The 57,671-nt window shown below is 40.7% G+C and carries 59 protein-coding genes, 1 tRNA gene and 2 pseudogenes (2 of these 62 only partly in view); 32 read left to right on the top strand and 30 right to left on the bottom strand.

The window, feature by feature from the left end; translation table 11 throughout:
* Positions 1–89 carry the beginning of an NGK_0946 family protein gene (locus ACERCG_RS00845; RefSeq protein WP_373610202.1) on the bottom strand. Its footprint begins 181 nt before the window's first position, so only the first 89 of its 270 coding nucleotides appear in the window; its start codon is at positions 87–89; its stop codon lies off the left edge, out of view.
* Positions 90–106: 17 nt separating this feature from the next.
* Positions 107–364: a hypothetical protein gene (locus ACERCG_RS00850; RefSeq protein ID WP_373610204.1), complete on the bottom strand. Its 258-nt coding sequence runs from the start codon at positions 362–364 to the stop codon at positions 107–109.
* A 216-nt stretch (positions 365–580) separates the two neighbouring features.
* On the opposite strand from ACERCG_RS00850, the gene ACERCG_RS00855 reads away from it, so the two are divergent.
* The 8 genes from ACERCG_RS00855 (at position 581) to hslU (ending at position 5,899) form a co-directional block, all read left to right on the top strand.
* Positions 581–985, top strand: a complete 405-nt coding sequence (locus tag ACERCG_RS00855; protein WP_373610205.1) for a VOC family protein — start codon at positions 581–583, stop codon at positions 983–985.
* On the top strand, positions 986–1,867 hold the full coding sequence (locus ACERCG_RS00860; protein WP_373610206.1) for a DMT family transporter: 882 nt from the start codon (positions 986–988) through the stop codon (positions 1,865–1,867).
* 35 nt (positions 1,868–1,902) lie between these two features.
* Positions 1,903–2,142, top strand: a complete 240-nt coding sequence (locus tag ACERCG_RS00865; protein ID WP_373610207.1) for an AbrB/MazE/SpoVT family DNA-binding domain-containing protein — start codon at positions 1,903–1,905, stop codon at positions 2,140–2,142.
* On the top strand, positions 2,130–2,453 hold the full coding sequence (locus tag ACERCG_RS00870; protein WP_373610208.1) for a type II toxin-antitoxin system PemK/MazF family toxin: 324 nt from the start codon (positions 2,130–2,132) through the stop codon (positions 2,451–2,453). The genes ACERCG_RS00865 and ACERCG_RS00870 overlap by 13 nt, the downstream gene beginning before the upstream one ends.
* A 38-nt stretch (positions 2,454–2,491) precedes the next feature.
* Positions 2,492–3,199 carry a DNA/RNA nuclease SfsA gene (gene sfsA, locus ACERCG_RS00875; protein WP_373610209.1) on the top strand — a complete coding sequence of 236 codons (708 nt, stop codon included), beginning with the start codon at positions 2,492–2,494 and terminating at the stop codon, positions 3,197–3,199.
* A gap of 73 nt (positions 3,200–3,272) precedes the next feature.
* Positions 3,273–3,776, top strand: coding sequence for a cytochrome b (locus ACERCG_RS00880; protein ID WP_373610210.1), 504 nt, complete (start codon positions 3,273–3,275; stop codon positions 3,774–3,776).
* Between the two features lie 132 nt (positions 3,777–3,908).
* Positions 3,909–4,430: an ATP-dependent protease subunit HslV gene (gene hslV, locus ACERCG_RS00885; RefSeq protein WP_373610211.1), complete on the top strand. Its 522-nt coding sequence runs from the start codon at positions 3,909–3,911 to the stop codon at positions 4,428–4,430.
* A gap of 146 nt (positions 4,431–4,576) precedes the next feature.
* Positions 4,577–5,899, top strand: a complete 1,323-nt coding sequence (gene hslU, locus ACERCG_RS00890) for an HslU--HslV peptidase ATPase subunit (protein WP_373610212.1) — start codon at positions 4,577–4,579, stop codon at positions 5,897–5,899.
* A 54-nt stretch (positions 5,900–5,953) separates the two neighbouring features.
* Here hslU and ACERCG_RS00895 read toward each other — a convergent pair whose 3' ends face one another.
* Positions 5,954–6,670 carry an arginine ABC transporter substrate-binding protein gene (locus ACERCG_RS00895; protein WP_373610213.1) on the bottom strand — a complete coding sequence of 239 codons (717 nt, stop codon included), beginning with the start codon at positions 6,668–6,670 and terminating at the stop codon, positions 5,954–5,956.
* A gap of 373 nt (positions 6,671–7,043) precedes the next feature.
* Here ACERCG_RS00895 and ACERCG_RS00900 point away from each other — a divergent pair, with 373 nt between their 5' ends.
* Positions 7,044–7,409: a hypothetical protein gene (locus tag ACERCG_RS00900; RefSeq protein ID WP_373610214.1), complete on the top strand. Its 366-nt coding sequence runs from the start codon at positions 7,044–7,046 to the stop codon at positions 7,407–7,409.
* 88 nt (positions 7,410–7,497) lie between these two features.
* On the top strand, positions 7,498–8,148 hold the full coding sequence (locus ACERCG_RS00905; protein WP_373610215.1) for an ABC transporter permease: 651 nt from the start codon (positions 7,498–7,500) through the stop codon (positions 8,146–8,148).
* A 60-nt stretch (positions 8,149–8,208) separates the two neighbouring features.
* On the opposite strand, the gene ACERCG_RS00910 is transcribed toward ACERCG_RS00905, so the two are convergent.
* The 8 genes from ACERCG_RS00910 to ACERCG_RS00945 form a co-directional block, all read right to left on the bottom strand.
* The gene (locus tag ACERCG_RS00910) at positions 8,209–9,144 is read right to left on the bottom strand and encodes a KpsF/GutQ family sugar-phosphate isomerase (protein WP_373610216.1); all 936 of its coding nucleotides are present in this window, start codon (positions 9,142–9,144) and stop codon (positions 8,209–8,211) included.
* 118 nt (positions 9,145–9,262) lie between these two features.
* On the bottom strand, positions 9,263–9,568 hold the full coding sequence (locus ACERCG_RS00915; RefSeq protein WP_373610217.1) for a heavy-metal-associated domain-containing protein: 306 nt from the start codon (positions 9,566–9,568) through the stop codon (positions 9,263–9,265).
* A 1-nt stretch (position 9,569) separates the two neighbouring features.
* On the bottom strand, positions 9,570–9,938 hold the full coding sequence (locus ACERCG_RS00920) for a mercuric transporter MerT family protein (RefSeq protein WP_373610218.1): 369 nt from the start codon (positions 9,936–9,938) through the stop codon (positions 9,570–9,572).
* Positions 9,913–11,019 (bottom strand): transglutaminase-like domain-containing protein, encoded by a 1,107-nt coding sequence (locus ACERCG_RS00925; protein ID WP_373610219.1) that lies wholly within the window; start codon positions 11,017–11,019, stop codon positions 9,913–9,915. Before ACERCG_RS00925 ends, ACERCG_RS00920 begins: the two co-directional genes overlap by 26 nt.
* A gap of 240 nt (positions 11,020–11,259) precedes the next feature.
* A complete protein-coding gene (locus tag ACERCG_RS00930) occupies positions 11,260–12,303 on the bottom strand; it encodes a Gfo/Idh/MocA family oxidoreductase (protein ID WP_373610220.1) in 1,044 nt (347 codons plus the stop codon).
* 103 nt (positions 12,304–12,406) lie between these two features.
* On the bottom strand, positions 12,407–12,691 hold the full coding sequence (locus ACERCG_RS00935; protein ID WP_373610221.1) for a hypothetical protein: 285 nt from the start codon (positions 12,689–12,691) through the stop codon (positions 12,407–12,409).
* Between the two features lie 29 nt (positions 12,692–12,720).
* Entirely contained in the window at positions 12,721–12,906 is a 186-nt protein-coding gene (locus tag ACERCG_RS00940; protein WP_006249756.1) for a zf-HC2 domain-containing protein, read from the bottom strand.
* Positions 12,903–13,469 carry a sigma-70 family RNA polymerase sigma factor gene (locus ACERCG_RS00945; RefSeq protein WP_373610222.1) on the bottom strand — a complete coding sequence of 189 codons (567 nt, stop codon included), beginning with the start codon at positions 13,467–13,469 and terminating at the stop codon, positions 12,903–12,905. Before ACERCG_RS00945 ends, ACERCG_RS00940 begins: the two co-directional genes overlap by 4 nt.
* A 108-nt stretch (positions 13,470–13,577) precedes the next feature.
* Here ACERCG_RS00945 and msrP point away from each other — a divergent pair, with 108 nt between their 5' ends.
* Both msrP and msrQ read left to right on the top strand, forming a co-directional pair.
* Positions 13,578–14,531, top strand: a complete 954-nt coding sequence (gene msrP / locus ACERCG_RS00950) for a protein-methionine-sulfoxide reductase catalytic subunit MsrP (RefSeq protein WP_373610223.1) — start codon at positions 13,578–13,580, stop codon at positions 14,529–14,531.
* Positions 14,531–15,115, top strand: coding sequence for a protein-methionine-sulfoxide reductase heme-binding subunit MsrQ (gene msrQ, locus ACERCG_RS00955; RefSeq protein WP_159628853.1), 585 nt, complete (start codon positions 14,531–14,533; stop codon positions 15,113–15,115). Before msrP ends, msrQ begins: the two co-directional genes overlap by 1 nt.
* A 219-nt stretch (positions 15,116–15,334) precedes the next feature.
* Here msrQ and ACERCG_RS00960 read toward each other — a convergent pair.
* A pseudogene (locus tag ACERCG_RS00960) lies at positions 15,335–15,574 on the bottom strand (asparaginase domain-containing protein); the annotation flags it as partial.
* Positions 15,575–15,897: 323 nt separating this feature from the next.
* On the opposite strand from ACERCG_RS00960, the gene ACERCG_RS00965 reads away from it, so the two are divergent.
* Positions 15,898–16,674, top strand: a complete 777-nt coding sequence (locus ACERCG_RS00965; protein WP_373610224.1) for a hypothetical protein — start codon at positions 15,898–15,900, stop codon at positions 16,672–16,674.
* A gap of 313 nt (positions 16,675–16,987) precedes the next feature.
* Here ACERCG_RS00965 and ACERCG_RS00970 read toward each other — a convergent pair whose 3' ends face one another.
* Both ACERCG_RS00970 and purL read right to left on the bottom strand, forming a co-directional pair.
* Positions 16,988–17,446 (bottom strand): hypothetical protein, encoded by a 459-nt coding sequence (locus ACERCG_RS00970; RefSeq protein WP_373610225.1) that lies wholly within the window; start codon positions 17,444–17,446, stop codon positions 16,988–16,990.
* A 109-nt stretch (positions 17,447–17,555) separates the two neighbouring features.
* Entirely contained in the window at positions 17,556–21,452 is a 3,897-nt protein-coding gene (purL, locus tag ACERCG_RS00975) for a phosphoribosylformylglycinamidine synthase (protein ID WP_373610226.1), read from the bottom strand.
* 261 nt (positions 21,453–21,713) lie between these two features.
* On the opposite strand from purL, the gene ACERCG_RS00980 reads away from it, so the two are divergent.
* Positions 21,714–21,893 carry a hypothetical protein gene (locus ACERCG_RS00980; RefSeq protein ID WP_006249766.1) on the top strand — a complete coding sequence of 60 codons (180 nt, stop codon included), beginning with the start codon at positions 21,714–21,716 and terminating at the stop codon, positions 21,891–21,893.
* Positions 21,886–22,173, top strand: a complete 288-nt coding sequence (locus tag ACERCG_RS00985) for a type II toxin-antitoxin system RelE/ParE family toxin (protein WP_373610227.1) — start codon at positions 21,886–21,888, stop codon at positions 22,171–22,173. Before ACERCG_RS00980 ends, ACERCG_RS00985 begins: the two co-directional genes overlap by 8 nt.
* Before the next feature lie 121 nt (positions 22,174–22,294).
* Here ACERCG_RS00985 and ACERCG_RS00990 read toward each other — a convergent pair whose 3' ends face one another.
* Entirely contained in the window at positions 22,295–24,394 is a 2,100-nt protein-coding gene (locus ACERCG_RS00990; protein ID WP_373610228.1) for a TonB-dependent siderophore receptor, read from the bottom strand.
* Positions 24,395–24,676: 282 nt separating this feature from the next.
* Here ACERCG_RS00990 and ACERCG_RS00995 point away from each other — a divergent pair, with 282 nt between their 5' ends.
* The 8 genes and pseudogenes from ACERCG_RS00995 to aldA all read left to right on the top strand — a co-directional run bounded on the left by ACERCG_RS00995 (position 24,677) and on the right by aldA (position 34,520).
* Positions 24,677–25,423, top strand: a complete 747-nt coding sequence (locus tag ACERCG_RS00995; RefSeq protein ID WP_025234989.1) for a DeoR/GlpR family DNA-binding transcription regulator — start codon at positions 24,677–24,679, stop codon at positions 25,421–25,423.
* A 195-nt stretch (positions 25,424–25,618) separates the two neighbouring features.
* Positions 25,619–27,385: an L-fucose isomerase gene (fucI, locus tag ACERCG_RS01000; protein WP_373610229.1), complete on the top strand. Its 1,767-nt coding sequence runs from the start codon at positions 25,619–25,621 to the stop codon at positions 27,383–27,385.
* A 213-nt stretch (positions 27,386–27,598) separates the two neighbouring features.
* Positions 27,599–29,032, top strand: a complete 1,434-nt coding sequence (gene fucK, locus ACERCG_RS01005) for an L-fuculokinase (protein ID WP_373610230.1) — start codon at positions 27,599–27,601, stop codon at positions 29,030–29,032.
* Positions 29,033–29,108: 76 nt separating this feature from the next.
* The gene (gene fucU / locus ACERCG_RS01010) at positions 29,109–29,540 is read left to right on the top strand and encodes an L-fucose mutarotase (protein WP_373610231.1); all 432 of its coding nucleotides are present in this window, start codon (positions 29,109–29,111) and stop codon (positions 29,538–29,540) included.
* Positions 29,541–29,599: 59 nt separating this feature from the next.
* Positions 29,600–30,253, top strand: coding sequence for an L-fuculose-phosphate aldolase (locus tag ACERCG_RS01015; RefSeq protein WP_373610232.1), 654 nt, complete (start codon positions 29,600–29,602; stop codon positions 30,251–30,253).
* 29 nt (positions 30,254–30,282) lie between these two features.
* Positions 30,283–31,569, top strand: a complete 1,287-nt coding sequence (fucP, locus tag ACERCG_RS01020) for an L-fucose:H+ symporter permease (protein ID WP_373610233.1) — start codon at positions 30,283–30,285, stop codon at positions 31,567–31,569.
* A gap of 115 nt (positions 31,570–31,684) precedes the next feature.
* A complete protein-coding gene (gene fucO / locus ACERCG_RS01025) occupies positions 31,685–32,836 on the top strand; it encodes a lactaldehyde reductase (RefSeq protein ID WP_373610234.1) in 1,152 nt (383 codons plus the stop codon).
* A gap of 238 nt (positions 32,837–33,074) precedes the next feature.
* A pseudogene (gene aldA / locus ACERCG_RS01030) lies at positions 33,075–34,520 on the top strand (aldehyde dehydrogenase).
* Positions 34,521–34,629: 109 nt separating this feature from the next.
* Here aldA and trkA read toward each other — a convergent pair.
* From trkA to selA, 10 genes are all read right to left on the bottom strand, one after another.
* Positions 34,630–36,006 (bottom strand): Trk system potassium transporter TrkA, encoded by a 1,377-nt coding sequence (trkA, locus tag ACERCG_RS01035; protein WP_373610235.1) that lies wholly within the window; start codon positions 36,004–36,006, stop codon positions 34,630–34,632.
* A complete protein-coding gene (gene rsmB, locus ACERCG_RS01040; protein ID WP_373610236.1) occupies positions 36,007–37,326 on the bottom strand; it encodes a 16S rRNA (cytosine(967)-C(5))-methyltransferase RsmB in 1,320 nt (439 codons plus the stop codon).
* A 51-nt stretch (positions 37,327–37,377) separates the two neighbouring features.
* Entirely contained in the window at positions 37,378–37,803 is a 426-nt protein-coding gene (locus ACERCG_RS01045; protein WP_373610237.1) for a universal stress protein, read from the bottom strand.
* A gap of 146 nt (positions 37,804–37,949) precedes the next feature.
* The gene (locus tag ACERCG_RS01050; RefSeq protein ID WP_373610238.1) at positions 37,950–40,586 is read right to left on the bottom strand and encodes a TRAP transporter permease; all 2,637 of its coding nucleotides are present in this window, start codon (positions 40,584–40,586) and stop codon (positions 37,950–37,952) included.
* A 206-nt stretch (positions 40,587–40,792) separates the two neighbouring features.
* Positions 40,793–41,755 (bottom strand): TAXI family TRAP transporter solute-binding subunit, encoded by a 963-nt coding sequence (locus ACERCG_RS01055; RefSeq protein ID WP_373610239.1) that lies wholly within the window; start codon positions 41,753–41,755, stop codon positions 40,793–40,795.
* Positions 41,756–41,934: 179 nt separating this feature from the next.
* On the bottom strand, positions 41,935–43,791 hold the full coding sequence (gene selB, locus ACERCG_RS01060; RefSeq protein WP_373610240.1) for a selenocysteine-specific translation elongation factor: 1,857 nt from the start codon (positions 43,789–43,791) through the stop codon (positions 41,935–41,937).
* Positions 43,792–43,807: 16 nt separating this feature from the next.
* Entirely contained in the window at positions 43,808–44,095 is a 288-nt protein-coding gene (locus tag ACERCG_RS01065; protein ID WP_373610241.1) for a type II toxin-antitoxin system RelE/ParE family toxin, read from the bottom strand.
* Positions 44,092–44,262, bottom strand: coding sequence for a hypothetical protein (locus ACERCG_RS01070; protein WP_192919070.1), 171 nt, complete (start codon positions 44,260–44,262; stop codon positions 44,092–44,094). The genes ACERCG_RS01065 and ACERCG_RS01070 overlap by 4 nt, the downstream gene beginning before the upstream one ends.
* A gap of 68 nt (positions 44,263–44,330) precedes the next feature.
* The gene (pdxH, locus tag ACERCG_RS01075; protein WP_373610242.1) at positions 44,331–44,963 is read right to left on the bottom strand and encodes a pyridoxamine 5'-phosphate oxidase; all 633 of its coding nucleotides are present in this window, start codon (positions 44,961–44,963) and stop codon (positions 44,331–44,333) included.
* A gap of 68 nt (positions 44,964–45,031) precedes the next feature.
* A complete protein-coding gene (gene selA, locus ACERCG_RS01080) occupies positions 45,032–46,414 on the bottom strand; it encodes an L-seryl-tRNA(Sec) selenium transferase (protein WP_373610243.1) in 1,383 nt (460 codons plus the stop codon).
* 65 nt (positions 46,415–46,479) lie between these two features.
* Between selA and ACERCG_RS01085 the strand changes: the two genes are divergently transcribed.
* The 7 genes from ACERCG_RS01085 (at position 46,480) to ACERCG_RS01115 (ending at position 50,754) form a co-directional block, all read left to right on the top strand.
* Positions 46,480–46,574, top strand: a tRNA-Sec gene (locus tag ACERCG_RS01085).
* A 100-nt stretch (positions 46,575–46,674) separates the two neighbouring features.
* Positions 46,675–46,974, top strand: a complete 300-nt coding sequence (locus ACERCG_RS01090) for a type II toxin-antitoxin system HigB family toxin (protein WP_373610244.1) — start codon at positions 46,675–46,677, stop codon at positions 46,972–46,974.
* Between the two features lie 9 nt (positions 46,975–46,983).
* A complete protein-coding gene (locus ACERCG_RS01095; RefSeq protein ID WP_373610245.1) occupies positions 46,984–47,343 on the top strand; it encodes a type II toxin-antitoxin system HigA family antitoxin in 360 nt (119 codons plus the stop codon).
* 192 nt (positions 47,344–47,535) lie between these two features.
* Positions 47,536–48,222, top strand: coding sequence for an N-acetylmannosamine-6-phosphate 2-epimerase (locus ACERCG_RS01100; protein WP_373610246.1), 687 nt, complete (start codon positions 47,536–47,538; stop codon positions 48,220–48,222).
* A gap of 8 nt (positions 48,223–48,230) precedes the next feature.
* Positions 48,231–49,124: an N-acetylmannosamine kinase gene (locus ACERCG_RS01105; RefSeq protein WP_373610247.1), complete on the top strand. Its 894-nt coding sequence runs from the start codon at positions 48,231–48,233 to the stop codon at positions 49,122–49,124.
* Positions 49,125–49,150: 26 nt separating this feature from the next.
* Positions 49,151–50,026 carry an N-acetylneuraminate lyase gene (gene nanA, locus ACERCG_RS01110; protein WP_373610248.1) on the top strand — a complete coding sequence of 292 codons (876 nt, stop codon included), beginning with the start codon at positions 49,151–49,153 and terminating at the stop codon, positions 50,024–50,026.
* A gap of 164 nt (positions 50,027–50,190) precedes the next feature.
* A complete protein-coding gene (locus ACERCG_RS01115; RefSeq protein ID WP_373610249.1) occupies positions 50,191–50,754 on the top strand; it encodes a hypothetical protein in 564 nt (187 codons plus the stop codon).
* A 50-nt stretch (positions 50,755–50,804) separates the two neighbouring features.
* Here the strand turns inward: ACERCG_RS01115 and ACERCG_RS01120 are convergent, their stop codons facing one another.
* Positions 50,805–51,602 (bottom strand): hypothetical protein, encoded by a 798-nt coding sequence (locus tag ACERCG_RS01120; RefSeq protein WP_373610250.1) that lies wholly within the window; start codon positions 51,600–51,602, stop codon positions 50,805–50,807.
* Between the two features lie 105 nt (positions 51,603–51,707).
* Positions 51,708–53,303 (bottom strand): ABC transporter substrate-binding protein, encoded by a 1,596-nt coding sequence (locus tag ACERCG_RS01125; RefSeq protein ID WP_373610251.1) that lies wholly within the window; start codon positions 53,301–53,303, stop codon positions 51,708–51,710.
* Positions 53,304–53,455: 152 nt separating this feature from the next.
* On the opposite strand from ACERCG_RS01125, the gene mioC reads away from it, so the two are divergent.
* Together mioC and ACERCG_RS01135 are read left to right on the top strand one after the other, a co-directional pair.
* Entirely contained in the window at positions 53,456–53,899 is a 444-nt protein-coding gene (mioC, locus tag ACERCG_RS01130) for an FMN-binding protein MioC (RefSeq protein ID WP_373610291.1), read from the top strand.
* Between the two features lie 8 nt (positions 53,900–53,907).
* On the top strand, positions 53,908–54,087 hold the full coding sequence (locus ACERCG_RS01135) for a DUF1232 domain-containing protein (protein ID WP_373610252.1): 180 nt from the start codon (positions 53,908–53,910) through the stop codon (positions 54,085–54,087).
* Positions 54,088–54,160: 73 nt separating this feature from the next.
* Here ACERCG_RS01135 and araA read toward each other — a convergent pair whose 3' ends face one another.
* From araA to araC, 3 genes are all read right to left on the bottom strand, one after another.
* Complete coding sequence (gene araA / locus ACERCG_RS01140) at positions 54,161–55,657, bottom strand: L-arabinose isomerase (RefSeq protein ID WP_373610253.1); 1,497 nt, start codon at positions 55,655–55,657, stop codon at positions 54,161–54,163.
* A gap of 10 nt (positions 55,658–55,667) precedes the next feature.
* A complete protein-coding gene (locus ACERCG_RS01145; protein ID WP_373610254.1) occupies positions 55,668–57,266 on the bottom strand; it encodes a xylulokinase in 1,599 nt (532 codons plus the stop codon).
* A gap of 128 nt (positions 57,267–57,394) precedes the next feature.
* Positions 57,395–57,671, bottom strand: partial view of an arabinose operon transcriptional regulator AraC gene (gene araC, locus ACERCG_RS01150; RefSeq protein ID WP_373610255.1) — the final stretch only. The gene runs 578 nt beyond the window's last position; the window shows 277 of its 855 coding nt (coding positions 579–855); its start codon lies beyond the right edge, outside the window; its stop codon occupies positions 57,395–57,397.

The raw sequence follows: 57,671 nt of genomic DNA on the forward strand, positions 1-57,671 counted from the left end.
TTTGAGCCACGTTTTGCCAAAATGTCTTGATTATTTGCACAGCCTACCAGAAATAGAGAAAGAGCTAATATTGCAACAAATTTTTTCATATTAAAAACCTCTAAAATTAACGGAAAATATTAATCGTTTGTCTGCTACGATTTTCGTAAGATTTATTGATTGCCTCTGCTTCATTCATCTGAATTGTTCCTAAATCCTGAATAGCATCTTGGCGACGTTGACGTTGAATTTGGTAATCTTCATTATCTAATGCACGAACTCTTGCTCGACGTTCTGCGATTTCAGCATCACTAGGCGTATAGCTTGGGGCACATGCAGTTAATAGGGGGAGTGAAATAGCTAAAGAAATAAGTAGTTTTTTCATAAAAAACCTCAAGTTTTATTATAATGTTGGTTATTAAATCCACATTTAAAATTTATAGTTAAATTTTCAGTATTGTAAAAAAAAAAAAAAAAATGCAATACTTTGCCAAGAAAAAAGCGATATTTGATATACATATTTTGGGAGCCCAAATAATGGCTTTTTCAATATGATGTATTAATTGACTAAATTTTTCTCAAAAAGGACTAAAAGATACCGATGAAATATTCTCTTATACCTCCCATTTTAGGTTTTCACCACGTTGCGTTAATTGTTTCCGATTACGAAAAATCCAAACATTTCTACACCCAAATTTTAGGGGCGGAAATTATTGAGGAAACTTACCGCTCAGAACGCAGCAGCTACAAGCTCGATTTACGTTTTGCAGACGGCTCGCAAATTGAATTATTTAGTTTTCCTGTTACGCCACCTCTCTTTACCTCACCTGAAACTTGCGGGCTACGCCATTTGGCATTCAAAGTGGAAAGCATTGAGCAAGCTATTGCTTTTTTAGAGCAACATAATTTACCGCACGAGGGCATTCGGGTCGATGAGGTAACAGGCAAACGCTTTACCTTTTTTCGTGATCCTGATGATTTACCATTAGAGTTTTATGAGGTGTAAATGGCGTATTTACTTATTGCTGTGTTGATTTGGGCGAGTTCCTTTATTGTTGGAAAATTTGCGGTTGCAGAGTTTGATCCTATTCAGATTATGCAAATTCGGCTTACTTTTGCTGCATTAGTGACATTCCCGTTTGTTGTGCGTGTTTATGCCAAAATCCCTAAAAAGCATAGCCTGAAAGTGTGGCTGGTCAGTTTCCTCACTTTACCACTTTGTGTGATATTACAATTTTCAGGTTTAAAATTAACCTCTGCGGCGAGTGCCGTGGCATTGCTCGGGCTAAATCCGCTTTTAACGGTATTAGTGGGCTATTTCTGCTTTAAAAAACAGGCAACAAGGCTCGATTTTATCTTAAGTTTATTCGCCTGCGTAGGTATTCTCATTATGGCGGCAGGAAGCGATGACAACGGTTCAATCAATGTACTAGGGCTATTGCTCGTCACCTTAGGCAGTTTGAGTTTTATTGTCGGAATGTATCTCAGTAAAGACATTTTACAATCCGTTAAAGTCACAGATTTAACTTATGTGATGTTAGTTCAAGGTGCAATAACCGCATTACCTATTACCTTACTGTTTACAACAGATTGGCAATTACCAACAAGCCTTTCGGCTTGGGCAAGCGTGGCTTATCTTGGCATCATTTGTAGTCTGCTGGCAATGTTACTCTGGAACAAAGGCATTAGTCAATCTTCCCCTATTCTCGCTGGTATTTTGCTCGCCCTTGAGCCTGTGTTCGGGTTGTTAATGGCATTAGTCTTTTTATCGGAGCAACTAAGCCTTATCACTTGGATTGGCATTATTATCGTAATTTGCACCGCATTACTTTCGGTATTCTTGCCGATGATGAAAAAATATCAGCGATTGAGTAACACTGCTCAATAAACTATAATAACTTTGTTATTACATAAGGAGGCGATATGCAGGTAACGTTACGCAAAGTCGGTAATTCCCAAGCGGTTATTATTCCAAAAGCAGTTTTATTGCAGTTGGGCTTAGAAGATAGGCTCGATATGAAAGTAGAAGATAATAAAATTGTGCTTTCTGCTCCCAAATCTTCCCGTGCTGGGTGGGCGGTTGCTGCACAGCAAATAGCACAACATAATGACGATCAATTACTTGATTTTCCTGATGATATTGAGGACGAATGGGTATGGTAAGAGGCGATATTTATTTAATCAATCTTGACCCAACCATCGGCAGTGAAATACAAAAAACTCGTCCTTGTGTGATTGTTTCTCCGCCAGAAATTCACAACCATTTACGCACCGCCCTTATCGCACCCATGACAACAGGAAGCCGCCCAGCCCCTTTCCGTATTCCTGTTGATTTTCAAGGGAAATCGGGCTTGATTTTGCCCGAACAAATTCGTGTGGTGGATAAAGCTCGCTTAGTCAAAAAACTTGGGGAGCTTGACAGCCGAACCCTATCCAAATTGCTCTCTGTATTGCAAGAAATGTTTGCAGAGTAGCTTTCTACAAGCGGTCATATTTACAGGATTTTTTACCAATGCAGTTTCCACCTCTTTCCAGCGGCATTTTACTTCGCCGTTATAAACGTTTTCTTGCCGATATCCAACTCGCTAATGGCGAGCAAATTACTATTCACTGCCCGAATACAGGGGCGATGACAGGCTGTGCAAATGTGGGCGATAGGGTGTGGTTTTCTACCTCTGATAACCCCAAACGTAAATATACCCACACTTGGGAGCTTACCCAAACCCAAACAGGCGATTTTATTTGTGTGAATACCTTGAGAGCAAATCAGCTGGTACAAGAAGCATTGAAAAATCAGTGGATTAGCGAGCTTGCCGATTATCAACACATTCTGCCCGAACAAAAATATGGTAGCGAAAACAGCCGTGTCGATTTTTTACTAAAATCTGACCGCTTGCAGGATTGCTTTGTGGAAGTGAAGTCCACCACTCTTTTAACTGAAAATGGGGTTGGAATGTTCCCTGATGCGAAAACCGAACGAGGGCAAAAGCACTTACGAGAGCTCACAAAGATTGCTGGAGAAGGGCAACAAGCGGTCATTTTTTTCGCTATTTTGCACACAGGTATTGATAAGTTTGAGGTCGCAAAACAGATCGACCCTAAATACGCAGCATTGCTTGAGAACGCTCAACATCAAAATGTGAAAGTTTTAACCTATAAAGTCGAAATACAATTAGAAAATGGTAAACCGCAAGGAATGGTGTTGAGTAAAAAATTGTAATAATCGAGAATAAAATCTGTACGAAATTATTTTTTTGATTATACTTCGCCCCGAACATTTACTAGGAAAATTTATGCGTTCAGACAATTCACAAGTTTACGGTACAATTAGCCGTACGTTACATTGGGCAATGGCAATTTGCTTTGGTTTTATGCTTTATACAGGGCTTCAGGGAGAAGCGTTTCGTGAATGGCTGCCTTATCACAAATCTGTTGGGGCGATTTTAATGTTGCTCATCATCATTCGTGTGATTTGGGCAATCATCAACCACAATAACCGCCCAGCACCTGATAATATTTTTGTTACTTTAGGGCATTTTGCTCTTTATGTTTTAATGATTGCAGTTCCTACAATCGCTTTAATTCGCCAATACGGTGCAGCACGAGGCCCGTTAGAAGTATTTGGCGTGAATGTGATGGAAGGTTCAGCCGAAAAAATCGAATGGGCGGTAAATCTTGGCAACAATTTTCACGGAGAACTAGCGTGGGCATTGTTTGTGTTATCGGCTGGTCATATTGTGATGGCGATTTACCACCAAATCAAAGGTAAAAAGATTTTAAACCGTATGGCCCACTAACATAAAATAAGATGGCTTGAAGAAATTCAAGCTATTTTTTTGTAAAAAATTCAGCAAAAACGACCGCTTGTAATTGAAATGTAGAGAATGATCCCCATATAAGCGAAAGTTTTCTAAAAAGAAGGATTTAAAATGACAACGATTGTATGCGTGCGAAAAGATGGAAAAGTGGCTATCGGCGGCGATGGTCAGGCAACACTCGGAAACTGCATTGAAAAAGGCACAGTGCGTAAAGTTCGCCGTTTATATAAAGACAAAGTGGTTACAGGCTTTGCAGGCTCAACTGCTGATGCCTTTATTTTGCGTGATTTATTTGAGAAAAAGCTAGAATTACATCAAGGTCATTTAGTGAAATCTGCGGTAGAACTGGCAAAAGAGTGGCGTACCGAGCGTGCTTTACGCCGTTTAGAAGCGATGATGATCGTGGCAAATGAAAGCGAGTTCTTACTGGTTTCAGGCTCAGGCGATGTAATTGAACCCGAGCAAGATGTACTGGCTATCGGCTCCGGCGGAAACTACGCTAAGGCAGCTGCTCTTGCGTTACTTCGCACAGAAAACAATTTATCGGCAAAAGAGATTGTTGCCGAAGCCTTAAAAATTGCTGGCGATATTGATATTTACAGCAACCACAATCACGTTGTGGAAGAGGTTTAAATTTTTAATCCCCTCTTTAGCAAAGAGGGGCAGGGGGAGATTTGGCAGAAGTAACTGATCCTCATACGGAATTTTAAAATTGTCATCAAATCTCCCCTAACCCCTCTTTTCTAAAGAGGGGAACTACTTAATAAGGAACAAAATATATGTCAATGACCCCTCGTGAAATCGTCTCTGAATTAGACGCTCATATTATCGGACAAAAAGATGCAAAACGTGCGGTGGCAATCGCTTTGCGTAACCGCTGGAGAAGAATGCAGTTACCTGAAGATCTTCGCCAAGAAGTAACCCCAAAAAATATTTTAATGATTGGTCCAACGGGTGTGGGTAAAACCGAAATTGCCCGCCGTTTGGCGAAACTTGCCAATGCCCCGTTTATCAAAGTTGAGGCAACCAAATTCACTGAAGTGGGCTATGTGGGTAAAGAAGTGGATTCGATTATCCGTGATCTAGCTGATGTGTCGATGAAATTAGTCCGCCAACAAGCGGTCGAAAAAAATAAAATGCGAGCCCAAGATGCGGCGGAAGATCGCATTTTAGATGTGTTATTACCACCTGCGAAAGATCAGTGGGGCAATGTGCAGGAATCAGATAATAATTCCACCCGCCAAACTTTCCGCAAAAAATTACGTGAAGGTCAGTTAGATGACAAAGAGATCGAAATTGATGTTGCCGCTCAAGTAAGCGTTGAGATTATGACCCCACCGGGTATGGAAGAGATGACCTCACAACTTCAATCTTTATTTGAGGGAATGTCACCAAACAAAACCAAAAAACGCAAAATGAAAATTAAAGATGCGTTAAAAATTATGCTAGACGAAGAAGCGGCAAAATTGGTTAATCCTGAAGAGCTAAAACAGCAAGCGATCGAAGCGGTAGAACAGCACGGGATCGTGTTTATTGATGAGATCGATAAGATCTGTAAAAAAGGCGAACACTCAGGCGGCGATGTTTCTCGTGAAGGGGTGCAGCGTGATTTACTGCCAATCATCGAAGGATCAACGGTAAACACCAAACACGGTATGGTGAAAACCGACCACATTCTATTTATCTGCTCGGGTGCGTTCCAAGTGGCTCGTCCATCAGATTTATTGCCAGAGTTACAAGGGCGTTTACCAATTCGTGTAGAATTAAAATCGCTAACCAAAGAAGATTTCGAGCGAATTTTAACCGAGCCGAACGCTTCATTAACGCTACAATATCGTGAGCTAATGAAAACCGAAGGCGTTGAAATTGAGTTTACCAAAGAGGGGATTAGCCGCATTGCGGAAAGTGCATTCCGTGTGAACGAGAAAACCGAAAACATCGGGGCAAGACGTTTACACACTGTGCTTGAACGCTTGATGGACGGTATCTCTTTCGATGCAAGTGAACGTCGTGGCGAGAAGATTGTAATTGATGAAAATTACGTTTCCGAAGCGTTAAATGACGTGGTGGAAAATGAAGATTTAAGTCGTTTTATTCTCTAATATGACAGGCGGTCAAAATCTGCAAAAAATTTGCGAATTTTGACCGCTTGTTATTTATTTGCCGCTCATCCATTTATCATAGATTTTTTGGTATTCGCCATTCTCTTTAATAGTTTTCAATGCAGCATTGAATTGATCAACTAACGCTTGGTTTTTGCTATTGGTTGCAATGCCTAAACCATTACCAAAGTAGCTTTGGTTATCAATTTTCTCGCCAACAAAATCAAGTTCTTGATGTTTTTTTATCATATCTGCTAATACAGGCACATCGCCGAAAATAGCATCAATTCGCCCATTTTCAATATCTAAAATCGCATTTTGGTAAGAAGCGTAAGATTTCACACTGTACTCTTTTTTCTCTTTCGCTAAGTAGTTTTGGTAGGTTGTGCCGTTTTGCACGCCGATGGTTTTCACGTTCGCAAAATCCCCCCCTTTTTTCGCAATAAATGCCGCAGAACTTGGGAAGTAAGGTTCGCTAAATAACACTTGCTTTTTGCGAGCTTCAGTAATGCCTATTCCTGAAATCGCTGCATCGAACTGTTTCTGCTTCAAACTTTGGATTAAGCTGTCGAACGGTTGGCTATGGAAGGTACAGTTCGCCTTGATCTCTTTACAAATCGCATTAGCAATATCCACGTCAAAACCGATGATCTCGCCTTTTTCATTGGTCATTTCAAAGGGTGGATAGCTTGGCTCCATCGCAAATTTAATATCTTGAGCTTGTGCGGTTGCAACAACGCCGAATAACAGAGCTAAAAGTGTTTTTTTCATTAGGAAATCCTTATAGGTTTGATCAGTTTTATAAAAGGGGACTATTTTAACCCACTTATCGCCCTAAAAAATTATTTTTCCCCAACAAGCGGTCAGAAAAGCAAAAAATTTTACGTTTTTATAACAAATAGTTCTAACTATAAGTGACTAGTTCTTTTCTATTCCATCAAAAATAAGCTACTTTTAGCGAAAATTAAATATCAGAAAGAGGATTTATGAGCCTTATTGTTTCCAATTTATCTCTTGGTTATGAGAAAAACAGGCAATGCACGAATACGACATTCAAAATCGCCCAGAATGGGTGCAAAAAGTGGTGAATGCTTGAACCGAAGCTCAAATTTACACGCTGGAAAATCGTGCTGAAGTTGCGAAATTGTTAGCTCGTGGCAGTGGCTACACGCCACACGAGCAAAAAGTGTTGGAAAACGTTTTAGCTCCAAGCCAAGCACAGATGGATAGATATGTGGAAACAGGGGCGATTATCAATCCACAATGGCACCAAGACCGTATTGGCTTCCAGCCTTATCCGTTCGACTCCTATATGGAAGAGCTGGTTAAAATGCTAAAAGAAACGCACATTGCAGGCAATAACACTTTCTTAAAACCGCTTGACCCAGTTGAGGCGGCAAAAGCGATTAACGAGCCGAAGTTTATGCGAAAAGCCATTGAAGAGGGCGGTTGGATTGAAACATTCAACCTACAAGCAGGTTGGACAAGAACCGAAGAAATTAGCGTATAAAACAGAAATATATTTACGGCTTAGCAGGTTTATTACTGCTGCTTTTAGGTTGGCAATTAGGCACAACCTTATTAAGCAAAGATTGCCAATGGCATCAATGTTAGCTCCGGCAAAAACCTGGGACAGTTTTGTTTGGTTGATTTCTTCGGGCGAAATTTTTCCGCATTTATTGGCTAGTTTAAAACGTATTGTAGTTGGCTTGGCAGCTGCATTGCTAATTGACGTGCCTGTTGGGTTATTACTCGGTTTCTCACGCCATTTAGAAATGCTTTGCACGCCATCATTCCAACTGCTGAGAATGATTTCCCCACTTTCGTGGATGCCCATTATCGTGATGTTATTAGGCGTAGGCGATTTACTAATCTACTTTCTACTCGCTTTTGCAACCGTGTGGTCATTGATTATTTCTACCGCTTCAGGAGTAAAAAATATTGACCCACAATGGCTACAACTCGGCAAAGTGATGTCTGCTTCTCGCAAAGAATTGTTGTGTAAAATCGTAGTACCAGCCATTACAGGACACGTTCTCACAGGCTTAAGAGTGACTGTTGGTATTGCGTCGGTGGTGCTTGTACCTTGTGAAATGTTAGGGGTAAACGAAGGCTTAGGCTATTTCATTTTAGATACCAGAGATAGATTAGCCTATTCTGAGCTAATGGCGGTGATCGTCATCATCGGCTTAATCGGCTGGGCGTTGGATAGTTTAATTCGCTTAGCATTGGCGAAAGGTGGGAAATAAATCAAAAACGTAGGGGCTCGATACGCGTCCCCCACAGACGCACTCAGTGTATCCACAAACTTAGCTAGAGAACTCTATCAATCCAGTAACTTTGCCTTCATCATCAACGGCAATAAGCGAGTGAATTTTCAGTTCTTTCATTAAATCTTCGGCTTTTGCTAAAAATTCCGTATCGTTAATGGTTTTCGGGTTGCGGGTCATAATTTCTTCAGCGGTTTTATTTAGGCTCTCTGCCCCAAATTTTGCCAGCGTACGGCGGATATCACCATCGGTAATAATCCCCTCTAACTTTTCGCCTTGCATAATTACCGCTACACCCATTCGTCCTTCGTTCATTACAGAAAGGCATTCTGTAAAGGAGCTTTTTAAATCAACGGTTGGCACTTTTCGTACCATTACATCACGCACTCTATTTAACAATCTTCTACCAAGACTGCCACCCGGGTGGTAGCGGGCAAAATCTTCTGGGCGGAAATTGCGGGCTTTCATTAATGCAATGGCTAACGCATCGCCCAATGCCATTGTAACAAGGGTGGAGCTGGTGGGGGCAAGGTTATTCAAACAAGCCTCACGCTCTATGCCAATGTTTAAAATCACATCAGCATTTCGCCCAAGTGTGGAGTAAGGATTACCCGTCATCGCAATAATTTTATTGCCAAAATTTTTCAGGCTCGGAATCAGTTTGTTTACATCATCGGTTTCACCACTGTTGGAAATCAAAATCACCACATCAATCGGCTTTAGCATACCCAAATCACCGTGAAAAGCTTCTGTCGGGTGCAAAAAAAAGCTCGGCGTGCCTGTGGAAGCAAAGGTCGCCACTATTTTTTTTCCCACCAAACCAGACTTACCAATACCACCAACTACTACTCGCCCTTGGCAAGCCAACATCATCTCAACAACCTCATTAAACTCTTGGGAAAGTCTATGATTTAGCGTAATGATCTGTTGAGCGTAAAGGCTGAGAGTTTCTTTTGCACTGTCTAAATGATTCATTTCTTCCTCACAAGCGGTCAAAATCCGCTGATTTTTTGCGATGAGGTCAATTCTACCAATTTATCGAAATTTAAGCCAATTTTGAAAAACAAAAAGTCGGGCTTCCCCGACTTCTTTCTCACATCACTTTTGCAGTATATTTGAGGTTTCCAACCGCTTGTATCAGGGCTTGGTTATCCACACTTTCTTTTGCCACCACAGTCGCTTTTCGCTCTTTCATTGAGGCTTTGGTGGAAATCACACCTTCTACTGCTCGCAGTTCTTTATTAACTAAATAAACGCAGAGCTGGCAGTACATTTCCGGAATATGGAGGACGACGGTTTTCTCTGCTTGTTTCGTTTCAATTTGAGCTGTTTTTTTTTGTGCGTAGCTTGAATGAACCAAACCAAAAGCCAACAGCATCGTTGCGATATATTTTTTCATTTTATTCTCCGCCCCACATTTCCAAAATGCACGGCAATAGATAAGGGTAAGTTAAAAAGAAGATCACCAACACAAACACCACCCAATACAAAATCACTAGGGTCTTGCGAGAGAAGTATTTGGTACAAATAATCTTATTGGAAAAATTGAGCAGCCAAAAACCGTAGCCAAATGCACAAAGTGAAAGAATGAGCATTGGAATTTGCAAAAATTCAAGCTGGTTTAATTCCATCAGCCAAGGGGAAGATATGCCAAACACTAAATAAACCAGTGGCCCAATACAACAGAATGTGGAGGTCACCGCCGACACTACGGCGGTCACGCACATTGTGATGAATTTGTTGTTATAGCTCTTTTGATATGAACTCATAGCCAAATTCTTTCGCCTCAAACGAGTTTAATGGGTCACCACCTACCTCAGCATAAGGGTAGCCAAAGTTATTCAGTGGTGTAAGTTCCGGTTGTGGATATAAATCGAAATCACGTCCGTGATTGAAGCCTACCCAGTTCATTTCCCAGTTGCCGAATAAGTATTTCGAGACCGTTTGAACATCAGCATCAGCCACGTCTTTTTTCTCGGCTAAACGCATTTTCGCCACATCGGCAGAATCTACAGGCACCCAGCCGAAGCCTGCTAAATAGAACTCCGCACGGCAATGTTGCCCGGTGTTCTCATTTGCAATCCCTTCTTTTGAACTACCAAATGCTGTTTTGGAATATTGCCCCATTTTGTGAGCTTGCCCTAAACGAATACCAAATACTTCACGAGCGGGAATATCAGAGGCTCTGGCAAGTGCCACAAACACCGAGTTGATGTCGGTACATTTTCCTTTTAGCACTTTGGTGGTGAGAATTTTCTCCACATCGCCATCTCCGCAGCCTAATACCGAATTATCACGCTCCATATTGTCCACAATCCATTTGTGAATTAGCTCTGCTTTTTTGAGTGGATTTGTTTCATTGCCCACGATTTTATCGGCATATTCTTTCACAATGCCGTCTGTTTTGATGTGTGGCGTGGCTTTTAAATATTCCTGTACATCAACAGAATAAGTGATTTTCTCCGGCATTTGGTAATTGTTTAACGCTCCTTGTGCCATCGGCTCACGGTCTCGTGTTTCAATCACTAACTTCACTTTCATATCCCGTTTTGGAGCATCTTCGTCCCAAGTGGCAAACAAGGTTTTTGCACCGTAAGCATTATTTTCTGTGATATAGGCGTTTTTATAACTTCCCTCAAACTCAATTGATTTCACCGTTTGATAATCGGTATCAGACGGCAGAGGAATCCACAAATTAGTGGTTCCGGACGAGCCTTTTGGCACAACTAAATCATAAGATTGCGTAAATTCGTAAGTGTGGGTAGTGGTGTGGAAATTGTTCTGTTGAACAGGAGCAGCAAAAGCCGTCGCACAGCTTGAAGCCACCAAAGAGGCAATAAGTTTATTCATTGAAATGATCCTTATTAGAGTGAAAAAACAGTTAAAACTTAACATATTAAGTATTCTAACTACGGATTGAGGTTGCATATTAGCCAATCGGGATAGGAAAAGCAATGGGGGGAGATGATTTTTTAGATAGTGCAAGCGTCCACGCTTGTACTAGAAACAAAGCTAAAATAATCAATAGGCACAAGCGTGGACGCTTGCGCCATCAGAGAGAATAACAAGCGGTCAAAAATCCTCAAAATTTTACAAATAGATTTTTTGCCCTAATTTTGCACTTTCAAATACGCTTTCGATCACTTTTAGCACAAAAATGACGTCTTCGAGTTTGATCATTGGCTCAGCATTGTGAGCGATGGCTTGGTACAAATCATCAAACAAGTTTTGATAACTTGCTTCAGCATTTGGATAAGGCTGGCGAACCACATTACTCTCTACTTCGGTATGTAAAACTCCCCACTTATCTTTTTCTTCCATATTCCAATCTTTACCGATAGGTTGCACACCATTTTTCAGTAAATCTTCCTGATTATCGGGAGTTTGTTTCAGATAAGAACCTAATTTGCCGTGCAAAACAAAAGTCGGGCTTGGTTCACGAGCATATCGGCTGGCTTTCAGCACCACTTTAAAACCGTTAGCATAATAGAGCTGAATATCAAAGTTATCATCAACCAATGCCCCTTCGTGCTGATAACGCACATCAGCATACACCGCCTCCGGCTTCCCGAAAAGATACAAAGCTTGGTCAATTAAATGTACGCCTAAATCATACACTAAACCTGTACCAAGCTCGCCCGATTCTTTCCATACTTTAACATTTTTCTCTTTCGCATAACGGTCAAAACGAATTTCGCAATCTACCAACTCTCCCAGTAAATTTTGCTCCATTAGCGATTTTGCCGTCGCAATATGGCTGTCCCAACGGCGGTTTTGGTACACATAAAGCACCTTTCCTTGCCGCTTTGCAAGTTCCGCCAACTCTTTCGCCTCAGCCACTGTTGCCACTAACGGTTTTTCAACTAAAACGTGTTTGCCTGCAAGCAATGACTCTTTTACCATTGCATAATGGGTTTGATTCGGTGTGGTAATCAGCACTAAATCCACTTCTGGCGTTAAAAGAGCGTTGAAATCCCGCACTGTTTCTGCATTCGGCAACCATTCTGCCGCATTGTTAGAGGTACGTTCATATACCTTTACAATATTAAAACGAGCATCTTGTTTCAAAAACGGGATATGAAAAACTCGGCTGGAAAAGCCGGCACCTGCGATGGCAATATTGATGGGTTGCATAGACAATCCTCATAAAATTTTGATGTTATCTGCTTAAATAAACAAGCGGTCAAATTTTAGGAAAATTTTGCAAAAAACAGATAAAATACGACCGCTTGTTTAACTAATCATAGGTTTTGCAAACAATATCTTTTTCTTCACAAAACATTTCACTGTGGTTTGCACGGCATTGCTTTTGTACATTTAATTTGGCTCTGCCTCGGCTACTATGTTCACTACGATATTCCTGAGTAAATGGCTTTAGAGTACAAATGTGAACCTCTTTGGAATCAAGTGGATCTGAGACATCAATTATAATCGGCATAGGGATACCGGCTTGCCCCGTAGGAGTAACCGGCACGACACAGCCACTTAATAGTATGCTTAAACTTATTAACCAATAACGCATATTTTTCTCCTTTTAAAATGTATAATAAATCAGAACGGAGCATCTTTATCGTTACAGTAAGCTCTTAATATCTTGCCTAATTTCTTGGTATTTTTATTAAAATTTCGGCATTTAGGGCATACCAAAAGATGCAACTGCAAACGCATATGTTGTTGCAAACGAAGTTTCTCATCACAAGACTGTGAAATAAGTTCTGTTGCTTGCCTGCATTTCATTTTGATTCCTCTCTAAACCAATTGCGAGATAAACACTCTTGTAAACTTAAACGAGCACGATAAAGTAATACATTTAAGTTAGAGAGAGAAATTTCAAATTCTTGGCAAATTTCCGCACTACTCATCTCCAAATGTTCACGCATCATAAATACTCGTGCTTGCTGGGCGGGTAATTTATTTAAACAAATATCAAAAATTGCCCAAAATTCTTTTTGGTAAGTTGATTGAGCTATCCCCCTCCATTCAGTTACATCTTGATGTTCCAACCAATGATCGTGGCGATCGAAAAAGGCACTTGGTGATTCTTCTTCCTCACATAGAGAACTGACCGGAATATGTCGTTTTCGTGTTCTGAGTAAATCTAAAATTTTGTTCTTTAAAATAGCAAAAATCCAAGTTTTAAGTGCAGCTTCTCGCCGAAAAGAGGCTGAATGCTTATAGGCATTGGTTAAGGCATCCTGTACAACATCCTCAGCTAAATCTTTATCGGCTAGTTGTAGGGTGGCAAATTTAACCATTTGCTTTCTAATCTCTTCTATCTGTGTAGAAGATAGACTCTTCATATATCTCCTTTAGGGAATACCCAATAAAAAATTACACTTATTTTGTAAGAATTCTAGATCAGCTGAGTCCAAAATAATAACAACAATTCATAAAAAAAGGATAGTTCGATGAAAAAATTAACAATTCAAGATGTTACACCCGAAACTATTTTCTACCAACGCCGTAAAATTATTACTGCGTTAGGTTTAGGTATTGCAGCTTCTGCATTGCCTAAAGTAAGTATGGCAGAAACACAAAGACACTTGCAATCACTACAGTTTAAACCGGATCCAAATAAAGGGCTTGAACTCACTCCGGAAAACAAAGTAATAGGCTATAACAATTTCTATGAGTTTGGCGTGGATAAAAGTGCACCAGCAAAAAATGCGGCAAACTTCAAAACCGATCCTTGGACATTGGAAATTGGCGGAGAAGTTGAAAATCCGTTTAGCTTAAATCATCAACAATTGCTTAATACGTTTCCACTAGAAGAACGCATTTACCGTTTTCGCTGTGTTGAAGCGTGGTCAATGGTTGTGCCGTGGATCGGCTTTGAGTTAGCTCACTTAATTGAGATGGCAAAACCAACCAGTAAAGCCAAATATGTGGTCTTTCACACTTTATATGATCCTGCACAAATGCCGGGGCAAAAAAATCGCTTGCTAGGCGGTGGGATTGATTATCCTTATGTAGAAGCTTTACGCTTAGATGAAGCCTTAAATTCATTAACACTACTATCCGTCGGTTTATACGGTAAAACCCTGCCACCGCAAAACGGTGCTCCTATTCGCTTAGTCGTGCCTTGGAAATATGGCTTTAAAAGTATTAAATCGATTGTGAAAATCACCTTTGCTGAAAAACGCCCACTCACTACTTGGGAAAGTCTTGCTCCAAATGAATATGGCTTTTATGCTAATGTGAATCCAAATGTTGATCATCCACGTTGGTCGCAAGCATCTGAACGAGTAATTGGTGCAGGCGGGTTATTATCCGTCAAACGCCAACCAACACTAATGTTTAATGGCTACGAAAATGAAGTGGCAAATTTATACCGTGGCTTAGATTTAAAGGTGAACTACTAATGCTAACCGGATTACGCATACTTATTCATCTCGGCTGTCTATTACCGCTAGTTTGGGTAGCTCAGCTATTATATACGGGTAATGAAACAGTATTAGGTGCCGATCCGATTAAAGAGCTGGAGCATTTTCTCGGTTATGGTGCGATCGTCATTTTTTGTATAATGTTTCTACTTGGTATTGCTCTACAATACCTAAAGAAAAATCAGTATCAAATTTTACGCCGTCCATTGGGCTTATGGGCGTTTGTATGGGCAGCTCTACATATTTCAAGCTATCTATTGTTAGAATTAAGCCTTGATGTAAAATTATTTTTTAGCGAGCTTGCCGGTCGCCCATATTTGATTTTAGGAGCAGCTGCTTTTTTCATTCTAAGCATAATGGCAATAACTTCGCTGCCTATGCTAAAACGAAAATTAGGAACACGCTGGGGGACGATTCACCAGTGGGCTTATCCTGCATTAGTATTGGCGATGGTACATTATTATTGGTCGGTAAAGAGCGTAACATTCGATCCAATTATCATCGGAGTCTTAGTGCTGTTTATTGTTGCTCATAAAATACAGGCTAAATTTGCAAAAAAATAGCAAAATCACACCGCTTGCAGCAGTCAAACTACATACAAAAAATAATGGCATAAGTTTACTTACTTATGCCATTTTTTATATGCTTTAACGTTTATTAAAAATCTTAAAAATATTGTTGGCTTCCTCTAAATAATGCAAGATTTTCCGCATTCATATTGCCGTTACCAACACCTGCTACGACAATACCTTGATAGCCTACATCTAACAAGGCTTTAGTGGGCCAATTTTCACAATCTGCTCACCTTTGATATTCGCCAATGTTTTCATTTCTGGTACAGCTTCAATTAAGGTTTCAATATTCAATTGCCCCGCTTGATATGCACTGCTATTCGCATTCTGCTGACTACCGGCAATAGTTCCGCCTGTCGCTAAAATAGTGATATTAGGTAATTCTGCCGCATTGGCTGTTCCAAATAAGCCACCTAACATTGCTGCTAATACTAATTTTTTGAATTTCATATAAGACTCCTTAATTAAAAAAACTAAAGAGAGATAATACCGATAAATCAGTGTAAATAATTTGATCTGGTACATAAAAGAGGGGATTAATTGCTGGGTAGAAATAGGTTACATTTGGTTTTTTTGACTCATAGAATATCTTTATTTCTTGCAGACACCTGGACAATCATCATTTCTCAACAAAGAGAGCAAAAATACAAGCGGTCAATTTAAATTTATTTTTTGCAAACTTGAAAGGATAGCACTTATTCCATCAAGGAGACTTTTCGATTATTTTGATAAACTTCATTCTATAATGTAATTCAAGGTTATAAAAATAATAAATGAAACTCTACAAAACCAAACCTCTTACTAGTAATACTCCTCTTTTTTGTCCTAAAGAATGGATGAACAACCATAATGAAAATGAAATGCTGTTAAGACTAATAGCTAATATGCGATTATTAGGTGAGTTTTTAAGAAAAACCCATCCTACATTTTTTAGTATCTCTGACTATAAGGGAGTTTTAGCAACTATACTTATCCCTTCTAAAGAACTGCATCAAAACTTAAATAAGCCGGGTGATATTGATATGCTAATAATTCCTTATACTGAGGATAATATTATATTTTCAGAATCTCTTGCTGTAGAAGCTAAAGTCATACGAGCATCATACGAACGGCAAGGAAAATCACCGAAGCAATTTGGTTTTACTCAAGCTCAAGGGTTATATGATATAGGTTTCCCATATGTGGCTGTTTGCCATTTTATTGTGTCAGATATTAGTCCTTCACACACTTGGGAAAAAATGCTGGTTGGTACTGTAGGGAATAATGATACTCTTCATTCACTTAGAGAATGTTTTATTGATAGGCTACCACTTTCATTAATTGAAAGAGCACAAGGTAGATTACTAAATAATAGAAAGAACCCTCATATTGGTGTATGTAGTTGCTATATGAATTCCGATTATCATTCTAATGATGAGCTTTTTATGCCTGATGGTTATCCTTGTACCAAGAATGTGAGTAATTTAGAATTTATTACTTATATAGAAGAATATTATAGAAAAAATTGGAGAAGATTTTTTAATATACTTAAAAATAAATCTCACGAATAAAAACATCTATCCAATATACCGTTGCAAAACTCACAAAATAAGCCCCATCACTATTTCTCATTTTGTATTTTCTACTCATAGAATACCTTCAACTAAAACATAATAAGCTGAATTTACTCAAAACCTCCTAGCAGACAAGCAGTAAATCATAATTTTTCGACAGAGATCGCAAAAATACAAGCGGTCAATTTCACTTCATTTTTTGCAAATAGGAAAGATAGCACTCGTCAGAGACGAGCGCCATCGGGGGTGCCATTAGCGGAATATCAGTGGTTCTTAAACACTTCAGACAACCTTTCTTTAGTATGATTTTCTAAATCTTTTTAATAAATAAAGTAAAATCTCCACTTTTAGATTTAACAAATTCATCATCTGTTCCACTTTGGTTAATAAAATCAATAGTATTGCAATTATACCCTAGAAATCTGTTAACTTTATCAGCTATATTAGACTCTATAGAACTCTCAATACACTTATAAATACGAATAACTTTATTATTAATATCACACTCTAAAAAATCACCATTAGGATTTTTCCCCATTTGTTCAGCTACTATGGCTCCAACTGCATCCAAATCTTGGGAAGTAACATCTTTCGGTTTACAGTTTGATAATTTAATACCTTCAGAAATTATTTGCTGCTCAATTCCTTCAAATGATGTCTTAGAATTCCAAATACCGTTAGAGTTTCCAGAAAAGAAACTATATCTACTATCCCAAGTAGTATCAGTATTATTATGATAAATCCTATCCAGCCATATTTTTTCATACAAAACCCTTAATTTATACTACAAAACCACTCTTTCAAAACTCCGTTGTAAATAAAAAGCTTCCTACCTTCTATCTAAGGATTCAAATTTAAGTGGTCAAAAACTAGCACGCTTATTTCAACGCCACTCTCGCACTTCTAAACAATCTCATCCAAGCCCCATCTTCCGTCCAACCTTCTGGGCACCAAGAGTTGCTGACCGCACGGAACACACGCTCAGGGTGTGGCATCATAATTGCCACTCTACCGTCAGTGTTGCCGATTGCCGTGATACCCAACGCTGAGCCGTTCGGGTTGGCTGGGTATTGTTCAGTTGGGTTGAGGTGGCTATCCACATATTGTGCAATCACGAGGTTTTGCTGCTGCAAGTTCGCTAATTGCTGTGGATTTTTGAACTCAACTTGTCCTTCACCGTGTGAAACCGCAATCGGCATATAGCTGCCTGCCATTCCGTTGAACCAAAGTGAGTTGGTGTCGTTGATTTTCACCATTGCAGCACGGGCTTCAAAGCGTTCGGATTTATTGCGAACAAAGCGTGGCCAGTTTTCCGTGCCCGGAATGATTTCCGCCAAGTTGGAGACCATTTGGCAACCATTACATACCCCTAATGCCAGCGTGTTCGGGTTAGCGAAGAATTGACTGAATTGATCACGCAGCATTGGGTTGAACAGGATTGATTTCGCCCAGCCGCCGCCCGCACCCAGTACGTCGCCGTAAGAAAAACCACCGCACGCCACCATTGCGTTGAAGTCGTTTAGGTTGCGTCTACCAGAGATCAAGTCGGACATATGCACGTCAATCGCTTTAAAGCCGGCACGGTCGAAGGCTGCTGCCATTTCGTAGTGGCTGTTTACGCCTTGCTCACGCAAGATCGCAATGCTTGGTTTTGCCCCTTTGTTGATAAACGGTGCAGCGATGTCTTCGTTCACATCATAGGTTAAGAATGCAGATAAGCCTTTGTTATTCTCATCTTTTTTCGCTGCGAACTCTTGGTCTGCACACTCAGGGTTATCACGTAAACGTTGCATTTGGTGGGTTAATTCCGCCCAAATACCACGTAATTCAGAGCGTTTTTCGCTTAACAGTTTGCGAGAGCCACGGCTGATTTCAAAGCGGTTATCCGCATTTACCGCACCTAATTCTTTGGTTACGTGAATCAAGTTGTGAGCTTTTAACACCTCACGTACCGCATTTAGTTCGCTGTCAGCAACTTGGATTACCGCACCCAATTCTTCATTAAATAGTACCGCTAAATCGTTGTCGCCAAGGGCTGAAATATCTACATCTACACCACAGTTACCCGCAAACGCCATTTCCGCAAGGGTGGTGATTAAACCGCCGTCTGAACGGTCGTGGTAAGCCAGCAGTTTGCCGTCTGCCACTAAGGTTTGCATTGCGTTAAAGAAACCTTTTAAGCGTTCTACATTCACTACGTCCGCCGGTTTGTCGCCGAGCTGTTTATAAACCTGAGCCAGAGCCGTTGCCCCTAAGCGGTTGTTGCCTTCGCCTAAGTCAATTAACAATAAGCGGCTTGCCCCTTTATCAGTACGAAGTTGTGGAGTAACCGTTTTACGCACATCTTCCACACGAGCAAATGCTGAAATCACAAGGGAAAGTGGGGCGGTAACCGTTTTCTTCTCGCCATTTTCTTCCCAAGTAGTTTTCATCGACATTGAGTCTTTACCCACTGGAATGGTGATGCCAAGTGCCGGGCAAAGCTCTTCGCCCACCGCTTTCACCGCTTCGTATAAACCGGCATCTTCGCCCTCGTGTCCCGCTGCCGACATCCAGTTCGCAGAGAGTTTAATGCGTTTAATGTCGCCAATGTTGGTTGCAGCGATGTTGGTAATGCTTTCCGCCACCGCTAAGCGAGCCGATGCTCCGAAGTCTAGTAGTGCAACCGGTGCACGTTCGCCCATTGACATCGCTTCGCCGTGATAGCTATCAAGGCTTGCAGTGGTTACCGCACAGTCCGCCACCGGAATTTGCCACGGACCGACCATCTGATCTTGTGCCACCATTCCCGTTACTGAGCGATCGCCGATGGTAATCAGGAAGGTTTTTTCAGCCACCGCAGGCAAGCGTAGCACACGGTGGAACGCCTCTTTCAAGTCGATGTCAGCGGTTGCAAGCGGTGGATTTTTCACAGTTTTTGACAAAACATCTCGTTGCATTTTCGGGGTTTTACCAAGCAGTACATTCATCGGCAAATCGATCGGCTTATTGTTGAAATGTGTGTCAGCAAGGGTTAAATGCTTCTCTTTCGTTGCCTCGCCAATCACCGCAAATGGGGCTCTTTCCCTTTCGCACAATGCTGTGAAAATGTCGAGTTTTTCAGGGGAAACGGCAAGCACATAACGCTCTTGCGATTCGTTACACCAAATTTCAAGTGGCGACATTCCTTTTTCATCGCACAAGATGTTACGCAAATCAAACTTACCGCCACGTTCGCCGTCGTGAACCAATTCAGGCATCGCATTTGATAAACCGCCAGCCCCCACGTCGTGAATAAATAAAATTGGGTTCTCCGCCCCCATCTGCCAGCAACGGTCGATCACTTCTTGGCAGCGACGTTCCATTTCTGGGTTTTCACGCTGAACCGAGGCAAAATCCAAATCTTCTTTCGATTTGCCCGAAGCCATAGACGAAGCCGCACCGCCACCCAAGCCAATATTCATCGCAGGGCCGCCAAGCACAATTAATTTTGCTCCCACTGGGATTTCGCCTTTTTGCACGTGTTCAGCACGAATGTTGCCAATACCGCCAGCAAGCATAATTGGTTTATGGTAACCCCGCACTTCCTCACCTGCAAAACTATTTACTTTTTCTTCGTAAGTGCGGAAGTAGCCAAGCAATGCTGGGCGACCGAACTCATTATTAAATGCAGCACCGCCAAGTGGGCCTTCGATCATAATATCTAACGCAGAAGCAATACGGCTCGGTTTAGAGAGTGGGTTTTCCCACGGCTGTTCAAAGTTTGGAATAACCAAATTTGAGACCGAGAAGCCTGTCAAACCTGCTTTCGGCTTCGCTCCACACCCAGTTGCCCCTTCATCACGAATTTCACCGCCCGAACCTGTCGCTGCACCAGGGAATGGCGAGATAGCAGTCGGATGATTATGGGTTTCCACTTTCATTAAAATATGCGCATCTTCTTGATGGTAACGATATTGCCCGTCTTGATCTGGAAAGAAACGGCCGACCGTTGAACCTTCCATCACGGCGGCATTGTCTTTATAAGCGGAAAGCACATAGTCTGGGGTTTTCTCGAAGGTGTTTTTGATCATTTTGAACAGGGATTTTTCCTGTTTCACGCCGTCAATCGTCCAGTCTGCGTTAAAAATTTTGTGGCGACAGTGCTCGGAGTTGGCTTGGGCGAACATATACAGTTCAATATCGTTCGGGTTGCGTCCAAGTGCGGTGAAATTTTCTACCAAATAATCAATTTCATCTTCCGCCAATGCCAAACCTAAATTCACGTTCGCCTCTTCAAGAGCCTCACGACCACCGCCTAAAATATCCACCGAAGTAAACGGCTTCGGCTCTTGCTGAGCGAAAAGCTGTTCGGCTTGGCTTTCGTTATCCAGCACCGTTTCCATCATACGGTCGTGTAATAAGCCTTTCAACGTCGTAAGTTGACTTTCGTTCGGCGTTTCAGAAAATTCTAAATAATATGCCGTGCCACGCTCAATTCGCTCTACTGCTGCCAAACCGCAGTTATGGGCGATGTCGGTTGCCTTAGACGACCACGAGGAAATCGTGCCGATACGAGGGGTAACAATCAGGCAAAACCCTGTCGGCTCGTCTTCTTCCAGAGTTGGACCGTAGTGCAATAACTCTTTGATTTTGTTTTCTTCATCGGCTACAAGCGGTCGATTTAATGCCACAAAATGCAAAAACTCCGCATAAACTGATTTTACAGGTAATTGATTTTGTTGGAATTTTTGCAGAAGTTGTTGAATGCGAAAAGCAGATAAGGCAGGCGAGCCACGGAAGGTTTGGATTGTCATTCTTTGGATTTTCCTATTTAAGATGAAAAACTAAACCGATTATAAACGATTGCGCAAACGATTGCTATATTTGTCAGACGTTTGCTGTTAGATACATTTATTCATTAGTATCAAATAAATTTGTTCAATACTAATGAATACCTTTCAAAGAAGGTCCCCTCTATCAATCTGTTTTAAAAGATAATTTAAAAATAAGTTAATTTGACAACTCAAAATTAAAAGCAGACAATGCTTTTAATTATATCTTAATAGGAGCAGATTATGTTTAAAGAGAAAGGCTATGATGAATTCCTAGCAGAAAAAATTCGCCTTGGCTTAGAAGATATGCAATCAGGTAATGGTCTTTCACTCGATGAATCAAAAGCACGAACCAAACAACTGATTGAACGTAAAGCAAGAGAACTCGCAAACTTTGAACAAGAGAATATCATTTATGGCTAAAACATTACGAATTAGCAGTAGAGCTCAAAATGATATTGAAGAAATTTTAGCGAGCGTAATTGAATATACTGGTTTTGAAAGTAGTGGAATTCGCTTACAAGAAGATATTTACCAAAAATTTGAGACTATCGCTTATATGCCCTCTGCGGCTGGACGTTTAAGAGAAGATGGCACAAGAGAAGCATTCACTAGGCGTTATCGTATTGTTTATATCGAATTAGAAAATGAAGTGTGGATTATTACCATTATTCATAGTAGCAGACTTTATCCACGCATTTAAATAAGCGACCAAATAGTCGCTTTTTTATTTGCAAAAAACTAATAAAATATCACCGCTTGTAAGCTCCATAAAAAAACGCCCGATTGTAACATCGGGCGTTTTAGTCTGAATTTAAGTCAGATTAGAATGTGTAGTTCACACCTGCACGGAATTCACGTCCACGAGCTGATAATTGACCACGCTGACCGTGTGCGTTGTATTTTTTATTTGCTACGTTATCTACAGCAAAGTTTACATTCACGCTATCATCATTCAACGGTTTCCAGTTTAAGGTAATATCAGTTACATTGTAGCCGTCTTTGCCTGTACCAGTATTTGTTTGTAATGTTCCGCCCGTAACGAAGAAATTATCTTCAGGTTTCACTTTCTCAACAATACGGTGGTGTACGCCAACCTCTAAATTTGGTTGTTCAAAGCGATAGCTTAAAGAAGCTGTCCAAGTACGACCGATAGCTGAGGCGTATTCTGGGTTAGTACTTAATAATGGTTTTTCTTCCCGCTTACCTTGTCTGCTTACTTCCCAAATAGTTGGTGAGTAGAAACGCGGTTTGCTGTGTGCAACACCAATACGAGCAGTAAAACCACCATTATGGTAACCTGCATTTAACTCATAACCACGGTTTTTAATTTTACCTAGGTTCATAATTAACTCATTATTAGGATTATGGCTATCACGACCACCACCTAATGCATCTTTTATATCTTGCCAGAAATAGCTACCATCAAAACTGAATGTACCATTGTTATAGTTGAAACCGATTTCAGTATTACGAGCTTTCTCTGCTTTAGTATTGCTGCCAATACTAACGATTTTTCTATTTCCGTGAGCCATTAGTGCATCGTATAAACGAGGGCTACGAGTTGCATAGTTGTGGCTTGCACTTAAGCTTAAATGTTCAATTGGCTCATAGATAAGCCCAACGCTTGGGCTGAATGCACCATTACTACGCTCTTTACCATCCATTGCTTTGAATTTGAAGTGGTCGTAACGTACACCGGTAGTTAAAGTTACTTTATCTACTGGAGCAGTAATTGCTTCAACATACACGCCGGTATCGGTTTTCTCTTGGTTTTTCACAAGAGGGTTAAATTTAGTGTGTGGTTTAGCTTCTTGGTGGCGATAGTTCACACCGTATTTTAATAATACATTTTCGTGAAGGGCAGAATCAAAGTTTACGTTTGCACCGTGGGTTACTATTTTAGTTTTGGTTGCATAATCTACACCACCAGCATAACCATTACGTGTTTCATTCTCAGACCAACGACCTTGCACTAATTGATAAACGTTAGCTGTCGCTTCTTGAGCAAAGCCTAAGTTTTTACCAGTCCATTCTAAGTTAGTTCTTTGAACCGTAATTCTACGATTAGCTGGAGCTTGGCGCTCTACCGTTAATCGGTTATATGGAGGTGTCACTGTGCCATTTGGTGCCACATCAAACTCTTCACGCACTAAACGCTGACCTTCATTTCTCTCGTTAGAATGACTTAACACGAAGCGATGATCGCCTAAGGTTGCACCTAATTTCGCTAAGAAACTGCTTTTATCTAGTGCACTATACGGAACACGGTTTGTACCGAATTGGTTTACGTAATCTTTACCGCCTTTATAGTCGCGATCTCTCACAAGATTACCTGAGACTAAAGCATCAAAGATTTCGCCTTTACCATATAAGGTTGCATTGAAATTGTGAGCGTGGTTTGTGCTGAAGCCAGTACCTAATTTTGCACCGAAGTTTTTATCGCTGTTTTTTAATAAATCTAATGCATCAACGGTTTTAGCAATTACTGCACCATTAGTTTGACCAATACCGGCTGAAGCACTGCCTGCACCTTTTTGTACAGAAACAATTTTCACCAATGCCGGATCTAACATATGACGACCTTGGTGATACAAAATTTGGCTATCTGAGTAAGTGTTATCTACTTTTACATCAATTGAGTTTTGACCCATACCACGAATATAGAGATATTGTGATGTACCGTTACCACCACCTAAGCTGATTGCTGGCTCATCACGCAGTAAACCACGCAAATCGGTTTGGGTGCTTTCATCTTTTTTCTTAGTTGTTACCACATTGCTTTGTACTTTCAAACCTTGATTATCTGTTACGGTAACAGTATCTAATACTACTGCATCTGTTGAAGCAGTTTGAGCCACTGCATTAGCAGCAAGCACGCTTAATACCGCAGCAGAAACCGGAAGTAATTTGAAGTTTTTCATCTGTTTATTTCCTTAGGTAAATTATTTAAGAGGATTACCAAAATTTTGATATTAAAAACAATTCTCAACATCAAACAAAGCGAATTTTACAGAGATAAAAATGGTTGTCAATTGGTTTGAAACTAAATTTCAAAAAATATATTACAACTTTTGCAAAAAGTTCCCTAAATTTCACCGCTTGTAACACAAAATGTGATCGCCTTCTAAAAATCAAATTTGCTTGCTCGACAGTAACGCTACAAGCGGTTAAATTTGGAGAAAAATTTACAAAAAGGATAGATTATGCAGCTGCGACACAAACAGATAATGGAATATATAGAACAGTTTGATGAAGCTAACGTTCAAGAATTGGCGGAACATTGTGGGGTTTCGATTGAAACTATCCGCCGAGATTTAAATAAGCTAGATAAAGATGGATTATTACATCGCACTCACGGTGGAGCGGTGAGCCATAAAAAGCGAGATATTGGTCGCTCATTTACCACCCGACAACGGCTGAACAGTGAGGCGAAACGTAGTATCGCAGAAAATGTGTTGGAATATTTACAACCAGAATCGGTGATTGCTTTAGATGCCAGCTCAACCTCTTGGAATGTGGCACAGCGTATTCCAAATATTCCTTGCACCGTTGTCAGCAGTTCAATGCGGATTATCTACAGCCTTTCACACAAACCGCACATTAAAACAATTGCCACCGGTGGTATTTATTCCGAAAAATACGATGCCTTCTATGGTCCATTATCCGAGCAGTTACTGACCCGTTTAAAAATTGATCTTGCCATTCTTTCTTGTACAGGCATTGCCGATGGGGCGATTTGGGAATCAAATGAAATTAATATTTCCCTTAAACGTAAATTAATTGCGAACAGTAAACAGGTTTTTTTATTAGCCGATCACAGTAAATTTGAGCGTAAAGACTTGTTTCGTATCGAAGATTTATCTTGCATTGATAAATTATTTATCAACCAACCCCCACCGGACTTTCTCAAAAATTATTGCTTAGCACATCAAATTGAAATCATTATTTAGTGATTTCTGCCCGATTTTTTCAGAAATAAAACAAAATCGGGCATTCTTTTTTCACTCATTTTTACCAAAATCCCCCATTTTTTGTGATCGCACTCACAAAATTTAAACTAAATTCGCATTTTTCTTCATAACTCATATTGCGTATGCATAATAAATTCAATCGCAAATTTTTTTAACCAATCGGGAGAACTATTTATGACAACGTTGAAATCTACCCCTGTAAAAATTGGTATCCGCCCAACCATTGACGGTCGCCGTTTAGGAGTGCGTGAATCACTTGAAGATCAAACAATGAATATGGCAAAAGCCGTTGCACAATTAATTCAATCTGAAGTCCGCCACCCAAATGGCGATTTCGTTGAATGTGTGATTGCTGATTCCACCATCGGTGGTGTTGCCGAAACTGCGGCTTGTGCAGAAAAATTCAAACGTGAAAATGTCGGAGCGGTGATTACCGTAACCCCTTGCTGGTGCTACGGTTCTGAAACCATTGATATGGATCCACATATGCCGAAAGCGATTTGGGGCTTTAACGGAACAGAACGTCCGGGTGCAGTTTATTTAGCTGCCTCATTGGCTGGTCATAGCCAATTAGGTTTACCCGCATTCTCAATTTATGGCACTGAAGTGCAGGAAGCTGATAATCAATCTATTCCTGATGATGTGCGTGAAAAATTACTCCGCTTCGCTCGTGCTGGTCTTGCAGTGGCAACCTTGCGTGGTAAATCGTATTTATCTATTGGTTCTGTTTCAATGGGGATTGCAGGTTCTATCGTAAATCAACAGTTCTTCCAAGAATATTTAGGTATGCGTAACGAATACGTTGATATGACCGAAATTAAACGCCGTTTAGATCGCAAAATTTACGATGAAGAAGAGTTTAAATTAGCGATGGAGTGGGTGAAAACCTACTGTAAAGAGGGCGTAGATGTGAATGCCCCTGAAAACCAACGCTCCGAAGAAGAGCGTGCAACGCTTTGGGAAGATGTAGTAAAAATGACGATTATCGCCCGTGATTTAATGGTGGGCAACCCTCGCTTAGCCGAATTAGGCTACGGCGAAGAGGCGTTAGGTCATAATGCCATCGCAGCCGGTTTCCAAGGGCAACGCCAATGGACAGACCATTTACCAAACGGCGACTTTATGGAAGCAATGCTGAACTCAACCTATGACTGGAACGGTGTGCGTGCCCCTTATATTTTAGCCACAGAGAACGATAGCTTAAATGGCGTGAATATGTTGTTCGGTAACTTATTAACGGGTCAAGCACAAATCTTTGCTGATGTGCGTACTTACTGGAGCGAAGACTCTGTTGAGCGAGTAACAGGTTGGCGACCAGAAAGTGGCTTTATCCACTTAATTAACTCTGGTTCGGCAGCATTAGATGGTACTGGTCAGCACACCGACAAAGACGGTAAACCAACCATCAAACCAGCTTGGGAAGTGACCGAAGAAGATGGCAAACGCTGTTTAGAAAATACCCGTTGGTGCCCAGCGGTTCACGAATACTTCCGTGGCGGCGGTTTATCATCTCAATTCTTAACCAAAGGCGGTATGCCGTTTACGATGCACCGTATCAATTTAATCAAAGGTATCGGGCCGGTATTACAAATTGCCGAAGGTTGGTCTATCGACTTACCTGAACACGTTCACGACACACTCAACAAACGCACCAACGAAACTTGGCCAACCACTTGGTTCGTGCCACGCTTAACAGGTAAAGGTGCATTCACCGATGTGTACAGCGTAATGGCGAACTGGGGTGCAAATCACTGTGTCGCAACTTACGGACACGTTGGTGCTGACTTGATTACCCTTGCTTCTATGTTGCGTATTCCTGTTTGTATGCACAATGTAGAAGACAAAGATGTGTTCCGTCCAAGTGCGTGGAATGGCTTCGGTCAAGATAAAGAAGGTCAAGACTACCGTGCTTGTGCGAACTTTGGGGCGTTGTATAAATAAGGAGATCTCCCCTCTTTAGCAAAGAGAGGCAGGGGGAGATTTGGCAGAATAAATGACGGAGAAATTAGGTTATTTCGCTCTAATAACTGAAAAACTATGTTCTGCCTTATCTCTCACTTCGCCAATAACAACTGCCAAATCTCCCCTAACCCCTCTTTGCTAAAGAGGGGAATTAGAAAGGAGGTAAATATTAACTAACATAGGAGATAAAAAATGCCAATCGCCTTTATCTTCGACTGTGGCGCAACAAACCTTCGTACTATTGCAATCGACCAAACAGGTCAAATTGTTGCAGCCCATCATCTACCGAATAACACACAACCAGATGTGGAAAACCCAGAATTTCATATTTGGGATATTGAAGAGATCTGGTCGAAATTAATGACCTGTGCCAAACAGACGCTTTCTCAACTTTCAGAACAACAACGACAAGAGATTGTTGGGATTTCAGTAACCACCTTTGGCGTGGACGGTGCATTATTTGACAAAAACGGCAAGCAGCTTTATCCGATCATTTCTTGGAAATGCCCGAGAACCCTACCGATTATGGAAAACCTTGCCAATTATCTTGATGTTGAGGCGTTATATCAACGTAATGGCGTTGGACATTATAGTTTCAACACCTTATTCAAATTATTGTGGTTAAAAGAGAACAAACCAGAAATTTATCAACAAGCTGAGAATTTCTTATTCATCTCATCTATTTTGACTTACCGTCTTACAGGCGTGCAAACAACCGACCGCACAATGGCGGGAACGTCAATGATGACAAGCATCGAAAACGATTCGTGGGATAAAGCAGTTTTAGATTTATTAGGCTTAACCGAAAACCATTTTCCTCCAATGAAAAGTGCAGGAGAAGTTGTGGGAACATTAAAAGGAGAAATTTCCCAAGAGTTAGGTTTAAGCGGTCAAATTCCAGTAATTTCTTGCGGACACGATACTCAATTTGCCATTTTTGGCTCAGGAGCTGGCTATAACCAACCTGTGTTAAGTTCAGGCACTTGGGAAATTTTAATGGTTCGTACCCCAAAAGCAAAACCACAATGGCAATTCGTTCAAAACGGCTTAACCATTGAGTTTGATAGCCAATCTGGTTATTTCAACCCAGGTGTGCAGTGGGTAGCTTCAGGTGTGATGGAGTGGTTTGGCAAACGTTTCTTCTCTGATATAGCCAATACTGAACATTACTACCGCACAATGATTGAAGAAGCGGCAGAAGTGCCTGCTGGCTCAAACGGTGTGAAATTAGTCGGCAATTTTGATGGCACAACAGCTAAAACAGGTTCAATTATCGGCTTATCTATGCACATCACTCGTGGCGAAATTTACCGTGCAGGCTTGGAATATATGGCTCATCGTCTAAAAGAAGGGTTAGATGTATTACAAGAAGTCGGTCATTTTAATGCTGAGAGTTTGATTTGTGTGGGAGGTGGTTCTAAAAACGCTTTATGGAATCAAATTCGAGCCGATGTCTTAAATAGACCGATTGATGTAGTGGATTTCCCTGAAAGTACCGTATTAGGCGCGGCAATGTTTACTTTTGCAGGTGCTGGTGTATTTGAAAATCCAAATGCGGCTCAACAGGCAATGAAGCCAAATGTGAAACGGGTTGAGCCATCGTCAAATAGTCAATTTTATAAATAAAGTTTCTCCCCTCTCTCTGATTTGAGGTTCATTCAGAACATCAAATCAGAGAGAGAGGGCAAAAAAGGAGTTCAAAATGTTAAAAGGTATTCACCCGGCAATTTTCCCAGATTTATTAAAAGTCTTAGCCGAAATGGGGCACGGCGATGAATTAGTGCTTTCTGATGCACACTTCCCTGCTCACTCTATTCATCAAAACGTCATTCGTGCAGATGGCTTAAGTGTTGCCACCTTATTAGAAGGCATTTCTGCTCTGTTTGAATTTGACCAATACGTTGAAGCCCCACTTGCAATGATGCAAGCAGTAAAAGGCGACACGCTCGATCCAAGCGTTGAAGAGCGTTACCTCAATGCAATTAAAAAAGTAAACGGAACAGCCCCGAAAATAGAGCGTGTAGAACGCTTCGCTTTCTATGATAGAGCCAAAAACGCTTATGCCGTTGTCATTACAGGCGAGTTAGCCAAATACGGCAACATTATTATCAAAAAAGGCGTAACACCGGTTTAATTACAAGCGGTTAAAAAAGCAGAATTTTTTACAAATATAAAATTAAAAGGAGTTCAACAATGGACAGAAAAATACTGGCAAGACAAATCATTGATACTTGTCTTGAAATGACCCGAATTGGGTTAAATCAAGGTACAGCAGGCAATGTGAGCGTACGTTATAAAGACGGTATGCTCATTACGCCAACAGGTACACCTTATGAGCAAATGACCGAAGATTCTATCGTCTTTGTTGATGGCAACGGCAAACACGAAGAGGGAAAACTCCCTTCAAGTGAGTGGCAGTTCCATTTAGCGGTTTATGAGGCTCGCCCTGAATTAAATGCGGTAGTTCACAACCACGCTAAAAACTGTGCAGCGGTGTCTATTTTAGGCGAACCTATCCCTGCCATTCACTATATGATTGCGTGTACGGGTACAGATCATATTCCGTGTGTAGCTTACGCCCCATTTGGCACACATAAATTAGCGGATTATGTGCGTGAAGGCATTAAAGGCAGTAAAGCGATTTTATTAGCTCATCACGGTTTAATTACCGCTGATAAAACCTTAGACAAAGCCTTAGGTGTTGCTCACGAGGTAGAAGTGATTGCTGAATGGTATCTGAAATTACTTGCCACAGGTAAACCAATTCCAACCTTAAACAAAGAGCAAATGGATATCGTACTCGGAAAATTTAAGTCCTATGGTTCTTGGGTAGAAGAAAAACAATAACCAAATAACGCAAACAGAAGGAATGTCCTATGACAGCTAAAGTTCTTGAGAAGAAATTTGTAGTACCATTTATTTTGATTACCACATTATTTGCCCTTTGGGGTTTTGCAAATGATATTACTAATCCAATGGTAGCGGTGTTCCAAACCGTAATGGAAATTCCAGCCTCTGAAGCCGCTCTTGTCCAATTTGCCTTCTATGGCGGTTACGGCACAATGGCGATTCCAGCTGCACTTTTCGCTAGCCGTTACAACTATAAAGCTGGAGTGCTATTAGGATTAGCACTTTATGCTATCGGGGCATTCTTATTTATTCCAGCGGCAATGTATGAACAGTTTTCGTTCTTTCTTTGGTCTCTTTACATCTTAACCTTTGGTTTAGCATTCTTAGAAACGACAGCGAACCCATACATTCTTTCAATGGGTGATCCGGCAACGGCAACACGCCGCTTGAACCTTGCCCAATCATTCAATCCTCTAGGTTCAATTACAGGTATGTTTTTTGCTTCACAAATTGTATTAACCAATCTTGAGTCTGAGAAACGGGATGCGACTGGCAACTTATTATTTGACAGCTTATCTGCAGCAGAAAAAGCTGTCGTTAAAACCCACGATTTAGCAATGATTCGTAACCCATACGTTGTGATTGGGTTAGTTGTTGTGGCGGTGTTTATCATAATTGCGTTATACAAAATGCCGGCAACTAAAGTCGAATCTGCAGCCCGTATTTCGGTAAAAGAGTCTTTTAGTCGCTTAATTTCTAATGCCCGCTACCGTGAAGGAGCGATAGCTCAAGTATTTTATGTGGGCGTACAAATTATGTGTTGGACATTTATTATTCAATACGCAGAACGTATCGGTTTAACCAAAGCTGAAGCACAAAACTGGAATATTGTAGCAATGGCATTATTTATCACCAGCCGCTTCATCAGCACTGCATTAATGAAATATCTCAAAGCAGAGTTAATGCTATTCCTCTTCGCTATTGGTGGCTTATTCAGTATTCTCGGTGTGATCTTTATTGACGGAATGAGTGGGCTATACTGTTTAGTATTAACCTCTGGCTTTATGTCTCTAATGTTCCCAACTATTTACGGCATTGCATTAGATGGTCAAGGCGAAGAGTCAACTCTCGGTGCAGCTGGATTAGTAATGGCAATTGTTGGCGGAGCATTAATGCCACCACTACAAGGATGGATCATAGACCAAGGCATTGTTGCCGGTATGCCGGCAGTTAATTTCTCATTTATTCTTCCGTTAATCTGCTTTATTGCGATTGCCATTTATGGTTTCCGTTGTTGGAAGATATTGAAATAGCCGAAAAAACTCAACAAAACAAGCGGTTAAATTTTTATCAAAATTTGCAAAACATAACGTGATTTGACCGATTGCAAGTTAACCGAATTGTTTAACTTTTAAGAAGGAAAATAGTATGTCAAATCGTCTTATCCTCAATGAAACTAGCTACCACGGCAAAGGAGCAATCCAAAATATTGTTCACGAAGTGACCAGTCGGAGTTTTAAAAAAGCCCTTGTGGTGACAGACAAAGATCTGATCAAATTTAACGTCGCCCAAAAAGTGACCGCTTTGCTTGATGCCGCGGGCTTGCCTTATGAGATTTTCGATGAGGTAAAAGCCAACCCTGCGGTTGATGTAATTAAATCAGGGGTAGCAAAATTTAAAGCCTCCGGTGCTGATTATTTAATTGCGATTGGTGGCGGCTCACCGATTGATAGTGCCAAAGCGATTGGTATTATCATCAATAATCCTGAATTTAGCGATGTACTTTCGCTGGAAGGTGTCGCTCCAACCCACCAAAAATGCGTGCCGATTATCGCCATTCCAACTACCGCAGGTACAGCCGCAGAAGTCACGATTAACTATGTCATTACCGATGAAGCGAAAAAACGCAAATTTGTGTGCGTGGACGTTCACGATGTGCCGGCAGTGGCGTTAGTCGATCCGGATATGATGGAATCTATGCCGAAAAGCTTGGCTGCCGCAACCGGTATGGACGCCCTCACCCACGCCATTGAAGGTTACATTACCAAAGCCGCGTGGGAATTAACCGACGCCTTACATCTTAAGGCGATTGAGCTGATCGGTCGTTCATTGCGTGGTGCAGTGGAGAAAAATCCGAAAGATGTCGAGGCAATGGCATTGGGACAATATGTGGCGGGAATGGGCTTCTCAAATGTCGGCTTAGGCGTGGTACACGGTATGGCTCACCCACTGTCCGCTTACTACGACACCCCGCACGGCATTGCCAATGCGGTGTTACTGCCGTATGTGATGGAGTACAACAAAAATCACACCGGCGAAAAATACCGTGAAATTGCCCGTGCAATGGGGGTGAAAGGCGTGGACGCAATGAGCCAAGAAGAGTACCGTAATGCAGCGATTCAAGCAGTACAACAGCTCTCGATTGATGTCGGCATTCCGCCAAAACTGCACCAAATCGGTGTGAAAGAGGAAGATTTACCTGCATTATCTATAGATGCTTTTAATGATGTATGTACAGGTGGAAACCCGAGAGATTGTACTCCTGAATCAATATTAGAAGTGTATAAAACAGCGTTTTAAAATAATGCAAGCGGGTATTTTTTACTGAGAATTTGTAACTCGTAGCTAAAAATAATGCCTGATTTTTTCTGTTTTAGGAAAAATCGGGCATTTTTAGCACTTCAACTAAGGGTAAAAATGTGATTTCCTTCACACTTATTACATTAGATTAACAAAAAAGTAACTTTGTATTTGAAAACAACCGCTATTTCTCCAATCATAATGATAAATTTCCTACGATAATAACAAGGAGTAACCTATGGTAAAACAATATCAAATGTATATTAATGGTGAATTTGTGCCTGCGTTAGACGGTCGCACTATCGCTGTGTATAACCCGGCAACCGAAAAAATGATTTCTGAAGTGCCTCGTGGCGGTGAAGCCGAAGCAAAATTGGCGATTTATGCGGCCGACGCTGCACAAGAGGCGTGGGAGCGTTTACCTGCCGTAGAACGAGGCAACTACCTACGCAAAATTGCAAATGGTGTGCGTGCGAGAGCCGATGAAATTGCCCGCACCATCAGTTAAGAGATGGGTAAAACGCTGGCATTGGCTACAGTTGAAGTCCATTTCACAGCCGATTATTTAGACTATATGGCAGAGTGGGCAAGACGCTATGAGGGTGAAATTATCCAGAGCGACCGCCCGAACGAGCATATTTTCCTCTACAAAAAAGCCATCGGTGTGACCACCGGTATTCTGCCTTGGAACTTCCCGTTCTTCCTTATCGCCCGTAAAGCCGCCCCTGCATTGGTGACAGGTAACACTATCGTGATTAAACCAAGTGAAGACTCACCAAACAATGCAGCGATTTTCTCGGAAATCGTCCACGAAATCGGCTTACCAAAAGGGGTATTCAATGTGGTAACCGGTTACGGCAATGAGATCGGACCGGAGTTATCCAGCAACGAAAAAGTGGGAATGGTGTCTTTCACCGGTAGCCAGTTTGCCGGACAAAAAGTGATGGAAGCGGCCAGCAAAAACATCATTAAAGTGAACTTAGAGCTGGGTGGTAAAGCCCCTGCGATTGTATTAGATGATGCAGATTTAGACTTAGCCGCCACAGCGGTGGTGAACTCCCGTGTGATCAACTCAGGGCAGGTGTGTAACTGTGCAGAACGAATCTATGTTCATAGCTCGATCAAAGAGCAATTTGTACAAAAATTGATTGAGAAGATGCAAGCAGTGAAATACGGCAACCCGTTAGAGCGAGACGACATCGATATGGGGCCAATGATCAACGAAAAAGGCTTACACAAAGTGCAAGAAATGGTGACTCACGCAATCCATCAAGGCGGTAACTTAGTGCTGGGCGGAAAAGTGGTGGAAGGCACGGGCTACTACTTTGAGCCGACCATTATCGACAATGTGGATAACACGATGGACATTATGCGTCACGAAATTTTCGGGCCGGTTATTCCTGTCGCCACCTTTGAAACGATTGATGAGGCAATCCGCTTGGCGAACGACTGTGAATACGGCTTAACCTCATCGGTTTATACCCAAAACATCAACAAAGCGATGAAAGTGGTTTCCCGCCTCAAATTCGGCGAAACCTATGTAAACCGTGAAAACTTTGAAGCAATGCAAGGCTACCACGCAGGTTGGCGTAAATCAGGCATCGGTGGGGCAGACGGTAAACACGGTTTAGAAGAGTACCTGCAAACGCAGGTGGTTTATCTGCAATTTGATGATCAAGTATAAACACAACGGTAATCTGCACTGCAAAACTGTGCGGATTTTTACAAGCGGTTAAATTTTCCGGAAAATTCACCAAACAAAAAGAGCATTGTTTAACCAATGCTCTTTCTTTTTATAAGAAAAACACCCCAAGTTGGAATAATTTTTCAATCTCATCAATCTGTTTTTTATGATTGACAAAAATAATCACTCGGTCGTTTTCCTGAATAACAGTGGATTTATGGGCAATAATCACTTCTTCACCTCGCACTACTGCCCCAACAATCGCACCTTGTGGAAGTTTTAATTCACGAATTTGTCTGCCAACCACTTTGGAGGAATTTTCATCACCGTGTGCAATAATTTCTATCGCACCTGCCACACCAAGTTTGAGTGAAGAAACCTGTTGAATATCCCCTTTTCTCACATACCCTGCAAGAGCAGAAATTGTGGCTTGTTGTGGGGAGATGGCAATATCAATCGTTCCGCCTTGAATCAGGTGCAAATAGGCAGGGCGCTGCACCAAAATAATCACTTTTTTCGCACCTAATCGTTTTGCCAATAATGCCGACATAATATTTGATTCATCATCACCAGTTACCGCAAGGAATAGGTCGATATTCTCAATATGCTCTTCAAACAGCAGCTCCTCATCAGAGGCATCACCTGTTAAAACTAAAGTATTCGAGAGTTTTTCCGCCAGTTTTTCCGCTAATTGTGGATTGCGTTCAATCATTTTCACCCGATATTTTCCTTCCAGATCTCGGGCGAGCGATGAGCCGATACTACCGCCGCCCACAATCATAATCCGCTTATGGGGCTTATCTAGGCGTTGTAGTTCGCCCATTACCGCTCGGATATGTTGTGTGGCACAGATAAAAAAAACTTCATCGCCTGCTTCAATAATGGTTGAGCCTTGGGGAATAATCGCTCGATCTTGACGGAAGATTGCGACAATTCGGGCTTCGATATGTGGTAGGTGATCTTTTAACGCAGAAATCGGGTAGCCAACTAGAGGCCCACCATAATAGGCTTTTACATTTACAATGCTGACCAATTCATCAGCAAAATGGGTGATTTGCAATGCCCCTGGGTAGTGAATAAGGCGTAGAATATCTTCTTTCACTAAAATTTCCGGGGCGATAATGTGATCGATTGGCAGCACATCATTGTTAAACAGTTGCTCCCGTTCCCGCACATAATCGGCATTACGAATACGAGCAATTTTGGTTGGCACATTAAAGAGCGTGTAAGCAATTTGGCAGGCGATCATATTCACTTCATCGCTACTGGTAACAGCAACTAATAAATCTGCATCATTTGCCCCTGCATCTCGCAGTGTTCTAGGCGAGGCAAATTCGCCACGAATAACTTGTAAATCGTGCTTGTCTTTTAGCTTGTCTAAGCGTGCAGGATCGTTGTCAATTAAGACAATATCGTTATCTTCACTAACTAAATTTTCTGCAAGCGTTGAGCCTGCTTGCCCTGCACCTAAGATGATAATTTTCATTTAATTTGCCACTTTTTGTAATGTTGCGTAAAAGAAGCCATCGCCACCATTGTGTTGTGGGAAGAACTGTTTTTCCAATGCTTTTTCTCCGTTAAAATCCATTTCTACTAATTTTGCATTCGGCGTTGTTTGCACGAATTGTTGAATTTGCTCGCTGTTTTCTTCAGGCAGTACGGAACAAGTTGCATAAAGCAAAATACCGTTCGGTTTCAGTCTTTCCCATAAAGCATTTAGAATATTTCTTTGAAGTGCTGCCAGCTCTGCAATATCACTTTCTTGGCGTAGCCATTTAATATCGGGGTGGCGGCGAATAACACCCGTTGCAGAGCAAGGGGCATCTAATAAAATGCGGTCGAACATCACCCCCTCTTCAAGCCACTCTTGAGGCTTGGAAGCATCGCCACAAATTACCTGTGCGGTTTGCCTCAGTCGGGATAAATTTTCACGCACTCTGCTTAAACGGCTTTCTTCAATATCAAGAGCAATTACTTTAGCCTTTGGGGATTTTTCTAAAATATGGGTAGTTTTGCCGCCCGGTGCAGCACAGGCATCTAAAATAGTTTCGCCATTTTCTGCACCTAATAATTCTGCCGACCATTGAGCGTGAGCATCTTGCACTGTTGCCCAACCTTGCTCGAAATTATGCAGTTGATTTACACCCACTGCTTTATCTAACAACAAGGCACAATTCGGGATACAAGCGGTCATATTTTCTGAATTTTTTGCAACTAAATCATTAAGCAGCACCGCATAATCTTTTGCTTTGATATGTTGCTGATTGGCTCGAATCCACATTGGCGGGCGTTGGTTATTTGCCTCCACAATTTCTCGCCAGTTTGGATAAGCTTTTTTCAGTTTATTGACCAGCCATTCAGGGTGTAGCGTTTGCCAATGTTTATCAACTTTTGCCAAGATTTCGTCTTGCTCACGCAAAAAGCGGCGTAACACACCGTTAGTTAAGGCTCGGAAGCTATCTAGTTTCAGCATTTTCGTTGCATTCACTACTTCATCAACTGCAGCGTGGGCAGGCACTCTCATATAAAGTAGTTGATATAACCCAACCAACAGTAAGCAATGCACCAAACGTGTTTTACCTTTAAGCGGTTTTTCCACCAATAATTTGATGATTGACTCTAAACGAGGTAGCACTCGGCATACGCCAAAGGTGATTTCTTGTACTAAGGGTAAATCTTTTGGATCAAGTTGTTTTTGGGCTTCGGGAATCAGGGTTGAAAGAGATTTCCCCTGATCTAATACTTGTAAAATAATGTTTGCACTTATTGCTCTGGAAGAAAGTGCTTTCGTAGGTTGTTTTTTCATAAATAAAAAATGCCATTCGACAGAATGGCACTATTGTAACTGAATGCGAGATTATCTTAAAACTAAAATTGGCTTGCTGGTATTACGAGCAACTTTTACTGTATTCGAGCTTAGCCCCTTTGAGTTTGGTTTACTGCTTGCCAGCATTAAGATTAAATCTACCGATTTTTCATCAGCAATACGGCAAATTTCTTCATAAATGGTGCCGTACGCCACAATGTGTTGCACTTTTGAACCTTCTGGGAAATGGGTTTTAGTAAATTCGTGCAGTTTTTCATTTGCCTCTTTTACCACTTCCTTATCAAAGTTTTTTGGTAAAAAAGCAGAAATTAAGCTGTTATCCACAGGTTCAATAATAGAAGCAACACGATAAACCGCATTTGGATTTTTTGCGGTAATCTGTAATGCCGTATCAACTGCATATTTCGCACTTTTAAGATCTGCTAAATCAATAGCAATAAGAATTTTGTTATACATCGTTATTTCCTTTTACTGCCGCTTTTGAAAAGACAAGCGGTCATTTTTTTATAAATTTTTGCATTTTTTCTCCTTAATTAAATTGCATTGAGCGATTTAATCGGTCTCTCCCATAAGGGAGAGACTTTCGCTAGTAAGGAGATATCTTACTGTTTTTTCACTCTGCGGCGTTGGTTTGCCACAATGCCGAACACCAGTAATAAAGCTGGAATGAAAATCCAATCTTTTGCCGGAGCATCTTGTGGCACAGCAACATAGTGAATGGTTTGATCCCAGTTTAAGCCTGCTTTTGCGGCAGGAGAATCAATTTCTACCATATCGATTACCACTTTTGGTGTTTCTACGCCATCAACTTCGATTTTCTCATCAGTTTGAATAAGCGTTAAACCTAAGTTTTTCAAACGTTCTTCGCCAGTTGAGCCTTCTGGTACAGGTAATTGAGCATAGAACTCAATTTCTTTACCGTAAGGGTTTAGCCCTTCTACTTTTAAGGTAACATTTTGACCCACTTTGCTTTCAAGTAGTTGTTCTTCAAAATGTACCGGCTCAATATGGCGTTCTGACGGATAAATTCTATCCATAAAGAAGCCCGGACGGAACAAGGCAAATGCAGCAACCACAAGCAATGCGGTTTCCCACCATTTATTTTTGGTCACAATGTATTGCATTGTTGCCGAAGTAAAGGCAAGAACCCCAATGGTTGCAGTAATAAACACCACCCATCCGTGCCCCGGATAACGCAAGTCAATTAATAACAAGTCAGTATTAAAGATAAACAAGAACGGTAAAATAATGGTTCTTAAGCTATATTTAAACGCCACCATACCTGTATTAATCGGGCTACCACCTGAAATTGCCGCCGCTGCGAAAGAGGCTAAGCCTACAGGAGGGGTAACATCTGCCATAATCCCGAAGTAGAACACGAATAAATGTACCGCAATGAGTGGCACAATTAAACCGTTTTGGCGGCCCACTTCCACAATAACCGTTGCCATTAATGATGACACCACAATATAGTTTGCGGTGGTTGGTAAGCCCATACCGAGAATTAAGCTAAAGATGGCAACCAAAATCAACATTAATACAATGTTGCCCATTGATAGGAATTCAATCACGCTTGAGAGCTGTACACCAAAGCCTGTTAATGCCACAACACCTACGATAATCCCTGCGGTTGCGGTTGCAAGGGCGATACCCGTCATATTACGACCACCTGCCTCAAGGCTATCGACCACATCTCGAACACCTTGTTTAATAATCTCTTTCGTTACGCTCTCTTTGCGGAAGAAATTAAGTAACGGGCGTTGGGTTAATTGAATGAAAATTAAGGTAATTGTTCCCCAGAACGCGGATAAGCCCGGAGAAAGCATTTCCACCATTAAACACCAAAGCAACACAACAACAGGAATGAGGTAATGTAAGCCTGCATTTACTGTCGGTTTTCTTTTTGGTAGAGCAACAATGTCTGAATTTGGATCGTCCGCTTCTAAATCAGGGTAGCTTGCTACACGGCGAATAGCCAGTAAATACCACAAGCCTAAGAAAGCACAAACGATAATGAAAGCATAATCTTCTGCCACATTACGAATCCAACCTAAACCGTAGTAAACCCCAATGGCTAAACCTACAATCACTAAAATTGAGGCTACTGTTCTTAACAAGAAGACTAAAATCGGGCTTGGTTCTTCAACTCTAGGTAAGCCTTGCAAGTTCATTTTGCAGGCTTCTAAATGCACGATATAAACTAAGGCAATATACGATATTAACGCCGGTAAGAATGCGTGAGTGATGAGCTGGCTATACGGCATATTCACATATTCAATCATCAAGAACGCCGCAGCCCCCATTACCGGCGGCATAATTTGCCCGTTTACCGATGAGGCAACTTCCACTGCCCCTGCTTTTTCTTTGGTAAAGCCTACACGCTTCATCATTGGAATCGTAAACGTACCCGTTGTTACCACGTTTGCAATTGATGAGCCTGAAATTAAGCCTGTTAATGCAGAAGAAACTACCGCCGCTTTCGCCGGGCCACCACGCAAATGCCCTAAATAGGCAAAGGCAGTTTTGATGAAATAGTTACCTGCTCCTGCTTTATCAAGCAATGCTCCGAATAGTACGAACAGGAACACATATTTGGTTGAAACCCCAAGAGCAACACCAAACACCCCCTCGGTAGTAATCCATTGCTGGTTAATGATTTGAGAAAGAGAACCAGAACGATGGCTTACAATCCAATCAGCAGGAAAATACTGCCCAAAGAAATTATAAACCAAGAATACCATCGCAATAATCACAAGTGGCAAGCCAAGGCTACGGCGAGTGGCTTCAAGCACCAATAAAATCCCCAAACAGCCTGCAATAATATCTTGCGTATTCGGTGCGCCAAAGCGTTTTACCAATCCTTCATAGAAGAAAATATAGTACAACGCTAAGCAAGCGCCCACTATTGCAAACACCCAATCAACTTTTGGAATACGGTGCTTTGGCGAGGTTGCAAAGGCAGGATAAGACAGGAAAGCCAAGAACATTGCAAAGGCTAAGTGGATAGAACGAGCTTTGGTATCATCTACCACCACGTTCAAATTAATACCTGCTTGGGTAAGCCATTCTTGAAAAACAAATGGCAACGGAGAAGCGTAGTAAATTTGGAAGATAGACCAAAGAATAGCGACATACACAATGGCTTTCTTCGCCAAGCCAGACGGTGTTCGACCGCCTGTATCATTTGAAGCGACCATATCTTGTAGGTCATCGTAATCAGCTTTAGATTCAACCGACATAATAGATTCCTCAAAAAAACAAGCGGTCATATTTTATAAAAAATTTGCAAATTTTCTCGGAAAAAACACCGCTTGCTAAATAAAATACTATGGATAACTTATCGATCAAAAGGAAAAATCGATAAATTATCAACAGCCTTATAAATGCAAAAAACCAGCACGCTAAAAAACGTGCTGATTAAGCATAAATCTAAGATAAATATGGATTATTTAATCCAACCTTTCTCTTTGTAGTAACGCACAGCACCTTCATGTAATGGAGCTGAAAGTGCATTTTTAATCATCTCATCTTGTTTTAAATTTGCAAATGCTGGGTGTAAACGTTTGAAACGGTCGAAGTTATCAAATACCGCTTTAGTTACGTTATACACTTTATCGGCATCAACATCAGCAGAAGTTACTAAAGTTGCATATACACCGAAGGTTTCTGTTGGCTCATCAGAACCTTTATATAAACCGCCCGGAATAGTTGCTTTTGCATAGTATGAATGATCAGCCACTAATTTATCGATTTCAGGGCCTGTTACCGGTACCAATTTCGCATCACAAGACGCTGCAGCTTCTTTTAACGCGCCATTTGGGTGACCTACGTTGTAAGTGATCGCATCTAAGTTGTTATCACACATTACAGACGCCATTTCTGCTGGTTTTAATTCTGATGCTACTTTGAAGTCTCTATCCGTCCAGCCTTTTGCCGCTAAGATAACATTCATTGTTGCACGAGTACCAGAACCCGGATCGCCCACGTTTACACGTTTTGCTTTTAAGTCATCGAAAGATTTAATGTTCGCATCAGTACGAGCCATTACCGTAAATGGCTCTGGGTGAAGAGAGAAAATTGCACGGATTTTATCGTTTTTCTTACCTTCAAATGAGCTTGAACCATTATAAGCGTGGTATTGCCAATCTGATTGAGCAATTCCCATATCCATTTCTTTCACTGCAATCGCATTTAAATTTGCCACCGAGCCGCCCGTTGATGGCGCATTACATTTCACCCCAGTTTTTGCCGTATCACGGTTTACTAACTGACAAATAGACTGCCCCACCACATAATAAACCCCCGTTTGACCACCCGTACCGATAGTCACAAACGTTTCAGCGGCTTGAACTGACGCTGTTCCCATCACAAGGCTTGCAAGGAAAGAAAGTTTGACTAATTTTTTCATTTTTTAACTCCTAAATAATAAGAGGGAAAATAAGAATTTTGTTTTTTGAGCCACCGCTCCAAACACCATAAGAGATACGAAACTTCTTTGAGTTGCATTTGCCTCTTGGGTTTTGAGTTTTAACACAGATTTTTAAATTAGTAAATTTATTTTTAATAATAAAAAAATTCTATTCTTGATTAATTTGAGGCAAAAGTTTCACAATCTCTTAACAAATGTACATCACCTTTACGTCTTAAAAAGCCTGAACGATCAAAATATTCTATTAACTGCACGGTTAATTTTCGCCCATAGCCTAATTCATCACGCAATTGATTGACTGAAATCGCTCCCTGTTTTGCCACAAACTGCTTAATTAAGGTCGCGAATTCACTGATTTGTTCACTTAATAAAAAGCGATCTTTCACAATAGGAATAAGATAGCCTAATTTTCCTGCTTTATATAAAAGATTACGCATTTGCACCTCCTCTACAGAAAGCTGGCTTGCTACATCACGCACCCAAAGTGCTTGGTTAGTTGCCTCAAAAAGCGGTCGAATTTGTTGCCACATTTGCAACTCTTCTGCATTAAGTTCAACACGATGTTCAGGCAAATGTAACCAGCCTCGGCTGTTTGCTAATCGGTTTTCTGCCACTAGCTCTTCAATAAATTGATTGGCTAAACTTTCGGGCAAATCCAATAATGCTATACGATAAAGCCGTGCTTTGGTGACGCCTATTTGATCTTGATGTTGTTGGTGATAGGTTGTTATGTTTTCTATCACCCGTTGTTGGGCTTGGGATTTAAATTCGTGATTAAATAGCCATTTTGAAGAGACATCAAACCCTAATTTTGCCACCGCTTTCGTAGTCAATTGCTCCGCCCATAATAGCAATGGCAAATCAATGGCTTTTTTTTGCAGATAGAGATTAAGACGTGCGGCAAAATCATTACAAGCGGTCGTTTTTGCTAAATTTTTTACCAATGCCAAACGTTCATCGGTGCGTTTGTGGCGTTTGGGTGAGTGGATCTCTAGCACCTCCGCCCCCGCTAATGTTTGGCTATCATCTCCATTTCGGATAATCAGTTTGTCGTTTATGGCAATATGCAACGGCTCGTCTAGAATCACTTCTGCAAAAAATTGCTGATTTTTGACCGCTTGTTTGCCCTCAAGTAAATTGAGTTTACCCGTAATATGCGAGGCGAAATGGTACAAGTGAATAATGCTATTCTCTTTGAAGGCTTGGTTAGCGGTAAGTTGGACGGTAATGCGATCGGTCGCAAATGTTGGCTCAAGCTCGGTAATCCAATCGCCACGCTTGATTTCTTCTTTTTCTACATTAGCGATATTCAACGCCAAACGTTGCCCAGCAGAACCCGTTTCCGATGGCGTATTTTGGGCATGAATGGCTTTCACACGCACTTTTTTACCGTTCGATAAAAATAGCACTGAACCAACTCTCACTTGCCCTGCCACCGTTGTGCCAGTTACCACTAATCCAGCCCCTTTCACATTAAACACACGGTCAATGGCATAACGAAACGGTTTGTTTATTTGAGTGTTTTGCTGATTAATCTCAATTAAATACGCCTTTAGTTCCTTAATACCTTGCAAGGTTTTCGCTGAAGTAATAAAAGTTTTCGATTCTGCTAAAAACGGATAAGCGGTTTTCACTTGCTCAATTAGCTGATGAATTTGCGACTCTTCAGCTCGATCAGCTTTAGTAATCACAATCATAATGTGCTGAAAATTCAGCAGGCGGAGAATGTCTAAATGCTCTTCGGTTTGCGGCTTAATCCCTTCTTCGGCAGAAATCACCAACAAGGCGTGATGAATTCCGCCAAGTCCAGCCAACATATTGGATAAAAAACGCTGATGCCCCGGCACATCAATAAAACCTAAAATATCGTTCTCAATGGGTAAATAAGCATAGCCCAAATCAATCGTCAGTCCACGTTTTTGTTCTTCGGGTAAATGGGTAGTATTCGTGCCAGTTAAGGCGTGTAAAAGAGAGGTTTTGCCGTGATCGACGTGGCCAGCAGTACAGATAATCATTGATAGTCCTTATAAATTAGTAACTATTTTGGCGAGCAGATTTAAAATCCACAATATAAACATTTTCCTGACCAATCAGGAATTTTACTTGATATTTACCGTTTAAAATCGGAATTTCTTTTTTCTTACGCAGCCGATAAACATCTGCCGTATAGGAAAGTTTATCCACTTCGCTTTTGATTGCGTCATAAAATTGTTCTGCAATAATCGGATTTTGAGATTGTTGCAAAATATAATCCGCTTGATGGAGTAATTTAATTTCTGCTTTTTCTAACCAAACAATGTTGTAATCAAACTTCATCATTTTTCAGTTAATCCTAGCTTTTTACGCAGATTTTCCATTACCTGATCGTGAGATTTAGTTTCCACTAAGCCTTTTTCTAATTTATCTAGCAATTCCAATTCATCATCAGTATAAAAACTTTTTTTCTGATCTAACTGAGATAATTCGTGTGATAACGTCAGTTCCATATAGCCCCCTTACAGATAAAGCTCTCCCAATATTCTATCTTTCTTTATACCAAATTCAAAATCAGAACTTAGGGCGATAACCTCACCTTTTCCCACGCCCCTGATACTAACTTATACTGAATACGGTCGTGCAAGCGGCTACTTCTTCCTTGCCAAAATTCAATACAATCTGGAATCAAAATATAACCACCCCAACGCGGAGGACGAGGTACTTCAAGTGGAAATTGCAATGCAAACTTGGCAGATTTCAACAATAGCGCTTTGTAGTTTTCAATCGGCAGACTTTGTTCGCTCGCCCACGCCCCTAAACGGCTAGTATAAGGACGAGAGGCAAAATAAGCATCAGACTCCGCCTCTGGAATTTTCTCAATTCGCCCTTCCACCCGCACTTGACGTTGTAATTCCGACCAAAAGAACGTTAAGCAACCAAACGGATTTTCAGCAATTTCCAGCCCTTTTCGGCTCTGATAATTGGTAAAAAAGACAAAACCCTGTGGATTAACTTCTTTCAGTAAAACCATTCTGCTACTCGGGCGACCATTCTCTGCAACTGTCGCAATATTCATTGCAGTCGGCTCATTCACTTTCGTATTAATAGCTTCACTCAACCACTGCTCAAACTGGGTGATTGGGCTTGAATGGCAATCTTTAATAGAAAGCACTTTTTTGGTGTAGTCTTCCCGAATGTGGTGTAGATCCATAAGGATTCCTTTATCTTATTCTGTTTCTGTAATTTATCGGACAGGCACAGGACCTGTCCCTACCGTCACTAATATCCCAACATCTCAATCAACTTTTCAAACTCCGCCACCGATCTTAAATCCAACCACATTTTACTCTGTGCAATGCGTCCAATAATGGGGCTTGGGTAGGTTTTGAACTGTTTTTCTAACGCAAGTAAATCGCGCTGTTTTTCAGCGGAAATCGTTACTGCCACCGATGGCAATCTTTCCGAAGGCAATGCACCGCTGCCAATTTGAGCGGGGCTCGGCTCAATTTGCAAAATATAATCGGCATTTAACCGCTTGTTTAAGGCGTTTTTCAAGCGTTCTGCCTTGTGCTGTAACTCCTCGAGCGATTGTGTGAGCAAATTAAGCGTCGGTAAATCGTCCGTTAATTTTTCAGGGAATAAATAGTGGCGGAGCGTTGCTTCAAGGGCGGATAAAATCACTTTATCGCAACGTAACACTCGTTTAAGTGGGTGCTGTTGCAGTTGGCTAATCATCGCTTTACTCCCCACGATAATGCCCGCTTGAGGCCCACCCAATAATTTATCGCCCGAGAAAGAAACTAAATCCACCCCTGCTGCCACTTTTTGTTGCACCATTGGCTCCGCGGGTAAATTGAGTGCCTGCATATTGGTAAGCGAGCCGCTGCCTAAATCGGTAATCACAGGCAGATTAAACTCTTTACCGAGTGCGACTAGCTCTTCTTCCGATACTGAGCTAGTAAACCCCTCAATATGATAGTTGCTCGTGTGAACTTTCATCAAAAAGGCAGTGTTTTCAGTGATTGCGTTGCGATAATCCTTTAAATGAGTGCGATTAGTTGTGCCGACTTCCACCAATTTACACCCTGCTTGAGCCATAATATCAGGAATACGGAATGATCCACCGATTTCAACCAGTTCACCGCGAGAAACAATAACCTCTTTACCTTGTGCGAAAGTGGCGAGCATCAACAACACCGCAGAGGCATTGTTATTTACGATACAAGCTGCCTCCGCCCCCGTTAAGATTTGCAAAAGTTCGGATATATAATTGTCTCGATGCGAGCGTTTGCCCTCATCAATATCAAATTCTAACGCAACGTTTTGTCGCATTGCGTTTGTGGCAGCTTCAATCGCTTTTTCCGACCACAATCCTCTCCCCAAATTAGTATGCAGCACCGTGCCTGTTAAATTAAAAACAGTTCTGATCTTAACGTTGCTTAAGGCTTGCAGATTGCTTTCTAATATGGAGAAAAATGCCTTTTCCTCTGAGATAAAGCTCGGTAATGCTTGATGCTGAGCGATAAATTGACGGGCTTGGTTAATCAATAATCGTGCTTGTTCTGCAACCGTAGAATAAGCAAATTTTTGGCATAATTCGACCGCTTGTGGCTTTTTCAGAAGTAGGTCGAGTGAGGGAATTTGTCGGAATAGTTGTTGCATAAAATTTTATCGAGAGAATGTTTTGGATTATTCTAATAAATAAAGTACAATATTGCTACACATTCGGAAGTGTGTCATCTCTGGTGAGGTGGCAGGACTTCAAATCCTGTTGAGGACGCCAGCGTTCTCGGGTGGGTTCGACTCCCATACACTTCCGCCAATTCATCATCTTATCTTCTACTTCTATAAATTCTCCAATATATTTACTTAATCCCAAATTGGGATTATCATATAGATAGACTTTTGAATTTAGGAAAATTATGAGAATAATCTCAACTTCAACCTTAATTGATTACTACACCAAATATCCCGAAACAGAGCAACCATTAAAAGCGTGGGTAGCAGAGGTTAAAAAGGCAAATTGGCAAACTGCTCACGATATTAAAGCTCAATATAAAAATGCCAGTATCCTGAAAAATAGACGTGTTGTATTTAATATTAAAGGTAATGATCATCGCTTAATCATAGCAGTAGCCTTTAGATTAGGGGCTGTTTATATAAAATTTATCGGAACACACGCCGAATATGATCGCATAAACGCTGATGAAATCGAATTATAGAGGTAAAAAATGAATATAACTCCAATCAGAACGGAAACAGATTACCAAAATGCACTTAAGGCGGTTGAGCCTTTATTTGATCGTGAAGATGAATTAACTACCGATGAGCTAGATTATTTCGATGTAATGATAAGCCTCATTGAGAATTATGAAAGCAAACATTATCACATTGACTTACCTGATCCTATAGAAGCTATCAAATTCAGAATGGAACAACAAGGAATGGAAATTAAAGATCTTGATGGGATTATCGGTAAACCAAACAGGGTTTATGAGATTTTTAATAAAACCCGACCACTCACCCTAAATATGATTAGAAATTTGCACAATAAATTAGGAATAGGTGCAGATGTGCTAATTCAAACCTAAAAAAATAGCCGTTAGTTGCAAAATTAACGGCTATTTCTTTTTCTAAACTTTCACAAAAAATGAGATCTAGCTCACATTTTCTTATTTTTCCATTTGTAGTAAAAATTTATAGGTTTATAATTATTTGGAGTATTTCTTCATAAACAAAATCTAGTCTATGGCTACTTTTTGCAGTACAAAAAGGAAAAGATTATGTCTGTATCTCGTCATACTATTTTAAATAAAATCCAAAACGGGCTGATTGCTTCTTGCCAACCGGTTGATGATGGTCCGATGGATAAACCTGAAATTGTGGCTGCTATGGCGGCTGCTTCTGTTATTGGTGGAGCAAAAGGCATTCGCATTGAGGGCGTAGAAAATTTAAAAGCAACTCGTGCCGTTGTTGATGTGCCGATTATCGGCATTGTAAAACGTGATTTGCCAGATTCCCCCGTTCGTATCACCCCATTCTTAGAAGATATTGATGCCTTAGCCGAAGCTGGGGCAGATGTTATCGCCGTTGATGGCACATTCCGCACTCGCCCTGTCAGCATTGAAGAGGCGGTTAAACGCATTCACGAAAAAGGTTGTTTAGCAATGGCGGATTGCTCCAATTTGGAAGAGGGTTTGCATTGCCAACAACTTGGTTTTGATATTGTCGGCAGCACAATGTCGGGCTATACAGGCGGTGAAGTGCCAGATGAGCCAGACTATCAATTAGTGAAAGATTTAAAAGCCGCAGGCTGTAATGTAATGGCGGAAGGGCGTTATAACACGCCAGAGCTTGCCAAAGTGGCGATTGAAATTGGGGCAGATTACGTTACCGTTGGTTCAGCATTAACTCGCTTGGAGCATATCGTTAGCTGGTTTGCGGATTCTGTAAAATCGGCTCAAAAATAGGGGAAAGTATGCGTTGTTTAGCGATTGATATTGGCGGCACAAAAATTGCAACGGCGATTGTTCAGCACAATCAAGTGGAACAACGCAAGCAAATTCAAACCCCAACCGATAAACCCCAAGCCGATCAAGCTGAAAGTTTACATCAAGCCATTGCGGAAATTGTACAAATTTATCAAGGGCAATTTGATTTTGTTGCAGTTGCCTCCACAGGCATTATCAATAATGGTGTGCTGACTGCGTTAAATCCGAAAAACTTGGGTGGTTTAGCCGAGTTTCCGTTAAAAGAAAGCATTGCTCGCCATACCGATAAATCGATTGCGTTATTAAATGACGTGCAAGCGGCGGTGTGTGCCGAATATTTAAATGAAGACCAACAAGCGGTCAAAAATTTCGTCTTTATTACCGTATCTACAGGTGTCGGCGGTGGCATTATTTTAAATGGTGACCTGCAAATCGGCTCAAACGGCATTGCAGGGCATATCGGGCATACGTTGGCTGATCCGAACGGGCCTGTGTGTGGCTGTGGGCGTGTCGGTTGTGTGGAGGCCGTTGCCGCAGGGCGTGCGATTGAAGCCTCCGCCAGCAAATGGGATTCCCCTTGTTCGCCAAAAGAGGTGTTTGAGCGTTTCAGACAAGGCAACTCACAAGCGGTCGAATTAGTGGAAAAATCTGCAAAAGCGATTGCAAACTTAATTGCTGATTTAAAAATCAGCTTGGATATTCAAAAAGTGGTGTTAGGTGGCAGCGTGGGTTTGGCAGAAGGTTATTTACCGCTCGTTCAACGTTTTCTTGCTGAACTTCCAGCCGTTTATCACTGTACATTAGAAAATGCCAAATCAGGGCAAGATGCCGGCTTAATCGGGGCAGCTTGGTGGGCAGAACATCATTTTAAGAAAAATTAACTCTTTCAAAAACTCCGGAGATTCAAATGAAAAGTTTAAAAGGTATTTTTAGTGCGTTACTCGTTTCTTTTAACGAAGACGGCTCAATCAATGAACAAGGCTTACGCCAAATTATCCGCCACAACATCGATAAAATGAAAGTGGACGGTTTATACGTTGGCGGCTCAACGGGCGAAAACTTTATGCTTTCAACCGAAGAGAAAAAAGAGATCTTCCGCATTGCAAAAGATGAAGCGAAAGATGACATTGCCTTAATCGCTCAAGTGGGTAGTGTAAACTTAAAAGAAGCAGTGGAATTAGGTAAATACGCAACAGAATTAGGCTATGACAGCTTATCAGCGGTAACACCGTTCTACTACAAATTCAGCTTCCCTGAAATCAAATACTACTACGACACCATTATTGCAGAAACAGGCAATAATATGATCGTGTACTCTATTCCATTCCTAACAGGTGTGAATATGGGGATTGAGCAATTCGGCGAGCTTTACAAAAACCCGAAAATCTTAGGTGTTAAATTTACCGCTGGCGATTTCTACCTATTAGAACGCTTGAAAAAAGCCTACCCGAACCACCTAATCTGGGCTGGTTTTGATGAAATGATGTTACCTGCTGCGGTATTAGGCGTAGATGGTGCAATCGGCTCAACCTTTAACGTAAACGGTATTCGTGCAAGACAAATTTTTGAATTAGCTCAGCAAGGTAAAATCAAAGAAGCACTTGAAATTCAACACGTTACAAACGACTTAATTGAAGGTATTTTAGGCAACGGCTTATACCAAACCATCAAAGGTTTATTAGAAGAAGAAGGTGTTCAAGCAGGCTACTGCCGTGAACCAATGACAAAACTCAACGCACAACAAAAAGCAGTTGTAAAAGAGTTAAAAGCGAAATTTCTTTAATTTAAGTTGCAAAAAAATGAACGAAAATAACCGCTTGTTACTTACAAGCGGTTATTTTTTCTCAAAAATTTGCTATTTAGCGAAAAAAATATCTAGATAAGATAAGATAAGATAAGATAAGATAAGAGGCTCATTTTAACCCTTAAATACAAGGATTCTACTCTATGATGAAAAAATTAATTAAATTCTCTGCTTTGTCTTTCGTTATCTCTGCAGCTTTAATAACGCACTCACAAAAAGCGTTTGCTGTATCTCCAGCAAATCCTGCTGATATCGAAAAATATCTTATTAAAAGCCCTTATATGGATTTTCAAGTGACTATTAATCGAGCGATGATAGTAAACTCAATTAAATCTGAATATGAACTCAATGAAATACAACGTGCGTGTTTAGGTAGCATCGAGGGTAATCCAAACTATCTAGAAGTACTTGAGCCATATTTTAAAGGTATCTTGACTGAAGAAGAAATTAAAGAAGCTGATGATTTCTTTGCAACCAGTGCTGGACAAAAACTTGCTGAAGTTCTATTACGTCAAGCGGGTTATGAGAACTTACCACCATTTATTCCACCAACAGCAGAAGAAAAAGAAGAAATTGTTAAAGCTACTACCAAACCATTCTTTGTAAAAACAAAAGCAGACACAGATGCAATGAGCGAAGAAGATGCAATTAAGTTTACATTACCTATTTATGAAAAAGAGATAGCTCGTTGCAAAATTTCTTCGTAAAAAACAAAATTACCGCTTACAAGCGGTAATTTTTTCTCAAAAATTTGCAATTAGTGCAGCCATTCTGCTTTTTCTACTGGAGAGTAACGGCTGCCATTATATTTTAATCGCACTTTTTCTTGGCGATAGTTTTCTGATTTTAACTCCCTGCCTATATCATAAAACCCCGTACTCCAGATATGTTGGGTAATATCCGCTTTCAAAATAATATCATTGAAACCCTTGGTCTGTTTGTTATCCATTTGCAATACAAGGTTTGACGTTTCAGTTTTGGTTTCTTTATCATCTAAAATATTCCAAAAGGTCATCGGATAATCAAAGACAAGTTTTAACTTTTCGTTATCTGGCACAAATAACATCAAATAGTCATTTGCCCAATACTCTGGAGCACTTGGACCACGAGCAGCGTTATTAAACCTCACGCCGAAAGCTCTTACTTTGTCGTTTAGAATATAACGGGCGGTATCAATTTTAAGGCTATCTGCATTCACATCAATAGAGGCATCGATCTCCATATCCTGCTCCCACGATTGCAATATCGCATTATCATTCACACGAGCAACAAAAAGCGTCCATTTAGGCGTGTTTTCGTGATCGTCTTGATAATTTTCTTTGCTGTATTTAGGTTCTATAACCGCATAACTCACTAAAGTTTCCGCTGAATTGTTAGGAGCAGTTTTACAGGCAGAGGCTAAAGCACGAGCAGAAAGTTGCTCTTGAGCAATCTTAAAATGATGAGCAATCATTTGATGTTGTTGCTCAGCACAAATCTGAGTGTGATTACTTTCATCTGCTTTGATTGGAGTGGCAAGCGTAAGTACGAAAGATAAAAAGAGTGTCTTTTTCATATAGGCTTATCTGTATAGAAAGGTAACTTATTCTAAAAGAAAAGCAGTCTATTCTCTACCGAACTTTGCAAAAAAGTGGCAAAAATAGACCGCTTGTATAACATATTACTCCGCTAAACTCACCCCATAGAATGGCGTATAACCAAACGGATTTTGCACAAAACCCTGAACTCTTTTACTTAATGGCACATAGTTGATAGCGTGAGCAAGAGGAATAAACGGCGTTTGTTCATTTACTATCTCTACGGCTTGCTGATAGAGCTTAGCCCGCTCCTCACGGTTTTGAGCTTGAACGGCTGTGGCTAATAATTGCTCAAATTTCTCATCACTCCAACGTCCATAATTTGTTCCCGGAATATTGGATTTGCTCAATAACGGGAAGAGGAAGTTATCAGGATCGCCGTTGCGACTTGTCCAACCATAAGTTCCGGCAAAAAACTCGCCTTCACGGGTGCGTTTATTAAAATCAGCCCATTCATGGGTAACTAATTTGGCTTTTACCCCAATTTTTGCCCAATCCGCCTGAATAATTTCAGCCGTTCGACGAGGATTTGGATTTGAAGGACGTACAACCGGCTGCACCCAAATTTCTGTTTCAAAACCATCGGCAAAGCCGGCTTCTGTTAATAGAGCTTTAGCTTTTTCAAGGTTAAATTCATATTGCGGTAAATTTGGATTATAGCCCAACACCGAATCAGGGAACGGATTACTTGCCACCGTGCCACCGCCTTGATAAACAGCCTCGACAATCGCTTTTTTATCGGTTGCATAATGCAAGGCTTGGCGAACTTTGGCATTATTTAAAGCAGGCTTGGTATTATTTAAGCCGATATAAGCTAAATTTAGCCCTTCCCTTTCTAATAAATTCACTTTTGGATCTTGCTTCATTTGAGTAATATCCGAAATATTCGGGAAATCAATCACATCGCATTCACCAGCTTTTAATTTTGCATAGCGTGTGCCTGCATCGGGCGTGATACTAAAAACAAGCCTATCAAACTTTGCTTTTCCCTCAAAGTAATCCGCATTTGCGGTATAACGAACATCTTGATCGGTTTGATATGCCTGGAAAATAAACGGCCCTGTACCGATTGGGATTTGATCAAGCAATTCAGGCTTACCCTCTGCAAGTAATTTATCCGCATATTCTTTTGAATAAATGGAGAGGAAATCCATAGCAACGGTGGTTAAAAATGGCGTATTTGGCTGATGTAATGTAATTTTCACGGCATGTTCATCAATTTTTTCTACCGACTTCAAAATTTTCGGCAGGTTCATCCAGTGATAGTAAAAATATGTGCCGTCTGATACCTTATGATATGGGTGGTTAGCATCTAACTGACGCTGAAATGAAAATAGTACATCATCAGCATTTAAAGGACGTGTTGGTGTAAAAGTTTTATTTGAATGGAATTTAACATCTTTCCTTAAATGAAAAAGGTAAGTTAAACCATCTTCACTGATTTCCCATTTTTCAGCCAAACTTGGCTCAACAGTTAATTCACCATCTTTAAACTTCAACAGACGGTTATAAATTTGCTGAGAGCTGGCGTTAAAATCGTTAGCATCATTGGTAATAGCAGGGCTTAGTTTCATTGGAGGTGTTGCAACACAGTTAATTAATGTATTCGCTGGGGCTGCCAACACCAAAGAGCTTGAACCCAATAACAAAACACTTAACATTGATTTAGAAAAACGCATAAATACTCCTCAATAGTTTATTTTAAGCTAACTTACTTGGCTTTTTGTTGTTTGCAAAATAACCAAAAGTTATAAAATATAATCTTTAGAATAATCGCTTGCAAAGCACGTTTTCTTAGCTAGAATAGCCAAAAATTATTTATAAGAGAGCTATTATGACATCTATTTGCATTATCACAGGCAGCACCTTAGGCGGTGCAGAATATGTTGCAGACCACATTAATGATGTATTATCCGAGCAAGGCTTTGAAGTAGAATTACACAACCAAGCAACCCTTTCAGATATTGAGGGGAAATCACATTTAATTGTGGTTACCTCTACACACGGAGCAGGCGAATTGCCCGAAAATATTCAACCTTTATTTGACGATTTAGCGAATAGCACGTCTGATTTCAACTCAATGAAATTTGGCGTTATTGGCTTAGGCAGCACTGATTACGATACATTCTGCAATGCGGTAAATATTGTTGAAGATGCCTTAAAAGCGAAAGGGGCAAATCAAGTGTGTGAATCTTTACGCATTGATGTGGTCAATAATTTTGATCACGATACCACCGCAGAAGAGTGGTTACCGTTTTTTGTAGAAAGTTTATAGGAACACAAATGAGCAGAATCCAAACAAAATCCCCAACTAACAAAATAAAATGGATTAAGATTGCAATTATCTTAATTTATATGTTCAGCCCTGTTGATATTCTGCCTGAAGCAATTCTAGGCCCGCTTGGATTGGTTGATGATGCTGCAGCACTAATGCTGTTGATTAAAACTATTTTGGACAAGTAGTTTGTAAAAAATCAGGAAAAAATGACCGCTTGTAATTTAAGTTTACAAGCGGTTATTTTATAAAACGCACTCTTTACTTAGCAAATTTATACGCTAAATCATTCCAGCGTAATTCATTTTTAAGTTGTGGTAGTTCCGTTTTTTCATTGATGTGAATAAATTCAATACCAAAATATTCTGCAAAAGTACGGAGCATATCCGCATCGATATCCAAGCTATAAGCACTGTGGTGTGCCCCACCTGCTAAAATCCACGCTTGCGTGCCAACATCAAAGCTTGGTTGGAGTTTCCAGAATGCGTGTCCAACAGGTAAATTTGGCATTTGGTTTGGTGCGTCGATAGCATCTAAATCCGCTACCACCATTCTGAAACGCTCACCCATATCAACCACTGTTGCATTAACCGCTTTACCAGCCTTTCCGCTGAAAATTAAACGAACAGGGTCAGCTTTACCGCCAATGCCAAGAGGTCTAATTGCTAACTTCGATTTTTCTTTCGCTATTGATGGGCAAACTTCAAGCATATGAGCCCCTAGCACGACTTGGTTTTTCTCATCTAAGTCGTAGGTGTAATCTTCCATAAAAGACGAACCATTTGGTAAGCCATATCCCATTACTTTAACGGCACGCACAAGAGCAGCGGTTTTCCAATCGCCCTCGCCACCAAAACCATAACCTTGTTCCATTAAGCGTTGTACCGCTAAGCCGGGTAATTGTTTAATGCCATTTAAGTTTTGGAAGTTATCGGTAAAGGCTTTAAATCCGCCATTATCCAAGAAGGTTTTTAAGCCAATTTCAATACGAGCTGAATATTCTAATGATTCTCTTGCTGAACCTTTTTCTTTCAAGCTCTCTTCAACATTATACAAGCGGTCATATTCTGCCAATAATTTGCGAACATCTTCATCAGAGATAGCATCAATCGCTTCTGCCAGTTCATAAACGCCATAACCATTCACGCTGTAACCAAAGACTTTTTGAGCTTCTACTTTATCGCCCTCTGTTACTGCAACTTCTCGCATATTATCGCCAAATCGAGCAATCTTAAGTTGTTTATGATCGTAAATTGCAACCGCCACACGCATCCAACGATTGAATTTATCTAATACGCTTTCATCTTGCCAATGCCCTACAACTATCGTTCTTGGTAAACGTAGGCGAGAGACAAGGAAACCAAATTCACGATCACCGTGAGCGGTCTGGTGCAAATTCATATAATCCATATCAATTTTATCCCACGGAATATGGCGATTAAATTGAGTATGGAACTGCACTAACGGTTTAGAGAATGCTTGTAGCCCTGCAATCCACATTTTGGCTGGTGAGAAGGTGTGCATCCACGCAATCGCACCGATACAGTTTTCTTGATTATTCGCTTCCTTACATACAGCAAACACTTCTCCAGGTGTTGTTGCAACAGGTTTTAGTTTGATTTTGACAAACGGATTTTGTTGATTAAGGTAATCGACAATTTCCGCTGCATCTTTTTCTACTTGTTTTAACGCTTCAGCCCCATATAAATGTTGGCTACCAACAATAAACCAAGCCTCGAGTGATTTAATAAATTCCATCAGAAAACTCCTATTCTTTAAATGCTAAAACGGCTTCTTTTACTACTCCTAGTCCTTTTTTATAACGTTGCATAAAGGCATCAAAACCTGCTGAGATTTCCGCATCAGGCTCTGCAACAGAAACAGAAGTAGTATTAAAAATTTGATGATTGAGATAATCGTCTAACGAAATCCCTTTTTGATGTTCATTGAGATAATTAGCTAATAATGCAATGCCCCAAGCACCGCCTTCACTTGCGGTTTGCATTGTGGCAATAGGTACATCTAGGGCAGAAGCTAAGAATTTTTGAGCGACATTTTCAGTTTTAAAAATACCGCCGTGTCCAAGAATTTGCGTAATTTCCACCATTTCTTGCTGCATTAAAATATCCATTCCAATCTTCATTGCCGCAAATGCTGTGTAGAGATGAACTCGCATAAAATTCGCTAAATTAAAATTCGCATTGGCGGGGTGCATAAAGGTAGGGCAACCTTCTGATAACCCCACGATATGCTCGCCCGAATAAAATCCATAAGAGAGTAAATTACCGCAATCGGCATCTCCCTCTAAGGCTTTTAAAAAGAGAGTTTGGTATAAGGTATCTGTATCACAAGATAAATTGAGAGCTGACAAGGTTTCTTTAAATAATCCAACCCACGCATTAATATCTGAAGAACAGTTATTAGAATGAGCCATAGCAACTAACTTACCTGTTGGTGTTGTGACCATACCCAATTCTTCATACACTTTTGAGAGCTCTTTCTGTAGTACGATCATCGCAAAAGCAGAAGTTCCTGCGGAAATATTGCCTGTTTTCTCAGAAATACTATTGGTTGCGACCATTCCCGTGCCAGCATCGCCTTCAGGTGGGCAAAGTATAGAACCCGCTTTTAATGAACCTGTTGGATCAAGCAATAATGCACCTTTCTCGGTTAAAATGCCTGCTTTTTCGCCTGCTACTAACACTTTCGGTAAGATATCTGATAAAGACCAACCAAATTGTTTATCTTTAATCAGTTCATCGAATTGAGAAAGCATTTGAGCATTGTAGTTTTGCGTAGCTAAGTCTATCGGAAACATACCTGACGCATCACCAATACCTAACACTTTTTCGCCCGTTAATTGCCAGTGCACATAACCTGCTAAGGTTGTTATAAAATTAACCTCAGGTAGATGTTCTTCCTTATTCAAAATAGCTTGATAGAGATGAGCAATACTCCAACGTTGTGGAATATTATAGTTAAAGAGTTGAGTTAATTGATGAGAGGCTTCAGCAGTGAAATTATTTCTCCAAGTGCGGAATGGCACAAGCAACTCATTTTGTTGATTAAACGCTAAATAGCCGTGCATCATCGCACTAATGCCGATATTGGCTATTTTTTGCAATGGTTGCCCATATTGCTGCTGCACATTTTCGGATAATGCTTTGTAAGCAGCTTGAACGCCCGTCCAAACTTCGTCTAAAGGATAAGTCCAAACACCATCGACAAAATGATTTTCCCAATTAAATCCGCCAACAGAAAGAATATCGCCTTTCTCATCAATTAAAACAGCCTTAATGCGGGTTGAACCAAATTCAATACCTAGAGAAACCTTTCCTTCAGTAATGGCTTTTTGTGCTTCTGACATAAAATACCCCCTAATAACATCTAATTGAGTGCTAGACTAACACCCAAATTTAAATAGAGTTAGGGGATAAACAGCTATTTATATGGACAAAACAGCTACATCATTTTAAATGAGATTAAGATCACAATTTATCTCGAATCCCTAAACGCCGAAGGGCTTAGCCCTGTATAACGTTTAAATAATCGAGTGAAATAGAGTTGATCGTCATAGCCTAGCTGACGGGCAATATGATAAATAGGGGCGTTCGAGGTATGCAATAAGTGCCTTGCTCTTATCATTCTCTGTTCTTCTCGCCATTTCACAATACTTGTACCTACTTGTTCTACAAATAAATGTGTTAAACGAGAAGGAGATATGTGGATATATTCTGCTAATTCTTCAATTTTATGGTTTAAGTGAATATCT

Origin of the sequence: Mannheimia sp. E30BD, from assembly GCF_041807785.1 — a bacterium.
GTDB lineage: Bacteria > Pseudomonadota > Gammaproteobacteria > Enterobacterales > Pasteurellaceae > Mannheimia.

Coding starts and splice junctions, on each gene's coding strand:
- ACERCG_RS00850 (WP_373610204.1), bottom strand. CDS start 364: ATGAAAAAACTACTTATTTCTTTAGCTATTTCACTCCCCCTATTAACT.
- ACERCG_RS00855 (WP_373610205.1), top strand. CDS start 581: ATGAAATATTCTCTTATACCTCCCATTTTAGGTTTTCACCACGTTGCG.
- ACERCG_RS00860 (WP_373610206.1), top strand. CDS start 986: ATGGCGTATTTACTTATTGCTGTGTTGATTTGGGCGAGTTCCTTTATT.
- ACERCG_RS00865 (WP_373610207.1), top strand. CDS start 1,903: ATGCAGGTAACGTTACGCAAAGTCGGTAATTCCCAAGCGGTTATTATT.
- ACERCG_RS00870 (WP_373610208.1), top strand. CDS start 2,130: ATGGGTATGGTAAGAGGCGATATTTATTTAATCAATCTTGACCCAACC.
- sfsA (WP_373610209.1), top strand. CDS start 2,492: ATGCAGTTTCCACCTCTTTCCAGCGGCATTTTACTTCGCCGTTATAAA.
- ACERCG_RS00880 (WP_373610210.1), top strand. CDS start 3,273: ATGCGTTCAGACAATTCACAAGTTTACGGTACAATTAGCCGTACGTTA.
- hslV (WP_373610211.1), top strand. CDS start 3,909: ATGACAACGATTGTATGCGTGCGAAAAGATGGAAAAGTGGCTATCGGC.
- hslU (WP_373610212.1), top strand. CDS start 4,577: ATGTCAATGACCCCTCGTGAAATCGTCTCTGAATTAGACGCTCATATT.
- ACERCG_RS00895 (WP_373610213.1), bottom strand. CDS start 6,670: ATGAAAAAAACACTTTTAGCTCTGTTATTCGGCGTTGTTGCAACCGCA.
- ACERCG_RS00905 (WP_373610215.1), top strand. CDS start 7,498: ATGGCATCAATGTTAGCTCCGGCAAAAACCTGGGACAGTTTTGTTTGG.
- ACERCG_RS00910 (WP_373610216.1), bottom strand. CDS start 9,144: ATGAATCATTTAGACAGTGCAAAAGAAACTCTCAGCCTTTACGCTCAA.
- ACERCG_RS00915 (WP_373610217.1), bottom strand. CDS start 9,568: ATGAAAAAATATATCGCAACGATGCTGTTGGCTTTTGGTTTGGTTCAT.
- ACERCG_RS00920 (WP_373610218.1), bottom strand. CDS start 9,938: ATGAGTTCATATCAAAAGAGCTATAACAACAAATTCATCACAATGTGC.
- ACERCG_RS00925 (WP_373610219.1), bottom strand. CDS start 11,019: ATGAATAAACTTATTGCCTCTTTGGTGGCTTCAAGCTGTGCGACGGCT.
- ACERCG_RS00930 (WP_373610220.1), bottom strand. CDS start 12,303: ATGCAACCCATCAATATTGCCATCGCAGGTGCCGGCTTTTCCAGCCGA.
- ACERCG_RS00935 (WP_373610221.1), bottom strand. CDS start 12,691: ATGCGTTATTGGTTAATAAGTTTAAGCATACTATTAAGTGGCTGTGTC.
- ACERCG_RS00940 (WP_006249756.1), bottom strand. CDS start 12,906: ATGAAATGCAGGCAAGCAACAGAACTTATTTCACAGTCTTGTGATGAG.
- ACERCG_RS00945 (WP_373610222.1), bottom strand. CDS start 13,469: ATGAAGAGTCTATCTTCTACACAGATAGAAGAGATTAGAAAGCAAATG.
- msrP (WP_373610223.1), top strand. CDS start 13,578: ATGAAAAAATTAACAATTCAAGATGTTACACCCGAAACTATTTTCTAC.
- msrQ (WP_159628853.1), top strand. CDS start 14,531: ATGCTAACCGGATTACGCATACTTATTCATCTCGGCTGTCTATTACCG.
- ACERCG_RS00965 (WP_373610224.1), top strand. CDS start 15,898: ATGAAACTCTACAAAACCAAACCTCTTACTAGTAATACTCCTCTTTTT.
- purL (WP_373610226.1), bottom strand. CDS start 21,452: ATGACAATCCAAACCTTCCGTGGCTCGCCTGCCTTATCTGCTTTTCGC.
- ACERCG_RS00980 (WP_006249766.1), top strand. CDS start 21,714: ATGTTTAAAGAGAAAGGCTATGATGAATTCCTAGCAGAAAAAATTCGC.
- ACERCG_RS00985 (WP_373610227.1), top strand. CDS start 21,886: ATGGCTAAAACATTACGAATTAGCAGTAGAGCTCAAAATGATATTGAA.
- ACERCG_RS00990 (WP_373610228.1), bottom strand. CDS start 24,394: ATGAAAAACTTCAAATTACTTCCGGTTTCTGCTGCGGTATTAAGCGTG.
- ACERCG_RS00995 (WP_025234989.1), top strand. CDS start 24,677: ATGCAGCTGCGACACAAACAGATAATGGAATATATAGAACAGTTTGAT.
- fucI (WP_373610229.1), top strand. CDS start 25,619: ATGACAACGTTGAAATCTACCCCTGTAAAAATTGGTATCCGCCCAACC.
- fucK (WP_373610230.1), top strand. CDS start 27,599: ATGCCAATCGCCTTTATCTTCGACTGTGGCGCAACAAACCTTCGTACT.
- fucU (WP_373610231.1), top strand. CDS start 29,109: ATGTTAAAAGGTATTCACCCGGCAATTTTCCCAGATTTATTAAAAGTC.
- ACERCG_RS01015 (WP_373610232.1), top strand. CDS start 29,600: ATGGACAGAAAAATACTGGCAAGACAAATCATTGATACTTGTCTTGAA.
- fucP (WP_373610233.1), top strand. CDS start 30,283: ATGACAGCTAAAGTTCTTGAGAAGAAATTTGTAGTACCATTTATTTTG.
- fucO (WP_373610234.1), top strand. CDS start 31,685: ATGTCAAATCGTCTTATCCTCAATGAAACTAGCTACCACGGCAAAGGA.
- trkA (WP_373610235.1), bottom strand. CDS start 36,006: ATGAAAATTATCATCTTAGGTGCAGGGCAAGCAGGCTCAACGCTTGCA.
- rsmB (WP_373610236.1), bottom strand. CDS start 37,326: ATGAAAAAACAACCTACGAAAGCACTTTCTTCCAGAGCAATAAGTGCA.
- ACERCG_RS01045 (WP_373610237.1), bottom strand. CDS start 37,803: ATGTATAACAAAATTCTTATTGCTATTGATTTAGCAGATCTTAAAAGT.
- ACERCG_RS01050 (WP_373610238.1), bottom strand. CDS start 40,586: ATGTCGGTTGAATCTAAAGCTGATTACGATGACCTACAAGATATGGTC.
- ACERCG_RS01055 (WP_373610239.1), bottom strand. CDS start 41,755: ATGAAAAAATTAGTCAAACTTTCTTTCCTTGCAAGCCTTGTGATGGGA.
- selB (WP_373610240.1), bottom strand. CDS start 43,791: ATGATTATCTGTACTGCTGGCCACGTCGATCACGGCAAAACCTCTCTT.
- ACERCG_RS01065 (WP_373610241.1), bottom strand. CDS start 44,095: ATGATGAAGTTTGATTACAACATTGTTTGGTTAGAAAAAGCAGAAATT.
- ACERCG_RS01070 (WP_192919070.1), bottom strand. CDS start 44,262: ATGGAACTGACGTTATCACACGAATTATCTCAGTTAGATCAGAAAAAA.
- pdxH (WP_373610242.1), bottom strand. CDS start 44,963: ATGGATCTACACCACATTCGGGAAGACTACACCAAAAAAGTGCTTTCT.
- selA (WP_373610243.1), bottom strand. CDS start 46,414: ATGCAACAACTATTCCGACAAATTCCCTCACTCGACCTACTTCTGAAA.
- ACERCG_RS01090 (WP_373610244.1), top strand. CDS start 46,675: ATGAGAATAATCTCAACTTCAACCTTAATTGATTACTACACCAAATAT.
- ACERCG_RS01095 (WP_373610245.1), top strand. CDS start 46,984: ATGAATATAACTCCAATCAGAACGGAAACAGATTACCAAAATGCACTT.
- ACERCG_RS01100 (WP_373610246.1), top strand. CDS start 47,536: ATGTCTGTATCTCGTCATACTATTTTAAATAAAATCCAAAACGGGCTG.
- ACERCG_RS01105 (WP_373610247.1), top strand. CDS start 48,231: ATGCGTTGTTTAGCGATTGATATTGGCGGCACAAAAATTGCAACGGCG.
- nanA (WP_373610248.1), top strand. CDS start 49,151: ATGAAAAGTTTAAAAGGTATTTTTAGTGCGTTACTCGTTTCTTTTAAC.
- ACERCG_RS01115 (WP_373610249.1), top strand. CDS start 50,191: ATGATGAAAAAATTAATTAAATTCTCTGCTTTGTCTTTCGTTATCTCT.
- ACERCG_RS01120 (WP_373610250.1), bottom strand. CDS start 51,602: ATGAAAAAGACACTCTTTTTATCTTTCGTACTTACGCTTGCCACTCCA.
- ACERCG_RS01125 (WP_373610251.1), bottom strand. CDS start 53,303: ATGCGTTTTTCTAAATCAATGTTAAGTGTTTTGTTATTGGGTTCAAGC.
- ACERCG_RS01135 (WP_373610252.1), top strand. CDS start 53,908: ATGAGCAGAATCCAAACAAAATCCCCAACTAACAAAATAAAATGGATT.
- araA (WP_373610253.1), bottom strand. CDS start 55,657: ATGGAATTTATTAAATCACTCGAGGCTTGGTTTATTGTTGGTAGCCAA.
- ACERCG_RS01145 (WP_373610254.1), bottom strand. CDS start 57,266: ATGTCAGAAGCACAAAAAGCCATTACTGAAGGAAAGGTTTCTCTAGGT.